Origin of the sequence: Actinoplanes sp. NPDC049802 (genome assembly GCF_040656595.1) — a bacterium.
Lineage (GTDB): Bacteria > Actinomycetota > Actinomycetes > Mycobacteriales > Micromonosporaceae > Actinoplanes.
Genome location: NZ_JBFAMR010000052.1, coordinates 1 through 57,671, shown reverse-complemented (window position 1 = coordinate 57,671; position 57,671 = coordinate 1). Strand labels below are relative to the sequence as shown.

The following is a 57,671-nucleotide window of genomic DNA, read 5'->3' as shown; positions in this document are numbered from 1 at the left end:
GTGGTCGATCAGCACGTCGTCGCTGTTGACCTCGAGCGCGATGTTGGTCTTGCCGATGTGCGGGCCGCCGACGCGGAAGTAGACGTCGTTCAGCGTGGTCGGGTTGGCCGCGGAGCTGAAGTCGGGGCCGTGCTTCTGGCCGACCCGCAGCAGGACCGGGGACTCCTTGGTTCCGGCGTCGATGGTGACACCGGCGATGATCACGCCGGGCACGCCGGCGACGTCGATCGGGACGGAGCCGTTGACGGCGGTCAGGGTGGCGTGGCCGATGCCGAGGACCACGGTGTTCGGGCGGCGCACCTCGATGCTGCGGGCGATGTCGTAGACGCCCGGGGTGAGCAGCAGGTGCTTGCCCAGCGCCAGAGCCAGGTTGATCTTCGTGACGGAGTCACCCGGCTTCGCGACGTAGAAGTCGGACAGCGGCAGGGTGCGGCCCGCGGTGTCCGGCCAGGAGACGCCGCTGGTGTTGCGCTTGGCGGCCGGCACCCGTACCTGGTACTTGCCCTTGGCGTCCACGAAGAGGTACGGCTTCTCGCGGCTGACCGGGGTGGTGTCCAGGGTGGTGTAGGGCGGGTTCGGGAACGCCGACTCGTCCGGCGCGCCCTTCACCCCGGCGAAGACCTGGTTCCAGACGGCGTTGGACCAGCTCGCCACCTCGCTGTTGCGGGTGAGCCACTGCTGCTGCGAGCCGTTGGTGGTGGACGGCAGCTTGGAGTCGGCGATGAAGCCGCCGGAGGCGTACTGCGGGCCGGCGGTGCAGTAGTCCATCAGCGACAGGGTGCCGCCGTTGAACTGCATACGGCGCAGCGAGACGGCCTGGGAGACGGCCCAGAAGTTGGCGGTCTGCCGGCAGCCGTCCTGGCCCGTGCCGTTGATGTTGACGGTCAGGTTGGACAGGGTGCGCCAGAAGTTGACCAGCGCGATGCAGTTGGGGTTGGCCGGGTCGGAGCCGAGGCAGCGGTTGTACGCCTCCACCTTGCCGTTGATCACCACGTCGCCCGGGTTGGCCCCGAGACCGGTGATCTCCGTGTAGTAGCCGACCTTGATCTGGAGCGGCTTCTCGGCGGTGCCGTAGGTGCCCGGCTTGAACAGGTAGGCGTAGCGTGCCGTACCCATCTCGTTGTCGACCTGCTTGGTGTAGGTGGCGTCCAGGGTGGCCTGGATGTCGCTCACCGGCATGCTCGGGTCGAAGATCGTGACGTTGGTGCCGAAGCCCGGTGTGCCGGAGCCGTGTGCCGATGCCGGCGAGCCCGGCATGGCGGCGAGTGAGAGCCCGAGGGCGAGGGCCCCCACCGCGGCGCGGCGGAGCGGGCGGATTCTCGTCATGCGGAGGGGTTCCTTCCGAAACAAGATCGCAATGATGCCCGTCACAGAACAACCCCCGATCACCCCTGTCAAGGGAAGCACTCCGACATGCAGTGCAAATCTGGTCGAGACGGTCAGGTTCCGGAACCAAACTGACCGAAAAGCCGGTCGGAACCGCTCCCGGAAGCGGTTACGGAAGGGCCTCCGCGAAGACGACGATGTTGCTGCGGTAGCTGCCCCGGCCCCTGTCGAACGCCCCACCACAGGTGATCAGGCGCAGTCCCGGACGGTCCAGGGAGGCGTACACCTGATGGCTCGGGAAGTCCCGCTTCGGATAGGCGGCCACCTTCGTCACGGTGAAGCGGGCCACCGAGCCGTCGGTACGGCGTACCGAGATGATGTCGCCCGGCCGGGTGTCGCCCAGCCGGTGAAAGACCGCGGGCCCGTCCCGTGCCGTGTCCACGTGCCCGGCCAGCACCGACGCTCCCACCTCGCCCGGCGTGGGGGAGTGGCGGTACCAGCCGGCCGGGGCGTCACCGCGCAGCGGCGGCACCTCCAGGGTGCCGTCATCCTGGAGGCCGAGCGTCATGAGTTCGGTGTCGACATCGATGGACGGGATCTCCAGGCGCACCGGCACGGACCGCTTCATCCCCTTCCCCTTCCCCTTCCGCCCGCCCGCGGCCGAGGCGGACGGGGCGGGGGACGAGGCCGGTACCGACGGCGCGAGGTGAGAGGCCGGCGCGGCGGGTGGGCTGATGGCGGCCCCGGCCGCGAGGGACGGCGGAACCGGCCCGGTGTCCTCGGTGCGCAGTCCGAGCGTGACGGTCGCGGTTCCGAGCACCGCCAGCACGGCGGCGAAGGCCGCCGCGCGACGGTCATGGATGCGGGGCACGGCGCGCTTATCGGTGGTTCGGGCGCCGCATGCTGTACGCCCCGGCGCCGGCCGCCACCACCAGGAGGAACACGCCCGTCACCAGCAACGCGAGGCGTCTGCCGTCGACGAGGCCGCCACCGCCCGTGTCGACCCCACCGGAGGGTGTCGGCTTCGGTTCGGCGGTGACCTCGGGCGATTCGGTCGAGCCGGATCCGCCGGCGCCGGGCGGCACTGATCCGTTTCCACCGCCGGACGGCCCGGGGTCCGCGCCGCCGGGCTGCGAGCCGCTCGGATGCGGCTCGTTCGGGATCGTCCCGCTCGGGATCGGCCCGCTCGGCGCCGGCCCACCCGGGTCCGACGCTCCCGGATCCGGAGACGCCGGCGGGGCGGACGACGCGGGCCCGGCGGCCGGCGGCCGGTCGCCGGCCCGGTTCGCGCAGTACGCCAGCACGGAGAAGAGCAGGATCAACGCGAGCAGCAGTCCGGCACCGATCGCGACGGCCCGGTTGTTCTGCCACGGTCTCGACCGGCGGTGCGCCGGGGAGCTGCTGGGGTCGGACATGAGGTCCTTCCGGGAGGCCAGGGTGGGCGCCACGCTAGTGGTCCTCTTCCCTGTTCCGCAGCTTTCTATCCGTGATCGGTCACTTCGGACGGTTCGAGCTCCCCGCCGTCATCGGTTCGTCTCGGATCTCTGCCCGGTGCGGCTCAGAGCAGCAGGTAGGCGGCGAGGGCCAGCACGATGGCGGTGACCACGGCGAGGGCCGCGGCCAGGGCCACCCGGAGATGCTCCGGGCCGGACGTGGCGGCCTGCGGTTCGGGCGTCCTCGGGACGTAGGCGCGCCGCTCGGGGACCGCGTCGACCGGCTGCATGGCGTACGGCGCGGCCGGCACCTCGGGGTGCGGCGCGGGGGAGGCCGGGCGGGACTCGGAGAGCAGCGGCAGCCCGCCCTGTTGCGCGGAGGCCGGCCGGGCGGCGTAGAGCGGCGCGTCCTCCGGATCGGCGGGGGCCGGCGTGTGCGGGCCGGGCGCCGGGGGCCCGGTCGGCGGCACCGGCGGGAAGAAGCCGTTCGGCGGTGGCGTCGGGGTGCCGCCGGGCTGGACATGATCGGTCCACTTCCCGCCGTCCCACCAGCGCTGGGCCGGTAGACCGCTCGGATCGGCGTACCATCCGGCGGGCTGAGACATGGGCGTGCTCCTTCGCTGGCCTGGGGCGGGGCTGATCCCTCCGATCGGCCGCGGACCCCCGGGCCTGAGGGGTTCCCGCCCGCCGGGGCTGACCGGCGGGCGGGGGCCCGGTTCAGGAGCGGGTGATGAGCAGGTTGTCGACGGCGGCCTCGACGAGCGAGGCGGTGCCCGCGTCGGCGGCCTCCACCCGGATCCGGATGTTCTGCCCGGCGTACGCGGACAGGTTGGCGGTCGCCGTGGTCCACGCCGCGGCCTTGTTCGCGGCGCTCGCCGTCTGGGTGAGCACGGTCGTGGTGGTGGTGCCGGAGACGACCTGGACGCGCAGGTAGTCGGCGCTCGTCGCGTTGTTGAGGTGGGCCAGGTACCAGGACAGGCTCAGCGTCAGCGTGCCGGTCGGCAGCGTGATCTGCGGGGAGACGATGCTCGTCACACCGCCGTCGAGGTCGTTGGCGCCGGCGCTGGCTCCGGCGGTGGCGCCGGTGATCAGGGCGTAGCTGCCGCCGTCCGCCGCGTCGAGCTGGGTGGCGACGCCGGAGCTGCTGGTGGCGGCCGGGTTGCCGCGTTCCAGCCGGCCGGAGGTGGCGGTGTCGGCCGTGCCGGCGGCCCAACCGGTCGCGGTCTCCAGGCCGTCGGACCAGACGGTGGTCCCGGGCGGCGGTTCGGTTCCGCCGCCGTCGGCGAGGGTCCAGACGGCGTACGCGATGGCGTCGCTGTTGCGGTTCAGCGCCGTGTCGCTGATGTTCGACGTGGTGTCGCAGGAGGCGTGGTAACAGGGGTCGAACCGGCTCGCCGTACCGCCCCAGAGCTGGACCTGGGCGCTGGTCTTGGTGCCTTCGGCGCCGGTGAAGATGCCGCCCGCCGGGATGCCGTTGGCGATGAACGGGCCGTAGTCGCTGCGGCCGTCGAAGTCGGTGCCCCGGGTGGGCACGCCGATCGAGCTGAAGTAGGCGGCCAGGGTCGCCTCGATCTGCGCCGATCCGGCCGGGCCGGGGCCGGAGCCGGTGCCGTCGGAGTTGTCGCCGTCGTAGAGGAAGTAGCCCGGGTTCGGCGACCCGATCATGTCGAAGTTCAGGTAGCCGGTGATCGACGACCGCTGTGCGCTGGTGAGCGAGTTGACGTAGTGGGTCGAACCGCGCAGACCCAGCTCCTCCGCGCCCCACCAGGCGAAACGCAGATGCCGGTCCGGCTGGAAGCCGGATCGGGAGACCTGGAGGGCGACCTCGAGGATGCCGGCCGAGCCGGACCCGTTGTCGTTGATGCCCGGGCCGGCCGTGACGCTGTCCAGGTGGCCGCCGATCATCAGGGTGTCGCTGGTGTCGCCGCCCGGCCAGTCGGCGATCAGGTTGTAGCCGGTCGCGCCGTTGTACGTGAACGACTGCTGGGTGGTGGTGAAGCCGGCCGCGTCGAGCAGGTTCTTCACGTACGTGACCGAGGCCAGATATCCGGGGCGGCCGTGCGCCCGGTTGCCGCCGTTGGCGGTCGCGATGCTCTGGAACTGGCTGAGATGGGCCTTCACGTTCGCGACCGCAATGTCCGGGGCGGCCGCGGCCTGGGCTGGGGTGGTGATGGCGACGGCGAGACCGGCTGTCAGGGCGGCCACACCGATGAGGGGTATTGCTCGCACGAGTTCTCCTCTGCGGGCTCTGGAATCTGGGGTGGCCCGAGCATCGCAGAGGAGAACGCCCGGGCCCTCATATCAATCGATACCTATCAGGGGCCGGGCGTCCAGTGTGGTGTCACCGTACGGCGTTGCGCTTCGCCGCCTGGATCTGCTCGTAGACCCGGGTACGCAACTGGATGAACCGGGGATCGGCCCGGGTGGTCAGCTGGTTCCGTTCGGCCGGCAGGTCGATGGCCAGCTCCTCCTGCACGACGGTCGGCGACGAGGACAGCATCACCACACGCTGTCCGAGGTAGACCGACTCGTCGATGTCGTGGGTGACGAACAGGATCGTCACGCCGAGCCGCTTCCACAACTCGCGGACCAGGTCCTCCAGATCGGCGCGGGTCTGCGCGTCGACGGCCGCGAACGGCTCGTCCATGAGCAGCGTCTGCGGCTCGTAGGCGATCGCGCGGGCGATCGCGACCCGCTGCTGCATGCCGCCGGACAGCTGCCACGGGTAGGCCGAGGCCGTACCGGTAAGTCCTACCGCATCCAGTGACTGCTCCACCAATTGCTTGCGTCGGGCCCGCCCGACTCCTTTTTGCTTGAGCGGCAGTTCCACGTTGCCCAGCACGCTCATCCAGGGGAACAGGCTGCGCCCGTACTCCTGGAAGACGACGGCCATGCCCTTGGGCGGCCCGTCGACCTTCCGGCCGTCGACCCGAACGTCCCCGGAGGTGGGGTCGAGCAGGCCGGAGACACACCGCAGCAGAGTCGTCTTGCCGCAGCCGGACGGCCCGACCAGACAGACCAGGTCACCGTTGTCGACGGTGAACGTGAGGTCGCGGAGCGCCTCCACCTCCCGGCTTCCGGACCGGTAGACCTTGCGCAGTCCCTTCACCTCGAGCATCGTCGCTCCTCCCTCAGCTCTGGCGCTGCGCCGCGCGCAGGCCCTCGTACCACCGCAGCGCCCGCCGCTCGGCGAGCCGGAACAGCAGCGACAGCACGAAGCCGAGCAGGCCGAGCAGGATGATCCCGCTCCACATCTCCGGAATCGCGAAGCTGCGCTGGAACTGCACGATGGTGAAACCGAGGCCGTTGCTGGCCGCGAACATCTCGCTGATCACCATCAGGATGATCGCGATGGACAGCGCCTGGCGCAGCCCGGCCGCGACCTGCGGGCCCGCCGACGGCAGGATCACCCTGGTGATGCGGGCGGCGCCGGTCACCCCGTACGAGCGGGCGGTCTCCAGCACCACGCTGTCCACCGCGCGGACACCCTCCACCGTGTTGAGCAGGACCGGCCAGACGCATCCGAAGACGATGACGATCACCTTCATGGCGTCGCCGATGCCCGCGAACAGCATGATGACCGGCACCAGCACCGGCGGCGGGATGGCCCGGAAGAACTCCAGGACCGGCTCCACCGCGGCACGCAGGGTCCGGTTCATGCCGATCGCCACACCGGCGCCCACCCCGACGAGGGCGGCCAGCAGATATCCGGCGAACAGCCGCAGCAGGCTGGGCAGCACGTCGGCCTGGATCCGGTCGAGGCTCCAGGTGTCCCCGAAGGCGACCAGGATCTTCCGCAGCGGCGGCGCGTAGAAGTTCTCGCTGCCGGCGCTGAGGAAGTACCAGGAGGCGAAGAGCCCGGCCGGAAGGGCGACGGCGAGCAGGATCTTCTTGACCGTGTTCATCAGATGGCCACCTCACCCCGTACGGACTGGTGCCAGGCGAGCAGGCGGCGCTCGCCGGTACGGGCCAGCAGGTTGATGATCACGCCGAGCAGGCCGGTGACGACGATCAGGGCGTACATGGTGGGAACGGCCTCGGAGGCCTGCGCCACGGCGATCTCCTTGCCCAGGCCGGGCGAGCCGATCACCAGCTCGGCCGTGATCGCCAGGACCAGCGCCACCGAGGCGGCGAGCCGGACACCGGTGAACACGTAGGGCAGGGCGGTCGGCCAGAGCACGTGCCGGACCCGGCCCCACGCGGAGAACCGGAAGCTGCGGGCGGTCTCGAAGGCGACCGGGTCGACGTCGGCCACCCCGTACAGGACCTGGACCAGCACCTGCCAGAAGGCGGCGTAGCAGACCAGCAGGAGGGTGGAGCCGAGTTCGGTGCCGTACATCAGCACGGCGAGCGGGATCAGCGCCACCGAGGGAATCGGCCGCAGGAACTCGATCGTCGAGGCGGTCAGCGCCCGCAGCACCGGGATCGAGCCGATCACGATGCCGGCGAACACGGCGGCGCCGACCGCGATCGCGAGACCCAGCGACCAGGCGAGCAGCGTGTCGGTCAGCGCGGTCCAGAACGCCGGGGTGCCGGCCTCGTCGGCGAGCGCGGCCGCGATCCGGCTGGCCGGCGGAAGGTACCGGTCGTCCACCACTCCCAGCCGCGGCGCCAGTTCGATGACGAGAAGCAGCCCGGCCAGGCCGGCAGCACCCAGAAGGGCGGTGCTGCCGGGGCGGGCCGGGTCAGCGCGACGAGCGGACGTCAAGGGAGGAGCTTCTCCAGGTCGGGGGTGCCGGTGAAGATGCCGTCCTCGGCGCCCAGGGTGGCGAGGGTCTGCACGGACGGCTCGTTGATCTGGGTCGGCCACTTCGGCAGCACCATCGAGGCGCGGAGCTTCTCGTCGATCTTGGTGTAGCTGCCCAGCACGTTGCGGACCTCGTCCGGGTGGGCGTCGGCGTAGGTCAGCGACTCGTTGATCGCGTCGGTGAAGCGCTTGACCAGGTCGGCGTCCTTCTCGATGAGCTGCGTCGAGGCGAAGTACGCGGCCACGGTCAGGTTCGGGGCGGTGTCCACGAACGTCGAGGCGACCTCACGGCCACCCGCCGCCTTGATGGTGGACAACTGCGGCTCGACCACCCACGCGGCGTCGACCTGACCGTCCTGGAGGGCGGCCGGCATGTTCGGGAACGGCATCTCGACGAAGTTCAGGTTCTTCTTGTCGCCGCCGGCCTTGCGGACCGACTCGCGGGTCACGGTGTCACCGATGTTCTTCAGGGTGTTCACCGAGATCTTCTTGCCGACCAGGTCCTTGGCGGTCTTGATCGGACTGTCGCCCTTGACCACGACGGCGCCGAAGTCCTTGCCGGCCTCACCGGTCGACGCGACGCCCGCGGCGACGGTCTTGACCGGCACGCTCTTGGTCTGGGCGATCAGCAGCGAGGTGAAGTTCGAGAAGCCGAACTGGAACTGACCGCTGACCACACCCGGGACGATCGCCGCGCCGCCCTGACCGCTCTCCAGGGTGAGCTCGATGTTCCGGCTCTTGAAGAAGCCCTTCTCCTTGCCCAGGAAGATCGGGGCCACGTCGACGATGGGGATGACACCGACCTTCACCTGGTCGACACCCTCGGCGTCGGTCGTGCCGCCGGAATCGCCGGAGGAGGTGCCGCAGGCCGCCAGGGCGCCGGCGAGGACAGCCGCCGTGAGCCCCGAGAGAAGTCGCCTCATATTTACTCCTTCGAAATGTGTGCGCATGACGAACGTGAGTTCTCATGAAGAACGCTAGGATGTGCCCCGTGTCACGTCAACGACTCAGTTCGATCAACTGATGCCGCGCGAACCGTACTACGTTCAATCGCTGGAGCGGGGGCTCGCGGTCATACGTGCGTTCGATTCCCGCAACCCCGAACTCACGCTCAGTGACGTGGCTCGGGCCTGCGGTCTCACCCGCGCGGCCGCGCGCCGATTCCTGCTCACCCTCACCGATCTCGGGTACGTACGCACCGACGGCCGACTGTTTTCGCTGGCCCCACGGGTCCTCGAACTCGGCTACTCGTACCTGTCGAGCCTCTCCCTGCCGGAGGTCGCCGAGCCCCATCTGGAGCGTCTGGTGGCCGAGGTCCGGGAGTCGTCCTCCATGTCGGTGCTCGACGGTGACGACATCGTCTATGTCGCCCGTGTCCCGACAAGTAGGATCATGCGGGTCGCGATCAACGTCGGCACCCGATTCCCGGCATACGCGACGTCCATGGGACGGGTCATGCTGGCCGCCCTGCCGGAGCCCGAGCTCGACGCCTACCTCGCCCGGGCGAAGCTGGAACCGCTCACCGACCGGACCATCCACACCCCCGAGGCGCTGCGTGCCGAATTGCGGCAGGTCCGTCTCCAGGGCCACTCGATCGTCGATCAGGAGCTGGAGGAGGGACTGCGGGCCATCGCGGCGCCGATCCGGGACCGCGGCGGAGCCGCCACCGGCGCCGTGAACGTCTCGGTGCACGCCGCCCGCGCCACCGTCGAGGACATCCGCGAGCGCCTCCTGCCGCCCCTGCTCGCCGCCGCCCGTGCCATCGAGGCGGACCTGCGGGTCGCGTCACCACGGCGGACCGTCACCTGAGCCGCCGGGCCACGATGACGGCGGGGCGGTGCGGGTAGGTCCGACCGGCCCGCCGACCGTGGACCTGCGCGACTCAGTTTCCCGGTGCGGCGACCGAAGGTCTGACCGTGCCGAGACTTCCATATCCCCCGTGGTGGCGCACCTGGCTCATCTGCGGCCTGGTCGCGGCCGTGATCTATGTCCTGCTGCCCTACGGGTGGGCGGCGGTGGCCCTTGCCACCCTGTACTCGGCCGGCTCCTGCGCCGTGATGCTGGCCGGCGCCCGCCGCCACCGTCCGGCCGACGCCGCCTACTGGAGGGTGTTCGCCGCCGGCGTCGCCGTTTGGGTTCTCAGCGACATCGTCTACGCCGTCGACCTGCTGGAGTTCGGCGGCCCGCACTACCCGTCGTGGGCCGACGCCTTCTATCTCAGCGCGTACCCGCTGCTGACGGTCGGGCTGTTCCGGCTGGCCCGGCAGCGCGGCCCGATCTGGTCCGGCAACCTGATCGACTCGGCGATCATCGCCGTCGGTCTGGGCATCGTCTACTGGACCTTCCTGATCGAGCCGATCCTCACCGACACCACCACCCCGCCGCTGATCCGCGCGGTGACCGCCGGCTACCCGACCGCGGGCGTGCTGCTGATCGCGGTGATCGTCCCGATCCTGCTGCGCCGGGGCCGGCGCAGCCCGAGCCTGTGGCTGCTCACCGCGGGCAGCGCCGTCACCCTGGCCGCGAACGTCGTCTACACGCTGCTGCCGGAGGTCCTCATCGACGGCAGCCGGTTCCTGTACGCCGGTTACCTTCTCGCCTACGCCTGCTGGGCCGCCGCGGCCGCGCACCCGTCGATGGCGCGGCCGGTCACCGGTGACCAGGACACCCTGGGCCGCAGCCGTCTGCTGGTGCTCACCGCCTCCACCCTGCTGGTCCCGGCCGTCCTGCTGATCCAGGGCGAGCGCGGCGCCGGGCGACTCAGCTGGGCCGCCGTCGCGGTCGGGTCGATGACTCTGTTCGTGCTCGTCGCCACCCGGATGGGCGGCTACATCTCCCGTGTCGACAGCCAGGCACGTCAACTGCGCGACCTGGCGATGTGCGACGACCTGACCGGACTGCCCAACCGCCGGGACTTCGAGCAGCGGGCCGCCGCCGCGGTGGCGGCCGCGTCCTGCCACGTGCTGATGATCGACCTGGCCGGGTTCAAACACGTCAACGACCGTCTCGGCCGGGTGACCGGGGATCAGGCCCTGATCGCGGTGGCCGCTCTGCTGCGCGAAGGCGTCCGCGACGGCGACGTGGTCGCCCGGATGGGCGCCGACGAGTTCGCCGTCCTGGTGTGCCGGACGCTGCCCGGCGACGGCCCGGCGGTCGCCGGGCGACTGCTCGGCCTGCTGCGGCAGCCGGTCCACGCCGGCGAGCACGAGCTGCTGCTCAACGCCCGCATCGGCGTCGCCTCCCCGGACGGCGCCGGCTGCGGCGCGGCCGAACTCGTCCGCCGGGCGGACACCGCCCGCTACGCCGCCAAGGCCGGCGGCGGACAGTTCGTCGAATACACCCCCGCGCTGGACGAACGCGCCGAGGCGACCGAGCGACTCGGCGCCGACCTGCGGCACAGCCTCGACAACGGCGACTTCCGCGTCGTCTACCAGCCCATCGTCGACCTCCGCGACGGCGCCACGGTCGCCGTCGAAGCGCTGGTGCGCTGGGACCACCCGGTACGCGGGCCGGTCAGCCCGATGGCGTTCATCCCGGCCGCCGAGGACAACGGGCTGATCGTCGAACTGGGCGCCTGGGTCATGCGGACCGCCTGCCGGCAGCTCGCCACCTGGCGCCGGAACCTCGGTGCCGCCGCCCCGCTTTATCTCAGCGTCAACGTCTCGGCCCGGCAGCTCAGCGAGCCCGGCTTTCCCGAGGTGGTCGCCGGTATCCTCGCCGAGACCGGCATCGAGCCGGCCGGCCTGCTGGCCGAGGTCACCGAGACCGCCATCTTCGGTGGGGGCGCCACCGTCGAGGCCGTCGAGGCGCTGCACCGGGCCGGCGTACGGATCGCTCTCGACGACTTCGGCACCGGCCACTCGTCGCTCGGCCTCCTGCGTACCGTGCCGGTCGATGTCCTGAAAGTCGACAAGTCGTTCGTCGACGAGATCATCGAGCCGGGCCGCCGCGCGGTCATCGTCGACGCCCTCATCCATGTGTGCGAAGGCCTGGACCTGCACGCCGTGGCGGAGGGCGTGGAGACCGCGGAACAGGCCGACTACCTGCGCGATCTCGGCTACCGGTACGCGCAGGGCTACCACTTCGGCCGCCCGGTCCCGGACCCGCTCACCCCGAAAGCGGTCACCGCCGTCTGACAGTCGTTCTGTTCGGCTGGCCGTGGGTGCTGTTCGAACGCGTGTCGAACAGCACCCACGACCAGCCGGGCCGCGGGCCGCTCTCCCGTCACGCCGCCGCGACGACGGCGGCGCCCACGAACACCACCTGCATGGCCGTGCGCAGCGGCAGTGGCGTGACCGGGCGCCCGCCCAGGGTCAGCCCGCGCCGTGCCGCCGACACGTTCGCCGGGAACATCGCGGACATCAGCAGCACCAGTCCCACCGCCGCGTAGGGCGCCAACGGCGGGAACAACAGGGCGACGGCGGCGATCAGCTCCAGCACGCCGGTGAGCGTGACCAGAAGGTCCGGCCGGGGGAGGGCGGGTGGCACCATCGCGATCAGCTCGGCCCGCCAGGCCGGCGGCCGGAAGTGCGGCAGCGCCGTGCACACCAGCATCAGCGCGAGACCGCCGCGCACCGCCGGTTGCCAGCCGTCGAGGGAGTCCACACCGGCCAGTCCGAGCAGACGGAGCAGGGCGGAACCGGCGATCAGAACGACGAACGGAACCATGATCATCACCTTTCCAGTGGCAAGTTTCCACTGGAAAGATAACGTGGTGCTCCAAATTTTTCCAGTGGAAAGATAGGCTGCCGGTATGGAACACGGCACCTACCACCACGGCAACCTGCGCCGCGTCATGCTCGACGCCGCGCTCCAGGCCATCGGCGAGTCCGGCCCCACCGGCTGGAGCCTGCGGGAGCTGGCCCGCCGCGCCGGGGTGTCGCACACCGCCCCGGCGCACCACTTCGGCGACAAGACCGGCCTGCTCACCGCTGTCGCCGCCGAGGGCTTCGACCTGTTCGCCACGGCGCTGGAAGCGGCCGGCGGCGACTTCTTCGAGGTCGGCGTGGCCTACGTCCGTTTCGCTGTCCGGCATCGGTCGTACTTCCAGGTGATGTTCCGTCCCGAGCTGTACCGTCCCGCTGACCCGGCGGTCGCCCCCGCCCGGGCCCGCGCCGGCGCCGTCCTCGCCGGCGGCGGCCGCACCCTCTCCCCGGACCCGGCTCGCGACCGGGTGGCCACGGTGGCGGCCTGGTCCACCGCCCACGGCTTCGCCGAACTCTGGCTCAGCGGCGCCCTCGCCGACGCCGCCGAGACCGATCCCGAGACGTACGCCCGCGACATCCTCGCCCTGACCTTCGGCCACCTCCGCCGGGGAGGCGGCTCGGAGTCACTCGACCGTTCCGTGGGCGTGGGCGACACGCCGGAGCACTTCGATGACGGAAATATCCCTTAAGTCGGATTTACACTGGCTAACACCTTTGCGTGGAGGCTCCCGACCCAACGCTGACTCGGTTCAGTTCGCCCCACGGATTTCCGGGGGATCTCGCGGTGATCCCGGCCCATCAGAAGTCGGCTCATGCCGCGCGGAGATCCTCCGGGCGGTCGATCCCTTTGTGAGTCAGTCGTGGGGCAAAGCCACAGGGAAGTACGCGAGATAATCCGCCGTGAGGTGCTGCGGCGGCTCACGCTGCATCCATTCGTTCCGGTTGTCTCGTTGCGCGAGGCGTTCGACACGCCGTACCGCGAGTATCGGCACACCGGCCGCCCTCTGCTGGACGGCGGAAACCTGGACGAAAATGGTGATCCACTGCCGAGCGCCACCGCGGTGCAACTCATCGCGGCGGCGGTCAAAGCGGTCAACTACCGGGAGCTGCAGAGCATTTTCAAGAAGAAGAGGGACCGTACGGAGTTCTACCTCTGCTACACGCGGATCGTCGCGGAGGACGACCGTTTCCAGCACCTTCGGGCGCTGCTGGAGACGTACGGACCGAACTGCCGCGACGTCATCCTCCTCATCGGCGCCGCCGGCGTGGACTACCGGCAGGCCGCCGTTCTCGCCAAGCACCAAGGCCTCAACTACGCGGCCATCGCACACCTGATCAAACGGGCGAGGAAAGGGCAACTCGTCGCTGCTACCGGGAGGGCCGGCTCGTGAAGATGAACAGCGAAACCGTATTCGAGTGCGGACATGAGCACCCGCAGCGTACGGATGGATTCTCCGGGTTCGAGGACGGTTTGGTCGCGCACGAGGCGGGCCACGTCCTGTACCGGCACGGCGAGTACGGAACCGCGCTGAAATGCATGGAATTCGCGATGGACCGCGGCATCGTCTGGGCCGACGACGACGTCGCGGTGATAGCGGAGACGGTCGGGCGCAACGGTGACGATGACGTTTCCTGCCTCGGCGAAGCCGTCACCCGGCAACCGGCCCGGTCCGGCGCGGGCCCCCGCGTCACGATCGCACTGCTCGCCGCCGCGGCCCTGGCCGGAATCTTCGTTCTCGGCTCCGAGATCGGGGACGGTCCGGCCGAGCGCCCGACCGCGCCGGGGACCGAACGACTCGACGCCCTGGTCCTGCTGCCCGCGCCCGACGCCTCGCCGCAGCGGGTCACGATGGTGCGGGTCCGCCCCTCCGCCGCGAAGTTCTCCCCGGCCCCGCGGCCCGCCGGCCGGCCCGCCGAGCGCGAGCCGATGGACGGTACGGCGGTGATGCTCCGCGGACCGAACCGGAAGGGCGGCATCAGCACCGCCTTCGTGCCCCGCGAACGCGGGACGAAGGCGAACGAGTCGCGCATGCGCTGGCCGCGGGTGTCCTCCTCCCGCCTCGTCACCACCCTGCAGTCGGCGGCCGATGCGGCATGCCTCTGGGAGTTCCACACCGACGACGGCCCGCAGCCGGAGTACCGGAGCTCGGCGATCGCCGTCGAACCCGGCACGGCGAAGAGGATCGAGGTGCCGTTGAGCCAGTCGCCGAATCTGACAGCGGTGGCCAAGACGGACGCCTCCGAGGGCGGCTGCCTCATGGTCGACCCGAGATTCGAGAAGGATCGCCAGAAGGACGGGTCACGGCCACGCCCGCTGTCGACGGCCGAGGACCGCTGGCGTCCCAGCACACCCCCGGCCGCCTCCTCCACGCCGCGGGCGAGCGCCCGGCACGAGAACCCGCCCACGGACGACGAGGAGCGGGACGGGAACTAGTTCTCCGGCAGCCACTTCTCCCAGACGGCACGGTTGGCGTCGGCCCACTTGCGGGCCGCCACCTCGGCGGAGAGGCCGTTCTGGGTCATGTCCTTGGCGACCTCGTTCTGGTCGTCGTTGGTCCACGTCCAGTTCTTCAGGAAGGTGGCCGCCGGGCTGCCCGAGTCGACGAACGACTTGCGGGCGATCTTGTCCAGGTCGTACGGCTGGTAGTCGCAGGCCACCTTCTCCTCGTCGGCGTCGCAGCCGGGCGTGTAGTTGGGCAGCGGCACGCGTACCAGCTTGACGTCCGACAGCAGCCACTGCGGCTCGTAGAAGTAGCCGAGCAGCGGCTTTCGGTCGGCCTGGGCCTTACGGAACGCGGCGATGAGTTTGTCCTCGCTGCCGGCGTACACCACCGTGTAGTCGAGTTCGAGATTCTCGATCAGCTTGGCGTCGTTGGTGACGAAGGACGGGTCGCCGGCCAGGAACTGGCCCTTGCCACCGGAGGCGCGAGTCTTGAACAGGTCGGCGTAGCCGTTGAGTTTGCGCCAGTCGGTGATGTCGGGGTAGGTCTTGACCATCCACGGCGGCACGTACCAGCCGATGACGCCCTTGTTGCCGGTGAGCCCCAGTTCGACCGCGACCTTCTGCCGGTCGATGTACTTCTTCTTCAGGTCGTCGTGTCCCCAGTTCTCCAGGATCACGTCGACGCTGCCGTCGACGAGGCCGGCCCAGGAGGCGGTCTCGCTCAGCTCGACGGTGCCGACCGTGCAGTTCAGCTCCTCCTCGAGGAGATAGCTGACGACGGCCACGTTCGCGGCGTACCCGGACCAGGGGTTGACCGCGATGTTCACGCTGCCGCAGCCGACCGGGTCGGGCACTCCGGGCGGCGGGGTGATCGCCGCCTCGGTGCCGGAGCAGCCGGCCAGGGCGGCGAGACCGAGCGCCGCGAACGCTCTCGCGAACCGGCGCCTCACCGGACCGACCCGGCCCGCTCGCGGCCCGCCCGTTTGGCGAGCACCTCCTCGGTGAGGGCCACCAGGACGTTCTTCACCGACTCCCGGTCGCGGGCGTCGCATTCCACCAGCGGTACGCCGTCGCCGACGCCGAGCGCGTCCCGTACTTCGGCGAGGTGGAACCGCTGGGCCCCGGTGAACCGGTTGACGCCGATGATGAACGGGATCTGGTGCTCCTCGAAGTAGTCGATCGCCGGGAAGGAGTCCTCGATCCGGCGGGTGTCGACCAGCACGATCGCGCCGAGCGCCCCGTCGACCAGGTCGTCCCAGAGGAAGGCGAACCGGTCCTGTCCGGGCGTGCCGAACAGGTAGAGCAGCAGCGCGTCGTCCAGAGTGATCCGGCCGAAGTCGAGGGCTACGGTGGTGGTGGTCTTGCCGGACACCGCGGAGGTGTCGTCGATGCCGATCGACTTCTCGGTCATCTCGGCTTCGGTGACCAGCGGCTCGATCTCGGAGATGGCCCCCACGAAGGTGGTCTTCCCGACGCCGAAGCCGCCGCTGATGACGATCTTGACAGCAACGGGGTGCGCTGCCGACGGCTCCCTAGAGCGCCCGGACACGGTCCCTGATCCTTTCGATCAAACTGGTGGAGAGCTCGCCGGGCTGGTCCTCGACGGAGAGGTAGCCCTGCGTGATCAGGTCGGCCACGATGACGCGGACGACGCCGAGCGGCGCACGGAGCGCCACCGACAGATCCGCGACCGACATCGGCGCCTGCGCGAGCTCGACGATGCGCCGCGACTCGAACCGCAGCGGCGCCGACAACGCCGCCGGGGCGGCGTGCAGCAGTGTCTCGATCCGCAGCCCGTCGTGCAGCGGCTGGGTCCGCCCGTTGGTGAGCATGAACGGGCGGATCACCGGATCCTCGTCCAGCCCACCCGAGTGCAGCCCGAACCCGGAGGACATGTCGCCCGGCTGCGACCCCGATCCGGGGGACGCGTCACTCGGGAACGGCCGATGGGAACCGGCGTACGGAATCTCCGACGGCCCGGTCATCGCGGCAGGTGCTGCCGGGACTCTGCGATCAGGGCCGGGGTGAGCAGATCGCCGAAGCGGTCGGCGAGCAGCGAGATCTCGTAGCCGACCAGGCCGAGATCGGATTCGCTGCCGGCCACGACGCCGAGGCAGCTGCCGCCGCGGATCACCGAGACCAGCAGGAAGCCCCGGTGCATCTCGATCATGATGAGTTTTAGGCCGTCGAAGTCGTACCGGCGGGAGGCGCTGCGGGCCAGGCTGGCCATGCTGGAGACGATGGCGGCCAGCTGGTCCGCCTCGGCCCGGTTCAGCCCGTCCGAGCTGGCGATCAGCAGCCCGTCGGAGGACACCGCAACGGCGTCGCGCACGCCGTCCGTCTGGTGGACGAAGTTGCCGAGCAGCCAATTGAACTGGTGCCGGTCCGCCGAGGTGTCAACGCTCATCATTCTTCTTTCCAGGTTGCTGCCGAGAGGCCATTTCTGCGTGCTTGTCATGACAGCCCCGCTTTTTCGGCGTTGCCGCGCTGGATGCCGCCGCGCAAGGCGTTGAGACGGTCCCGGACCGACTCCGGCGAATCCGCGATCGGTGCCGGCCTCTCGGCCGCAGCGGTGACCGGCTCGGCCTGCCGCGTCTGGTCGCGCTGCGTGCGGGGGATGCGCTTGCGCAGACCATTCACGGTACGGGGTGCGCTGTCACCACCGGCCGGTTCGTCCTGCACCACCACGTACTCGATGGTGGTGGACCGCAGCGGCCGGTCATCGGCGGCGACCGGCGCGGGTGGCAGCCGGAGCGGCTCGGACGGCCCCGAGGCCGGCGGCGCCGGGGCGGCCGGCTCGACCGTGGCGGTGGCGGTGACCTGCCGCGGAATCGGCGTGACCGGGCGGGACGGCGCGGGCGGCCGCGGGGCGGAGCCGACGGTCTGCGGGTCGGCGAGGATCTCGGTGGGCAGCATGATCCGCGCCGTCACCCCGGTCACCGGCGACGGCGTGAGCTGCACGTCGATGCCCATCTGGAGGGCGAGCCGGCCGACCACGTAGTGGCCCAGGAACCGGGCCGGAGCGGTGATGAAGTCGCCCTGGCCGCGCAGCCGCTCGTTGGCCCGGGCCAGGTCGGCCGGGGTCATGCCGATGCCCTGGTCGGTGATGGCGATGAGGTAGCCGTCGCCCATCCGCCGGCCGTGGATCTCCACGTCCACGTCGGGCGGGGAGAAGGCCAGGCCGTTCTCGATCAGCTCGGCCAGCATGTGCGCGATGCCGCTGACGGTGGAGCCGGCCACCAGGCTGTCGTCGACCCGGCGCAGGGTGACGCGGCGGTACTCCTCGACCTCGGAGACGGCGGCCCGGATCACGTCGGACACCTGCAGCGGCTCGGAGAGCTGCCGGGGGCTGGCCGCGCCGACCAGGACGAGCAGGCTCTCCGCGTTGCGGCGCATGCGGGTGGCCAGGTGGTCCAGCTCGAACAGGTTGGCCAGGCCGGTGGGGCTGGACTCCTCCCGTTCCAGCTTGGTGATGAAGCCGAGCTGGCGGCGCAGCAGGTTCTGGTTGCGGCGGCCCAGGTTGGCCAGCGACTCGGCGGTGGTGCGCCGCAGCACCGCCTGCTCGGTGGCCAGCGCGTACGCCGTGGCCTGCACCCGGTCGAAGGCGTCGGCCACCAGGCGGATCTCGCTGCTGGCGCCGCGCGGCACGACCACCGCCGGTGGTGGGTCGGTGTCGTCGCCGGCGGCCGCCCGCTGGACCGCCTCCGGCAGCTGTGTGCCGGCCAGCAGGTTCGCCTCGGAGGCCAGTACGGCGAGCGGGCGGGCCACCGAGCGGGACGCCACGGTGGCGAGCCAGATGGAGCCGGCCAGGCAGAGCAGCACGGCGCCGAGGAGCACGCCCATCCGTACGGTCGCGTCGTCCTCGAGGTCGGCGGCGCGTGCCGCGATGACCGAGCCGATGTGGTGTTCGAGCTGGAGCATGTCGTCGAGCACCGTGGTGTGCGCGGACCACCACGCCTGCGGGTTGACCTGGAGGTAGCGGCCGTCGCCGGACTTGAGGGCGACCTGTTCGAAGAAGGCGGCCTCGCGGGCGGCGCCGGTGTCGAGCATGTAGTCGCGGGCGGCCCGCTCGGTGTCGTTGGCGTACCGGTCGAAGGCGGTGAGGGCGGCGTCCTTGGTGGAGCTCATGGTGACGAACTGGAGGAACTCGCCGGACTTGAAGCCGCCGGCGGAGAAGACGCCGTTGAGGAAGGCCCGTTCCTGGGCGGTGGCCTCCTTGATGTCGCCGAGGGCCTCCAGGGCGGACGCGCCCCGGCGCAGTTCCTCGTCGCTGGTGCCGTCCAGGTCGAAGTCGAGGTGGCCGAGGTCGGCGATCCGTGCCGTGTAGAACGCGAAGGTGGCGCCGCGTTCGCCCGAGCCGGTGTCGGTGCCGGCCCGTACGCCGGTGAGGCCGTCGAGTTCCTGGAGCGCCGCGGCGACCCGGTCCTCCACGTCGCCGCCGTCGGCGATCAGGACTTCGAGCTGGTCGCGCCGTAGGTCGACGGCGTCGCGGGCGGGCAGCAGCTCGGCGCGGAAGCCGTCGTTGCCGCCGAGCAGGCCGGCGGTGAGGCCACGTTCGGTCTGGAGGTCCTGGACGAGCTCCTGGACGGCGAGGTCGATGGTGACGGCGCGGGCGGTGTCCGAGGCGGACCGGTAGTTGCCGACCTCGCCGACGGCGACGATGGTGAGCAGCACCAGGGTGGTCGCCACCGGTAGCGCGAGGGTACGCACCACCCGTTGGCGGATCGTCCCGCCGGCCCGCCGTGACCGCGCCCTCGTGTCGCCGGGGTGGGTGCTGGGGGCCGGCGTGCCCTCGCCGCCCGGCTCGGACTGCTCGGCGCCCTCAGCGTGGACGGACAAGCGATCAGCTCCTCTGCCGACCGCCGGCGCGGCGTGCTCACGGCCGGGCAGTCGATTCACTAGGGTCGATCAGTAAAGTTAGTTGTGCGAAGTGCGAGACGGCGCGGTGGAGTAGCGGTCGCCGGGAATCGACCTGATCTTCCGCGACCGCCGCAACAGAATCTTCTCTTCGTCCTTGATGGTCAACACCGCGGACCGAAATTTACGATGGTGCAACCTCGAAACCGGTTTTCGTCGTCACGCATCGTGTTATGGGAGCGCTATCAGTCACCGTCGGTGAATTCCTGCGCGGCGTCGAGAAGCCACTCGGCCAGATGCGCCGCGAAAGACGCACGCACCAGAATCGAGTACCCCGCCTCCCGCCGCCAGATCACCACCGGCGCATGAGCCATCGTGGTCTGTGCACAGTCACCCACCCGGAAGACGCGCGGATGCAGGTCCAGAGCGCAACCCATGGCCAGCAGGTCGAGCACCCGCGAGCCGCCCACCGCCACCGTGGTGCGCTGGGCCGAGACGTCCACCACGGACAGACCCGCGAGTTCCGTGGCACCGCCCGGCGGGCCGACCGTCAACCATTCGTCCGGACCGAGTTGGAGAACGCTCACATCGCCGGACGGCAGAACCGCCGGGAAGACCCGCACCGACAGCTGCGTCAGGAACGGCACCTCGGCCACCGTCACCGCGCCCCCGGTCGCGTCCGCCACCGCCGCCAACCGGTCGGCGGCGCCACCGAGAGGAGACCTCCGCTCAGCCATCGCGCCGGGCTCCTTCCGGGTCGTAGAGAACCGAACCGGTGACCGTCACCGGCGTCAGACCGTCGTCGAGGGTCGCCCACAACGTCCGGCCCAGCAGACCGCGGCCGCCGCGGACCAGGGCGAGCGCGAACGTCCGGCCCAGCGCGGCACTGTGGTACGACGAGGTCACATGCCCGAGAGCCGAGGTCTCGCCGGGGGCGGCCAGCAGGTGCGAACCCTCCGGCAGCAGGGTTCCGTCGTCGGGGAGCAGCCCGACGAGCTGCTTGCGGTCCGGGCGCGCGGTGTCCGTACGGGAGAAGGATCTGCGGCCGGTGAAATCGGCCTTCTTGCGCGAGACCGCCCAGCCCAGCCCCAGATCGTGCGGGGTGACCGTGCCGTCGGTGTCCTGGCCGATGATCGGGTAGCCCTTCTCCGCGCGGAGCACGTGCATCGCCTCGGTGCCGTAGGGCGTGATGCCGAACGGGGCGCCCGCCGCCAGCAGCGCCTCCCACAGCGTCACGGCGTCCCACCAGCTCACGTTGATCTCGTAGGCCAGCTCGCCGGAGAAACTGATCCGGCAGACCCGCGCGCTCAGGCCGGCGACCGTGGCGTCGCGCCACGTCATGAAGCCGAACCCGTCCCGGCTCACGTCGAGATCCGGCGCCAGCGCGCCCAGCACCTCCCGGGAACGCGGGCCGGCCAGCGCCACGGTGGCCCACTGCTCGGTCACCGACGTGCAGTGGACCCGCAGATGCGGCCACTCGGTCTGCAGCCACTCCTCCATCCAGTCGAGGACCGCTGCCGCGTTGCCGGTCGTCGTGGTGACCAGGAAATGCTCCCCGGCCAGGCGGATCACGGTGCCGTCGTCGAAGACCATGCCGTCCGGGCGGCACATCACGCCGTACCGGATCGCGCCGGGCGCCAGCGTGCTGATCATGTTGGTGTAGAGACGGTCCAGGAACAGCGCGGCGTCCGGGCCCCGCACGTCGATCTTGCCGAGTGTGGAGGCGTCCATCATCGCCACGCCCTCCCGGGCGGCCCGGCACTCGCGCAGCACCGCGGTGACCATGTCCTCGCCCGCACGCGGGTAGTACCAGGGCCGCTTCCACTGGCCGACGTTCTCGAACAGCGCGCCGTTCGCCTCGTGCCACGCGTGCAGGGCGGTGACCCGGACCGGATCGAACAGCATCCCCCGGTCCCGGCCGGCCAGCGCCGCGAACGTCACCGGCACGAACGGCGGCCGGAACGTCGTGCCGCCCAGCGCGCCGACCTCCACCCCGAGCAGCTCCGCGGTCACCCCGCTGGTCAGCGTCCCGGACGTCTTGCCCTGATCGTGCGCGGTCCCCGCGGTGGTGTACCGCTTCACGTGCTCGGCCGAGCGCATCCCGGTCCCGGTGGCCCGCGCCAGATCGGCCACGGTCACGTCCCGTTGCAGATCCACCCACTGCGCGGCCGGATCCCCGCCGGGCAGCGTCCAGACCGCGATCGGCGGCGTGCCCGCGGGCTCCGCCGGCTCCGGCAGCACCACCTCGCCGGCCACGAGACCGGCGGCCTCCGCGGCGCGCCTTCCGGCCGCGGCCCCCTGCTCCAGACAATCCCTCAGCGGGTACGCGCCCGAAGCCGCCCCGGCGACCTCCAGCGCCTGCCGGCAGCCCCCGTCCGGGCGGAAGGCGGCCAGCCCGGGGTCGTAGGCCAGACGCCCACCCGCCTGGCTGAACAGCGCGCCCACCGGATTCCAGCCGCCGGACACCAGCAGCAGGTCGGCCTCCAGCCGGCGCTCGGTCCCGCCGGGGGACCGCAACGTCACCGCCTCCACCCGATCCCGCCCCGCCACCGTGCCGACCACCCAGCCGGGCAGGACCTCGAACCCGTCCGCGCCGGGGCCACCGCCGGGCCGCAGATCGGCGATCGCGGCGATCTCCACACCGGCGGCGCGCAGATCCCGGGCCACGGCGTAGGCGCTGTCGTTGGTGGTCAGCACCACGGCACGGCGGCCGGGCAGCACCGCGTACCGGTTGACGTAGGTGCGGGCCGCCCCGGCCAGCATCACCCCCGGCCGGTCGTTGTCGGCGAACGCCAGCGACCGCTCGTACGCCCCGGTGGCGAGCACCACCCGGCGGGCCCGGATCCGCCAGATCCGCTCCCGGGCCCGGTGCGCCGGCAGCCCCGGCCGCCGCTGGACCGCCACCACGTAGTTGTCGTCGTAGTAGCCGAACGCCGTGGTCCGGGTCAGCAGCCGCGCCTCGGGGGCGGCCGCCAGGTCCGCCACCACCGCGTCCACCCAGTCCAGGTGCTCCCCGGAGCCGAGAAGGCCGCCGCCCGCCCGGATCTGGTCGTCGACCACGACGACCCGGGCCCCCGACGAGGCGGCCACCGCGGCGGCGGCCAGCCCGGCCGGCCCGGCCCCGACCACCAGGACGTCGCAGTGCGCGTGCACGGCGTCGTACCGGCCCGGATCGGGATCCCCGGCGAGCCGCCCCCGGCCGCGCAGACCGTGGGCCACCAGGCCGTCGTACAGCTCGACGGTGGTGGCCGTCAGCATCGGCTCCGGGAACGGCTCGTCGATCTGCACGATCGCGTTCGGCTCCTCGGCGCCGGCGGCGAAGATGCCGCGCGGGCGCCCGGTCCGGATGCCCGACGACACGCGGTGCACGCCGTTGGCCAGCAGCGCCGACGCGAGCGTGTCACCGCGGTGGCCCTCGTACTCCCGGCCGTCGAACAGGAACGCCGGCGAGCTGTCCCGGTCCACGAGCCCACCCCGGTCGAGCCGAAACGGCTGGCTCATGGCGTCACCTCCGCTTCGCTCCGGCGCCGCCATGAGTTCAAACCTGAGCCGACTGATTCGCTCGCAAGCTCGCTCATGGCAGCACCTCGTTGGTGACCGTGTCGCGGACCAGGGTGAACCAGCGACGGCAGCCGGCGCTGTGGCACCACCGCTCCCGGAACGGGCCCCTCGGGTTGTCGCGGAAGAACAGGTACCGGGCCCACTGCTCGTCGGAGAGCGCGTCCGGGTCGGCCGGATACGCCACCCCCGCCTGGCCGCCGTAGTGGAACTCGGACTCGTCACGTGGCCCGCACCAGGGGCAGGGCAGCAGCATCAAGATGGTTCCTCGCAGCTCAGTGGGCGACCGCGGCGGCGCCGTGCTCGTCGACGAGCGCTCCGGTGACGAAACGCTCCAGGCTGAACGGGGCGTTCAGCGGGTGGGGCTCGCCGTGCGCCACCGTGTGCGCGAAGCACCAGCCCACCCCGGGGGTGGCCTTGAACCCACCGGTGCCCCACCCGCAGTTCAGGTAGAGGCCGTCGACCGGAGACAACCCGACGATCGGGGAGGCGTCCGGGGTGACGTCCACGATCCCGGCCCAGGTGCGCAGCACGTGCGCCCGGGCGAAGAACGGGAACAGCTCCAGCGCCGCCGACATCTGCCGCTCGATGATGTGGAAGGCGCCGCGCTGGCCGTACCCGTTCCAGGTGTCGATGCCGGCGCCCATCACCAGTTCGCCCTTGTGCGCCTGGCTGACGTAGACGTGCACGGCGTTCGACATGACGACCGTCGGGTGCACCGGCTCCAGCAGCTCGGACACGAGCGCCTGCAACGGGTGGCTCTGCAACGGCAGGTCGATCCCGGCGGTCGCCGCCACCACCGAGGTGTGCCCGGCCGCGCTCAGCGCCACCCGGCCCGCCCCGATCGTGCCGCGGCTGGTGTGCACGCCGGTGACCCGGCCCCCGCTGATGCGAAGGCCGGTCACCTCGCAGTCCTGGATGAGATCCACACCGAGCGCGTCGGCGGCCCGCGCGTACCCCCAGGCCACGTAGTCGTGCTTGGCGATCCCGGCCCGCGGCTGGTAGGTCGCGCCGAGCACCGGGTAGCGCACGTCCGGTGAGATGTTGACGATGCCGCACACGTCGCGCACCTGCTCGGGGGTGAGCCATTCGGCGTCGATCCCGTTGAGCCGGTTGGCGTGCACCCGGCGTACCCCGTCCCGGACGTCCTGCATGCTGTGCGCCAGGTTCAGCACTCCCCGCCGGCTGAACTGGATCGGGTAGCCGAGCTCCTCCTCGAGCCCCTCCCACAGTTTCAGCGAGTGCTCGTAGATGCCGGCGCTCTCGTCCCACAGATAGTTGGACCGGATGATCGTGGTGTTGCGGGCCATGTTGCCGCCCGCGAGCCAGCCCCGCTCCAGCACCGCCACGCTGGTGATCCCGTGGTTCTTCGCCAGGTAGTAGGCGGTGGCGAGGCCGTGCCCGCCGCCGCCCACGACGATCACGTCGTAGGCGGCGGCGGGTTCCGGGTTACGCCACAACCGGTCGGGGTGGACTACTTGCCCAGCCACGCCTTCACCTTGTCCGGGTTCGCCTCGACCCACTTCTCGGCGGCGTCGGCGGCGGACATCTTGTCCTGGGCGATGTACTTGGCGACCGTGTTCTGGTCCTCGTTGGTCCACGAGAAGTTCTTGACCAGCTGGTAGGCCGGGCCGTTGGCGTCGGCGAACTTCTTGCTGACGATCTTGTCGAGGTCGTACTCGGGGTAGTCGCAGGCGACCTTCGCGGCGTCGGCGTCACAGCCGGCCGTGTACGGCGGCAGGCTCACCTTCTTGAGCGGCACCTCGGCCAGGAACCACTGCGGCTCGTAGAAGTAGCCGATCAGCGGCGTCTTCTTCGCCTCGGCCTGCCGGAACGCCGTGATCAGCGCGGTCTCGCTGCCGGCGTACACCACCTTGTAGTTCAGCTTCAGGTTCTTCACCAGCGCCTCGTCGTTGGTGACGAACGACGGGTCGCCGTCGAGGAGCTGGCCCTTGTCACCGGACTCGGAGGTCTTGAACTGCGACGCGTACTTGTTGAGGTTCTTGTGGTCGAGGATGTCCGGGTACTTCTCGGCCATCCACGGCGGCACGTACCAGCCGATGATGCCCTTGTTGCCGGTCGACCCGGCGGCCACCGCCGTCTTCTGCTCGTCGATGTACTTCTTCTTCAGGTCGTCGTGACCCCAGTTCTCGACGATCGCGTCCACCTCGCCGGTGCCGAAGCCCTGCCAGGCGATCTCCTCCTTGAGGTCCTTCTTGGTCACCGTGCAACCGAGATCCTTCTCCGCGACGTACGCGATGACCGCCGCCGTGGCCTCGTAGCCGACCCACGGGTTGACGGCCAGGTTGAAGCTCCCGCAGGCGGGCGCGCCGGCGGACGCACCGGGTGCCGCCGCCGTCTCGCCGACCTTCTCACCGCCGCAGGCGGTCAGGGCGAGCGCGGTGATCGCGGCTGCCGCCGTGATGCGCGTCAGTTTCATTGTTCAGTGACCTTTCCTGGTTTTCGAGGGGGAAGAGGCGCGGGCGAGCATGATCCCGAGCAGCACGATGGCCGCCCCGGCCGCGAGGCCCTTGCCGTACAACTGGCCCTGGGAGAAGCCGGCGACCACGTCGTAGCCGAGCGCGCCGGCTCCGACCAGACCGCCGACCACGACCATGGACAGCACGTAGATGAGGCCCTGGTTGGCGGCGAGCGTCAGCGACCGCCGGGCCATCGGCAACTGCACCTTGGTGATCAGTTGCCAGGTGCTGGATCCGGCGGCGGTGGCGGCCTCGACCGTGGTGGCCGGGATGCCGCGCACGCCGTCCGCGACGATCTTGATGGCGACCGGGGCGGCGAACACCACCGCCGCCACGATCGCGGTGAACCGGGTGGCCGCGAAGAGGGCCACGAACGGCACCAGGTAGACGAACGCCGGCATGGTCTGACCGGCGTCCAGAACCGGGCGCAGGATCCGGTCCACGTGCCGGTTGCGGCCCATCCACACGCCGACGACCACACCGAGCACCATCACCAGCAGCGTCGCCACGATCGTCATGGCCAGCGTGGTCATGCTGTCCTGCCACAGCCCGGTGCCGATCAGCAGCGCCACGCAGGCGGTCGTGGTGAGCGCGGCCCGCAACCCGCCGATCAGCGCGGCGAGCACCACCGCGACCGCGCCGGCCAGCCACCACGGTGACTCGGCGAGCAGCGCCTGCAGCGGGTTCAGCAGGACGGCGGTGACCAGGTTCTTGACCGCCTCGGTGACGGTGAACAGCTCGTCCTGGGCCCAGACGGTGGCCGTCTCGGCGCCGCGCGCGATCGGGCCGCCGATCCGGTAGGTGTCCGGGAACTCGGCGGCCCACACGTACGTGTGGGACAGGTAGCAGCAGACCGCGGTCAGCAGCCCGAGACCGGCCACCAGCGGCCGGCGTGCGCGGGAGGCCGGCCCGGTCCGGCGGGCCCGGTCGCCGGCGGCCGTCGTGACCCGGTCCAGCACGATGGCCAGCACCACGATCGCGAGGCCGGCGTTGAACGCGGCGCCCACGTCCAGGGTCTGCAACGCCTTGACCACCGACTTGCCCAGGCCGGGCGCGTCGATGAGCGCCGCGATGGTGACCATCGACAGCGCCGCCATGATCGTCTGGTTGACGCCGAGCACGATGGTGCGCTTGGACAGCGGCAGCAGCACCCCGGTGAGCGTCTGCCGGCCGGTCGCGCCGAGCGACTCGGTCGCCTCCACCGCCGAGCGGGGCACCGAGCGGATGCCGTGCGCGGTGAGCCGGATGGCGGGCGGCATCGCGTAGATCAGCGTCGCGATCGCCGCCGACGCCGGGCCGATCAGGAACAGCAGCGTGAGCGGGGCCAGGTAGACGAACGTCGGCATGGTCTGCATGAAATCCAGCGCCGGGGTGATCAGCCGGTGGAACCGGTCCGACAGTCCCGCCCAGATCCCCAGCGGGATGCCGACCAGCAGCGAGATCAGCACCGCCGCGACCGTCAGCGCCAGCGTGTCCATGCTCTCGGTCCACAGGCCCTGCAAGCCGAGGAACACGAACCCGCCGGCCGCCAGCAGCGCTACGCGCCAATTCCCGAAGACCCAGGAGGCGTACGCGACGAGCGCCACCACCCCGAGCCAGCCCAGCACCGGAACCGGGCGCCCGAAGGACGGCTGTGCGATCAGGTCCTGCAGGAACGTGACCAGGGCGTCGATGCCGGCCCGGATCTCGTTGAAGAAGTACAGGAACACCGGGCTGGAGTTCCGGTCGGCGCCGACCGTGTCGTTGACGTCGTTGAGCCATCGGTGCAGCGGGGTCAGGTCGGCGGGGGAGAGGCCGAGCGTGTGCATGCCGCGTACCGGGATCCACAGCACCACCCAGGCGAGCAGCACCGCCGCCACCAGCACCGGCCGGCCGATCCGGCGACGGGCCGCCGGTGGCGCGGCGATCGTCGTGGCGGCCATCAGACGGTCGCCTCCGCGCCGGTGACGACGGTCAGGATCCGTTCGCCGGTGACGACGCCGAGAAGTGTCCCGTCCTGCACCACCCGGACCGGCGCGCTCGCCGCGAGAACGGTCCGGACCGCGTCGCGGACGATCACATCGGGGCCCAGTTCCGGGCCGTCCAGGGCGTCGTCCGGGCGGGGCTGCCGCATCACCCAGCGCAGCGTGAGCACGTGCGACTTCGGCACGTCCCGGACGAAGTCGCGCACGTAGTCGTCGGCCGGCGCGCCGACCAGGTCGTCGCCGGTGCCGCACTGCACCGCCGCGCCGTCCCGCATGATCAGGATCCGGTCGCCCAGCTTCAGCGCCTCGGACAGGTCGTGGGTGATGAACACCATCGTCTTGCCGACCTCGCGGTGCAGCCGGATGACCTCGTTCTGCATGTCCCGGCGGATCAGCGGGTCCAGCGCCGAGAACGGCTCGTCGAAATAGAGCACGTCCGGGTCGACGGCCAGCGCCCGGGCCAGGCCGACCCGCTGCTGCATGCCGCCGGACAGCTCGTCGGGGTAGCTGTGCTCGTACCCGTCCAGGCCGACCAGCTCGATGACCTCCCGGGCCCGGCGCTCCCGTTCGGCCCGGCCCGCGCCACGGATCTCCAGCCCGTACGCCACGTTGTCGACGACCTGCCGGTACGGCAGCAGCCCGAAGTTCTGGAACACCATCGAGAACTTGTGCCGCCGCAGGTCCCGCAGCCGTCTGCGGCCGGCGTTCAGGATGTCCTCGCCCTCGAACACCACCTTCCCGGCGGTCGGTTCGACGAGCCGGGTCAGGCAGCGGACCAGCGTCGACTTGCCGGACCCGGACAGGCCCATGACCACGAAGACCTCACCGGGCGCCACGTCGAACGACACCTGGCGGACCGCGGCCGTGCAGCCGGTCCGGTCGATCAGCTCCCGCCGGGACAGCGCCGCCAGCTCGGCCGAGCGCGGCACCCGGTCCGCCTTGGGCCCGAACACCTTCCACAGGTCCCGGACCGAGATGACGGCCTCGGTGGTCATCGTTGCGACTCCAATGTCGAGAACGGAAAGGCTACGGACGGAACCAGTGCTGCGGACGGGGGTCGATGTTCTGCCAGACGTGTTTGGCCTCGCGGTACTCGTCCAGGCCGCGCGGGCCCAGTTCGCGGCCGACACCGGACTGCTTGAACCCGCCCCACTCCGCCTGCGGCACGTACGGGTGGTAGTCGTTGATCCAGACGGTGCCGTGCCGCAGCCGGCCGGCGACCCGCTGCGCCTTCCCGGCGTCGCGCGTCCACACCGCCCCGGCCAGCCCGTAGTGGGTGTCGTTGGCGATCCGCACCGCCTCGTCCTCGCCGGAGAACGTCTCCACGGTGAGCACCGGCCCGAACGACTCCTCGGTCACCACGCTCATCCCGGACCGGCAGCCGTCGAGCACCGTGGGCGGGTAGTAGAAGCCGCCGGCCAGCGCCGGGTCGTCCGGCCGCCGCCCGCCGCAGCGCAGCACCGCGCCCTCGGCGATCCCGGCCGCCACGTACCTCTCGACCTTCTCCAGGTGGGCGGCCGAGATCAGCGGCCCGGTCTCCGCGTCCGGGTCGAACGGGCCGCCCAGCCGGATCCGCGCGGCCCGCTCCACGATCGCGTCCACGAACGCGCCGTGCAGCGGCTCCTCGACGATCAGCCGCGCCCCGGCCGAGCACACCTGCCCCGAGTGCAGGAAGACCGCGGTGAGCGCGAAGTCCACCGCGGTCTCGACGTCGGCGTCGGCGAACACCACGTTCGGGTTCTTGCCGCCGAGTTCCAGGGCCACCCGTTTCACCGTGGCGGCAGCCGCGCCCATCAGCGCCCGGCCGGTGGCCAGACTGCCGGTGAACGAGACCAGGTCGACGCGCGGGTCCTCGGCCAGCGGCGCGCCCACCTCGGGCCCGGCGCCGAGCACCAGGTTCGCCACCCCGTCCGGCAGCCCCGCCTCGGCCAGCAGCCCCATCAGCCGGATCGCCGTCGACGGGGTCAGCTCGCTGGGCTTCAGGACGAACGTGTTCCCGGCGGCCAGCGCGGGGGCCACCTTCCAGGACGTCTGCAGCAGCGGGTAGTTCCACGGCGTGATCAGCCCGCACACGCCGACCGGCTCGTGCACGACCCGGCTGATCGCGTCGGTGCGCCCGGTCTCGACGACCCGGCCCGCGTCGGCCGCCGCGATGCCCGCGAACCAGCGGAACGCCTTCGCCACGTCCGCCATGTCGTACTCGCTCTCCACCAGCCGTTTGCCGGTGTCGAGCGATTCGGCGCGGGCCAGGACCGCCGCGTCCCGGTCGATCAGGGCGGCCACCCGGTGCAGCAGGTCGCCCCGCTCGACCGCCGGCGTGTGCGGCCACGGGCCCTCGTCGAACGCCCGCCGGGCCACCGCGATCGCGGCGAGCGTGTCGGCACGGGTGTGCTCGGCAACCGTGGCGACGACGCTGCCGTCGGCCGGGTTGCGGATCTCCCGGGTGGCGCTCATTGCGCCACCTCCGCTGCGCTCCGGCGTCGCAATGAGTTCAAATCTGAGCTGACCGATTCGCTCGCAAGCTCGCTCATGTGCTTCCCTGCCGGAAGAACGGCGCCGGTTCCGCGGCGAGAGGCGTGTTGCCGAGGATCAGGTCGGCGGCCTTCTCGGCGATCATCATCACCGGGGCGTAGATGTTGCCGTTGGTGACGTAGGGCATCACCGAGGCGTCGACGACCCGCAGCCCGCCGACCCCGTGCACCCGCATGCTCCCCGGATCGACCACCGACATCCCGTCGACCCCCATCCTGGCCGTACAGGACGGGTGCAGCGCGGTCTCGCCCTCCCGCCTCACCCAGTCGAGGATCTCCTCGTCCGACTCGACCGCCGGCCCGGGGGAGATCTCACCGCCGTTGTACGCGTCCAGCGCCGGCTGGTTCAGGATGTTCCGCGCCACCCGGACCGCCTCCACCCACTCCCGCCGGTCCTGATCGGTGGACAGGTAGTTGAACCGCAGCGCCGGATGCTCCCGCGGATCCCGGCTGACGATCTTCACGCTGCCCCGGGCGTCGGAGTACATCGGTCCGACGTGCACCTGATACCCGTGCCCGCCGGCCGGCGCCGAGCCGTCGTAGCGGACCGCGATCGGCAGGAAGTGGAACATCAGGTTCGGGTACGCGACGGTGTCGTTGGAGCGGACGAACCCGCCCGCCTCGAAGTGGTTGGTCGCGGCCGGGCCGCTGCGCAGGAACAGCCACCGCGCGCCGATCCACGGCCGGTGCCGCCATTTCAGGTACGGCTGCACCGACACCGGCCGGGTGCAGGCGTACTGGACGTACACCTCCAGGTGGTCCTGGAGGTTCTCGCCGACGCCGGGCAGGTCGTGGACCGGGGTGACGCCGAGTGCGGACAGTTCGCGCGCGTTGCCGATCCCGGACAGTTGCAGCACCTGCGGGGTGTTGATCGCCCCACCGCAGAGGATGACCTCACCGGCGTACACCCGGTGCGGGGGACCACCACGGCGGGTCGTGTACTCGACGCCGACCGCCCGCTCGCCGTCGAACAGGACGCGGGAGACGAGCGTGCGGGTGCGTACCGTCAGATTGGGTCTGGTCATGGCGGGATGCAGGTAGGCGCGCGCCGCGGAGAGCCGCCGCCCCCGCCGGATGTTGCGGTCGAAGAGGGCGAAGCCCTCCTGGCGCTCGCCGTTGACGTCGTCGGTGGCGGCGTAACCGGCCTGCCGGCTCGCCTCCAGCATGGCCCCGAAGAGCGGGTTCGTGCCGGGGCCGCGTTCCAGCACCAGCGGCCCGTCGTGCCCCCGGTACGGGTCGTCCGGGTCGGCGGCCAGGCACGACTCCATCCGTTTGAAGTACGGCAGGCAGTGCGCGTAGTCCCAGTCGGCCATGCCTTCGTCGGCGGCCCAGCGCTCGTAGTCCAGCGGATTGCCCCGCTGGAAGATCATGCCGTTGATGCTGCTCGACCCGCCGAGGACCTTGCCCCGGGCGTGGTAGACGCGCCGGCCGTACATGTGCGGTTCGGGCTCCGACTCGTACTTCCAGTCGTAGAACCGGCTGCCGATCGGGAAGGTGAGCGCCGCCGGCATGTGGATGAAGACGTCCCACGGGTAGTCCGGCCGTCCCGCCTCCAGCACGAGCACCCGGTTGCCCGGGTCGGCGGAGAGCCGGGCGGCGAGCGCGGAGCCGGCCGAACCGCCGCCGACGATCACGAAGTCGTACCTCATGGCCGGGCCTCCCCGGCGAGCGCCACGTGGACGACGCCGTCGGTCACCTCGACCCGGTGGGTGCGGACCGGCCTGCTCGCGGGCGGCGCGTCGGCCTCGCCGGTGCGCAGGTCGAAGCGGGAGCCGTGCAGCGGGCACTCCACCTCGCAGCCCTCCAGCCAGCCGTCGGCCAGCGAGGCGTCCTGATGCGTGCAGGTGTCGTCGATGGCGAAGACCTCCCCGTCCTCGGTGTGGAAGATCGCCACCGGCGGATCGGTCTCCCACCGGTACGCCTCTCCCGGGGGGATCGAGCTGAGCGGGCACACGGGCTGCAGCATCAGGCCTCCTGCGGCACGGCACGCACCCGGCGGCGCCACCGGGTGAACGATCTCGGCCGGCTCCCGCCGGGCGGCGGCGGGCGGCCGAAGGGGTGGCGGGACCCGGCTCCGATGTGGATGATCTCGCCGGGGAGGGATCGGCGGCGCGGCGTGGCCCCGACGATCGCGACTTTCTCCACGCCGGTTGTCGCCCCCTGTTGTGGAACACGGAACAGTCAGTGAGATCCGCAACAGACTGTCGTTGTATTGATCGATAGTCAAGAGTGGACAGAAGACCTGTTCCGACTCGCAACGTGCCGGAAACCCCTAGTGTTGCGCCATGAGCAACGAGTCCGAGCCGGGTCCCGCCCTCGTGCAGTCCGTGGACCGCGCCTTGAGCATCCTGGAGATCCTGGCCCGGCGGCGCAGCGCCGGCGTCACCGAGATCGGCCGGGAGCTGGGCGTGCACAAGTCCACCGCGTTCCGGCTGCTCGCCGTTCTGGAGAGCCGGGGCTTCGTCGAGCAGGCGCAGGAGCGCGGCACCTACCGCCTCGGCCTCGGCGTGGTCCGTCTCGCCGGTACGGTGGCCGCGCAGCTCGACCTCAGCCGGCAGGGCCACGAGGTGTGCGACCGGCTCGCCGCCGAGGTGGGGGAGACCGTCAACATCGCCATCCTCGACGGCAACCGTGCCGTCAACGTCACCCAGAGCCGGGGCGCCGCCTCGGTGACCAGTTACGACTGGGTCGGCCGGCAGACGCCGCTGCACGCCACGTCCAGCGGCAAGGTGCTGCTCGCCCACGCGCCGGAGGCGGTCCGGGTGGCGGTGCTCGCCGGTCCCCTCGAACGCTTCACCCCCGCCACCCTCACCGGCGCGGCCGACCTGACCGCCGAACTGGACGGGATCCGGTCGGCGGGGTGGGCGTCCACGAGCGAGGAGTACGAGGTGGGCCTCAACGCCGTGGCCGCGCCGATCCGTGGCGCCGACGGTTCGGTGCTGGCCGCCCTCAGCGTCTCCGGGCCGGCGTACCGGCTGGACCCGGCGGCGTTCCCGGACATCGCGAAGCGGGTGATCGCCGCGGCCGGCGAGGTGAGCGGCCGAATGGGATTCCTGCCTTGACGCGGGCCTGACTATGCGTTGAAGCTGTTGCGTAGTCCAGATCCGGTTGCGCTCCACGAAACGCAGGGATCCCATGGCCAAGCCTGCTCGCGTAGTCATCATCGGCGCCGGCGTCGTCGGCAGCGCCTTGGCGGACGAGCTCACCGAGCGCGGCTGGACCGACGTCACCGTGGTCGACCAGGGCCCGCTGTTCACCCCGGGCGGTTCCAGCTCGCACGCCCCCGGCCTGGTCTTCCAGACGAACCCGTCGAAGACCATGACCGAGCTGGCCGCCTTCACGGTCGGGAAGCTCAGCGGCCTCACCCTCGACGGGCGGTGGTGCTTCCGGCAGGTCGGCGGCCTGGAGGTGGCCACCACCGAGGCCCGCCTGCACGACCTCGAACGCCGGCACGGCCTGGCCACCTCATGGGGTGTCGAGTCCGCGCTGCTCGACCCGGCCGAGTGCGCCGCCGTGCACCCGTTGCTCGACCCGGCCCGGATCCTCGGCGGATTCCACGTGCCCACCGACGGGCTGGCCCACGCGGTCCGCGCGGTGCAGGCACAGGCCCGCCGCGCGATCGGGCGCGGCGCCCGCTTCCTCGGCGGGCACACCGTCACCGGCGTCGGGCAGCGCGGCGGCCGGGTCACCGGTGTCGAGACGGATCAGGGTTTCCTCCCGGCCGACGTGGTGGTGTGCGCCGCCGGTTTCTGGGGCCCGGAGATCGGCCGGATGGTGGGGCTCACCGTGCCGCTGCTGCCGCTCGCCCACCAGTACGCCAGGACCGGCCCGGTGCCCGCCCTGGCCGGTGTGAACGACCCGGTCCTGGAGGCGAGCAGGCCCATCCTGCGGCACCAGGACCGGGATCTCTACTTCCGGGAGCACGGCGACCGTCTCGGCATCGGCTACTACGGCCACCGCCCGATGCCGGTGCGCGAATTCCTCTCCCCGGCTGAGGCGCCGGTCATGCCGAGCGTCCTGGAGTTCACCGCGGACGACTTCGCCCCGGCCTGGCGCGACAGTGTCGCCCTGCTGCCGGGGCTGGCCGCCACCGAGGTCGAGGAGGGGATGAACGGCGTCTTCTCCTTCACCGCCGACGGCTTCCCGCTGCTCGGCGAGCACCGGGAGCTCGCCGGGTTCTGGGTGGCCGAGGCGGTGTGGGTCACCCACTCGGCCGGCGTGGCCCGGGCCGTCGCGCGGTGGCTGGTGGACGGCAACCCCGGCATCGACCTGCACGAGTGCGACCTGCACCGGTTCGAGCGCGTGCAGCTGGCGCCGGGCTACATCGAGGAGAGAGCCAAACAGAACTTCATCGAGGTGTACGACGTGGTCCATCCGTTGCAGCCGATGGAACACCCGCGGCCCCTGCGGACCAGCCCGTTCCACCCCCGGCAGCGGGACCTGGGCGCGGTCTTCCTGGAGGGCGCCGGCTGGGAGCGGCCGCACTGGTACGCGTCGAACGCCCCGGCCGGGACACCGCCCCGCGACGACTGGTCGGCCCGCTACTGGTCGCCGATCGCCGCCACCGAGGCGGCCGTCACCCGGCAACGCGTCGCGATGTACGACATGACGCCGCTCAAACGGTTCGAGGTGTCCGGGCCGGGGTCGCTCGGCTTCCTCCAGTACCTGACGACCAACGACGTGGACAAACCGGTCGGCTCCGTCACGTACACCCTGATGTTGGATTTCGGCGGGGGCGTCCGCAGCGACCTGACCGTGGCCCGGCTGGGCGACCAGACGTTTCAGGTCGGTGCCAACGGGCCACTCGACGAAGACTGGATGCTGCGCCACCTGCCCGATTCTGTTCAGCTTCGGGACATCACCGGTGGCACCTGCTGCATCGGCCTGTGGGGTCCGCTGGCCCGCGAGGTCGTCCAGCCGCTGACCGATGCCGACTTCTCCAACGCCGCGTTCAAGTACTTCCGGGCGCGGCAGGCCTACGTCGGCGAGGTGCCGGTCACCGCGATGCGGCTCTCCTACGTGGGCGAACTCGGTTGGGAGCTCTACACCTCGGCCGACCTGGGACTCAAGCTCTGGGACACGCTCTGGGCGGCGGGACAGCGGCACGGGATCATCGCGGCCGGGCGCAGTGCCTTCAACAGTCTCCGGCTGGAGAAGGGCTACCGCGCCTGGGGCACCGACATGACGACCGAAAACGATCCCTACGAGGCGGGGCTCGGTTTCGCCGTCCGGATGGACAAGGGCGACTTCATCGGGCGTTGCGCCCTCGACGGCCGCGCCGCACCGGCTCGGCGTCTCACCTGCCTCACCCTCGACGACCCCGCGGCCGTCGTGATGGGCAAGGAGCCGGTGTACGCCGACGGCGCCCCGGCCGGCTTCGTCACCAGCGCCTCCTACGGCTACACCATCGGCCGCACCGTCGCGTACGCGTGGCTGCCCGCGTCGCTCACCGCCCCGGGCACCCCGGTGGCCGTCGAGTACTTCGGCGCGCGGCTGCCGGCGACCGTCCGGGCGGAGCCGCTGTTCGACCCGAAGATGGAACGCATCCGCTCGTGAGGGGCAGCCGTGACCGCAAGCCTCATCCCCACCCTTCCCGGCCACTACTACACCGACCCGGCGATCTTCGCGCTGGAGCAGTCGCGGATCTTCGAGACCATGTGGTTCTGCGCGGCGCGCTCCGCCGACCTGCCGAAACCGGGCAGCTTCCGGACCGTCGACGTCGGCCGGGAGAGCGTCGTCATCGTCCGCGGCCGCGACGGCGCGCTGCGCGCCTTCCTCAACGTCTGCCGGCACCGGGGCGCGAAACTGTGCGCCGAACCGGGTGGTGAGGTGCGGCGGGCCATCCGGTGCCCGTACCATGCGTGGACCTACGGGCTGGACGGCAGACTCGTCGCGGCGCCCAACCTGACCAGGATGCCGGACGTCGACCGCGTCGAGTACGGGCTCGTCGGCGTGCACCTGCGGGAGTGGATCGGATACGTCTGGGTGTGCCTGGCCGACGAGCCGCCGTCGTTCTCCGGCGACGTGATGGGCGCCGTCACCGAGCGGCTCGGCGACCTGGGCGCGATCGACTCGTACGGCATCGACCGTCTCGACGTGGGCCGGCGCATCACCTACGACGTGAAGGCGAACTGGAAGCTGATCGTCGAGAACTTCATGGAGTGCTACCACTGCGCCACCATCCACCCGGAACTGACCGAGGTGCTGCCGGAGTTCGCCGACGGGTACGCCGCCCAGTACTACGTGGGTCACGGCGCCGAGTTCGGGGCCGGCGTCCAGGGCTTCACGGTGGACGGGAGCGAGGGCTTCGCGAAGCTGCCCGGGGTGAGCGACGACCAGGACCGCCGCTACTACGCGATCACCATCAAGCCGCAGGTCTTCGTGAACCTGGTGCCCGACCACATCATCCTGCACCGGATGTACCCGGCCGCCGCCGACCGCACCGTCGTCGAGTGCGACTGGCTCTACTCCCGTGAGGTCGTCGAGGCGGGCCGGGACGTGTCCCGCTCGGTGGAGCTGTTCCACCGGGTCAACGTGCAGGACTTCGCCGCCTGTGAGCGCTGCCAGCCGGCGATGAGCTCGCGCGCGTACGCCCGGGGTGGGGTCCTGGTTCCGTCCGAGCACCACATCGGGGCCTTCCACGACTGGGTCACCGGACGGCTCGGAGCCGCTGTGATTGACTAGCGTTCATGCTCCGGTGCCAGGTGATGCGGTGACGGCCGGGCCGGCCTCGGCCACCCGCCCGCACAACCGCAAACAGCTCATCGTCGAGGCCGCCGGCCAGGCCTTCAGCGAGCGCGGTTATCACGGCGCGTCGATGGAGGAGATCGCCGCCGGGGTGGGCATCAGCGCCGCCGCGCTGTACCGGCACTTCCCCAACAAGTACGCGCTGTTCGCCGAGTGCGCCGACGTCATGGTGGACCGCCTGGTCGCGGCTGTCTCGTCGGTCGCCGACGGGTCACTGCGGGACGTGTTCGCCGCCGTCACCCGGGTGACCGTCGCGCATCGCGCGTCCGGCGGGCTGTACCGATGGGAGGCCCGCTACCTGGAGGCCGCCGACCGCCGCCGGCTGCGGGCCAAGTTCGAGCTGGTGGTCGGCCGGGTCGCCGAGCTGGTGGCCGCCGAGTTCCCGCTCCCGGACGCGCGGCTGCGGGCCGTGGCGGCGCTCGGCGCCATCGGGTCGATCACCATGCACCACACCTCCGTCGCCCAGCGCCGGATCGAGGACCTGCTGATCGGCTCGGCCCTGCACGTGGCGGCCACCGACCCGTCGGCGGCCGCCGGCAGCGCCGGCCTGGTCGAGCCGCCCGCCCCGCCGGTGCCGCGGACCCGGCGGGCCGAGATCCTGGCGGCGGCCATCCCGCTGTTCGCCCGCGACGGGTTCGCCAACGTGACGAACGCGCAGATCGCGCAGGCGGTGGGCCTCGCCCCGTCGGCCATCTACCGGCACTATCCCGGCAAGGTCGACATCCTGGTGGCGGCGTGCCTGCAGGCCGCCGGGCTGCTCGCGCAGGCGGTGGACCGGAGCCTGGAGCACGCGGCCGGCCCGCGGGAGGCGGTGGTGGCGCTGGCCGCGGCGTACGTGGCCTACAAGTTCGAGCACGACGCGCTCAACAACGTCGCCGAGGCGGAGATCGCCGGCCTGCCGGACGGCCTGCGCCGGCCACTGATCCTCGCCCAGCGCGAGCACATCGCGGTCTGGGAGCAGCAGTTGCGCGCCGTCCGGCCGGAGCTGGACGCGCGTCAGGCCCGGCTGCTGGTGCACGCCGGCTTCGGCGTGGTGGTCGAGGCCGGGCGCGCGCTGCGCTGGCAGAACACGCCCGGCCACCAGGACGCCGTCACCGCGCTGGTGATCGGCGCCCTCACCCTCTGACCGCTCAGGTGCCGGCCCGGTTGTGGGTCGGGATGGTGATCGGCGTGTACGTCGCCGACGTGCCGTTGTTCAGGAACAGCATGGCCACGCCGCGGATGAACCGGTCGAAGAGGGAGTACGTGTTCGGGATGATCCCCGAGGTGCCCTCCCGGAACGCCACGTACGCCGGCCAGCCGACCTCGATGATCGCCCGGGAGGCGTAGTCGCGCGGCAGCTTCAGCCAGTTGCCGACCTTGTCGCCGAGCAGGTAACGGGCGAACTCCCGCTGGAAGCCCTTGGTGACGCCCAGGTCGATCTCCGAGGTCAGCCCGAGCAGGATGTCGGCCAGGTCGATGCCCTCCGGGGTGGGCGCGAGCAGCGGCGTCAGGGCGTACTGCGACTGCTGCTTCGCGGCCGCCCAGGTCGCCGGGATGAAGTCGTCGCGCACGCCCAGCAGGTGCAGCGCCACCTGCCACATGTGCAGGAACGCCTCCTCCTCGGCGGCCGACATGCGGATGCCCCACGACTTGAGCTTGCCGTGCACGAAGGTGCCCAGGCTGTGGAAGGTGATCAGGATGTCGCCGTTGCTGATCGGGATGAAGTCCTGGTCGTCGGTGACGGCACGCCAGTGCGACGACTGCGGCAGCAGGTGGCGGACCGCGGCGTGGGTGAGCCGGGTCTTGTTCGAGGTGACCACGAAGTGCCCGGTCGGCTTGAAGGCGTCGAGGGCGCTCAGGTCGTACCCGTACGTGAAGGTCTTGGCGGCCCGCGACTTCATCACGGCGCCACCCTCGGACCAGTAGACGTTGCGGGCCTCGCGCGGGATGACCGTGCTCATGATGCCGCTGCCCAGCCCGTACAGCAGGAAGAGATACAGGCTCATCCGCTTGTTGAACTGGGCGGCCCGGTCCAGCTTGGTCTGGTCGGCCCAGGACGGCAGCCGGTTGTGCGCCTGAAGGTAGGTGGTGAGCGCGGCCGGGATGCCGCTGGGCAGCGGGTCGCCGTTGTTGATCCACTTCTCGAACGCGGTGTTGACGGCCGGGATCTGGCCGTTCTCCAGGAGGTCGACGAGCAGTGGGTCGGTGGCGTCGTCCCAGACGCTCCACGGGTCGGTGACCGTGTCGACGCCGGTGATCGACCCCGCGGAGGACCAGGCCCACGCCTTCGAGGGATCGGCGACGCCGACCAGGCCCAGGGCGGCACCGATGGTGAGGACACGTCGTCTGCTGAGATTCTGCATTAGCTTACCCACTTCCGTACACGGTGTGACGCGGGCGTTTCAAGGGTCATCGATATGTGATTTTGGATTAACATAGCGGCGCGCGGCCTAGTCGGCAAGACGTCTCGTCCGCCGGACCCCTCTAGTGATCTACGTCGATAGACGAATACGGTCGTTAAAGAGATCAGCAGGGTTGGCGACAAGGAGGTCAGGACATGGGCACCCGCAGGCCGCGGATGATCGCCGCGCTTGCCGTCGTTTCGCTCGCCGCCGCCTGTTCCCAGGGCGACGGCGGCGACGGGGGCGGCGCCGGCTATCCCGAACAGAACATCACCATCGTCGTGCCGTTCAGCGCCGGCGGCCCCACCGACACCGTCACCCGGATGATCGCCGACCCGATGGCGAAGGAACTCGGCGGCAAGATCGTCGTCCAGAACGTCGAAGGCGCCGGCGGCACGGTCGCCGCCGGCGAGGTCGCCCAGGCCGAACCGGACGGTTACACCGTCCTCATGCACCACATCGGCATGGCCACGGCGCCCGCCCTCTACAAGGACCTCGGATATCAGCCGCTCGAGGACTTCGCCACCATCGGGCTCGTCACCGAGGTGCCGATGACCGTCGTGGCCCGCCCCGGCTTCCCGCCCGCCACCCTCGCCGACCTCACCACCTACGTGAAGGCCAACCAGGACAAGGTCACCCTCGCCAACGCCGGGCGCGGCGCCGCCTCCCACCTGTGCGGGCTGCTCTTCCAATCCGCGGCCGGGGTCAAACTCCAGGAAGTGCCCTACCAGGGCACCGGGCCGGCGCTCACCGACCTGGTCGGCGGGCAGGTCGACTTCATGTGCGACCAGACCACCAACACCAGCGGCCAGATCACCGCGGGCAAGGTCAAGGCGTACGCGGTGACCACCCCCGAACGGGTCGGGAGCCTGCCCGACGTGCCCACCACCACCGAGGCCGGGATGCCGCAGCTCCAGGTCAGCGTGTGGCACGGGCTCTACGCGCCGGCTGGCACCCCACCGGAGATCGTGCAGAGACTGTCCGGCGCGCTCCAGAAAGCGCTCGCCGACCAGGCCGTCATCGACCAGATGGCCGAACTCGGCACCGCACCGGTCGCCGCCGGGGACGCCACCCCGGACGCGCACCGCGCCCAACTCGAGGAACAGACCCAGACCTGGGCCAAAGTCATCGCCGACGCCGGCGTACAGGCCTCGTAGATGCAGCGCCGACGGTCGCTTCCGGACGTGCTCGCCGGAGGGGTCTTCGCCGTGATCGGCGGCGCGTTCGTGGTGGGGTCGCTCGGCTACGACCGGGGGACCCCGCTACGGATGGGACCCGGCTACTTCCCGCTGCTGGTCGGCGCGATCGTGACCGTCCTCGGCCTGGCGATCCTCGTCAAAGGCCTGGTCGCCGGGTCGGACCTGCCGTTCGACGCGGTCTCCTGGCGGGCCGTCGCGCTCATCACCGTCGCGGTCGTCTTCTTCGGCGTCTTCGTCCGCGTGCTCGGATTCGTGCCCACGTCCTTCGTCACCGCCCTGCTCACCGCCTTCGCCAGCCGCCGGGTCCGGCCACTCACCGCGCTGGCCGTGGCCGCCGGCCTGACCGTCGCCGCGACCCTCGTCTTCATCGTCGGCCTGCAACTGCGGCTCCCCCTGTGGGGCTGGTGATGGACCTCTTCGACAACCTCGTCCTGGGCCTCTCCACCGCCCTGCTGCTGGAGAACGTCCTCTACTGCTTCGTCGGCGTGCTGCTCGGCACGGCCGTCGGCGTGCTGCCCGGCATCGGCCCCACCGCCACCGTCGCCATGCTGCTGCCGATCACCTTCAGCTTCGAACCGGTCACCGCGCTGATCATGCTGGCCGGCATCTACTACGGCGCCCAGTACGGCGGCTCCACCACCGCCATCCTGATCAACCTGCCCGGCGAGTCGTCGGCCGCCGTCACCGCCCTCGACGGTCACGAGATGGCCCGCCGGGGACGCGCCGGACCGGCCCTCGCCGCCGCCGCGATCGGCTCCTTCGTGGCCGGCACGGTCGCCACCGTCGTGCTGGCCGTCGCCGCCCCGCCACTGGCCGAGGTCGCGCTCCGGTTCGGGCCGGCCGACTACTTCGCGCTCGTACTCTTCGGCCTGATCGTGTCGATCACCCTGGCCCGCGGCTCACCGCTCAAAGCCCTCGCGATGATCGCCCTCGGCATCCTGCTCGGCACCATCGGCCAGGACATCTACACCGGTACGCCACGATTCGTCCTCGGCCGGCGCGAACTCTACGGCGGCATCGACTTCGTGTCCCTGGCCGTCGGCATGTTCGGCATCGCCGAGATCCTGCGCAACCTGGAGCACGAACGCGACCGCCCCGCCCTGCTCGGCCAGGTCGCCGGGCTGTGGCCCACCCGCGAGGACCGCCGCCGCATCGTCGGCCCGATCCTGCGCGGCACCGGCCTCGGCGCCGCCCTCGGCGTCCTGCCCGGCGGCGGCCACGTCCTGGCGTCGTTCACCTCGTACGCCGTCGAGAAACGCGTCTCGAAACGGCGGTCCGAATTCGGGCACGGCGCCATCGAAGGCGTCGCCGGCCCCGAATCGGCCAACAACGCGGCCGCCCAGACGTCGTTCATCCCACTGCTCACCCTCGGGCTGCCCGCCCACCCCGTGATGGCGCTGATGGTCGGCGCGTTCATCGTGCACGGCATCACCCCCGGCCCCGACGTGATCAACGACGAGCCGGAGCTGGTCTGGGGCCTGATCGCGTCCATGTGGATCGGCAACGTGCTGCTCGTCCTGCTGAACCTGCCCCTGATCGGCATGTGGGTCCGGCTGCTGCGCGTCCCGTACCAGGTGCTCTTCCCGATGATCGTGCTGTTCGCGGTGATCGGCACCTACTCGCTCGGGTTCAACGAGTACGACGTCTACGCGATCGCCTTCTTCGGGCTTCTCGGCTACGTCCTGATCAAATGCGGCTGCGAGCCGGCGCCGCTGCTGCTCGGCTTCGTCCTCGGCCCGCTCCTGGAGGAGAACCTGCGCCGCGCCCTGATCATCTCCCGCGGCGACCCCACGGTCTTCCTGTCCCGCCCGATCTCCGCCGCCCTCCTGCTCCTGACCGGCGCCGCCCTGATCGCGATCGCCCTCCCCGCCATCCGCCGCCGCCGCGAGACCGTCTTCACCGAGGACGACTGAGTTCCACAGCCGTACTGGACGATGCCGCCGAAGCGGGCCGGCAGGGCGCCGCACCCGGTGCTGAGCACCGGCGACCAGAGCGGCGCCAGGAAGCTCCTGGACACCAGGATGGACTCCCGCCCGTACGTCGGCCGCATCCCCGGCGACGAGCGCCTCTACCTGGCGCCCGGCGAGTCCGCCCTGGCCGCGGCCCCGGACAGGTTCGTCGAGACGTAGCCCCCGCCGGCGAGCGCCTCGCCCAGGGGTGTACGGGTGTGCAGCACCCGGCCACCGGCCCGCCGGCTGTCCACCAGCCCGGCGTCGCGCAGCACGGTGAGGTGGTGCGACGCCGTCGAGACGGCGAGCTCGGTCACGTGGGCGCACTCGGACGTCGACAGCGGCTCCTGAAGCCCCAGCACGAGCCGGGCCCGGGCGGCGCCCAGCAGCGCGGTGAGTGCGCCGAGCACCTCCGGCGCGGGGCGGTGCCAGCTCTCGGAGATGCCGTGCGCCGGATAGAAGATCGTCGGCTGGGTGGGCGCCTCGTCCAGCACGAAACAGCGGCGGGTGGCCATCACCGACGGGACCAGCACCAGTCCGGTGCCACCACAGTCCACCGTGTTCCCGTAGTGCCCCAACCCGACCCGGATCGCGCCGTCGTGCCAGGTCACGCTGGAGTGCAGGGTGGCGGCCATCTCGGCGATCCCGGCTTCGCCGATGCGCCGCGCCCGCACCGCGACGTCGGCGCGCAACAGGCGCAGCATCTGCGGCCAGACCGGCGCCAGCAGCGTCTCCCACACCTCCTGCCAGGCCGCGACGATCGCCGCCCGGGCACGCCCCGGATCGCCGGCCATCTCCCGCAGCTCCCGCTGCCGTGCGCCGCTCGACCGGATCACCATCTTCCGCAGGTCGGAGCGCACTCGCTCGTCCGGGATCCGGCGCAGCCGCTCCAGTTCCTCCTCAGGGGTCATGTCACCGGCCGGATCGGCGGTGAGGAAGTCGGGCAGGTATCCGTCGACGCCGCTGATCATCGCCATCAACCGGAACGCCGCACCGGCCGGTTCCTCCCGCAACGTGCGGAACCAGCCCCAGTGCAGCGGCGCGACCTGCGGACGGAGAACGACCCGCACCGCATGGACCAGCTCGTACCCCGGTGAGATCCCGAACCTGATCGCCGAGATGTCGGCCGAACCCAGCCGGAACTCCACGACCTTTCGATCCACATCGAAAGCCTAGTCGGCGTGCCCCCGCGCCCCGGAAGGTGAAGGCCGAAGCGACACGGCGAACCGGAGGAGCGATCGCATGGCTCAGTACTTCCTTACCGTCCCGCAGAACACCGCCGAGGCACCGACCTCGGCGTCGATGCGGGAGACGAACCCGGCGGAGATGGCGGCGCTGGTGGCCGCCGTCGGCCGGTTCAACACCGCACTGCGGGAGGCCGGCGCCTTCGTGCACGCCGGCGGCCTGCACCCGCCGTCCACCGCGGTGACCGTCGACGCCACCGCTGGCGAGCCGAAGCACAATCCCGGCCCCTTCGTGCAGGCGGACCAGTACGTCGGCGGCTTCTGGATCATCGAGGCGCCGGATCAGGGGGCCGCCCTCACCTGGGCCGGGCAGGCGTCCGCCGCGGCCGGCTCACGCATCGAGGTGCGCGCCCTCCAGTAGGACCCCTACCGTCCACCGAAGTCACCGAACAGTGCACCGAAGGCTGCGAAGGCGGAGGTACGAGGAGAGCCGCCGCCGGAGGTTCCGCTGACAGCCGGCCGCGCCCTCGCCGGGGCGGCCGACCGGTCGCCGTCTCACGCATCGGGCCGGGGGAGTGCACGCCTCAGCGGCACGTGATGGAGAAGGGGCCGCGAGCCGTCGGGCTCAGGCGGACTCCGCCGACTGGTCGCGGCGTAGTTTCCGATTCTGTTCGTGCGCCCTCTCGAGCTGGTCCTCGAGAGAGATGATCCGGCAGGCGGCCTCCAGGGCGGTGCCCTGATCCACCATCTCCCGAGCCCGTGCGGCGAGGCGCAACTGGTGCCGGGAGTAACGCCGATGCCCACCCGGTGACCGGAGCGGGGTGATCAGATTCGCCTCGCCGAGCCGGCGCAGGAACTCCGGCGAGGTGCCGACGATCTCCGCGGCGCGGCCCATCGTGTAGGCGGGGAAGTCATCGTCGTCGAACATGTCGTCGGGTCGGGTCACATACACCTCCATGACGAGGGCCCCGGCGCGGAAGCGCCGGGGCCCAGGGCTATCGGATTGAAACACCATCTACCGGCGCGAACGCCGGGTTCTCGTATCCGCTCCTGCCGGCATCGACAGCCGGGGACGCGGGGATCGCGTAAGCGTGACCGGAGACCACCTCTCGTTCCAAGGTAACTGCGGTGTCCGCCCTGGGGCTCGACTGAACCCGAAGCGGGCGATCCAACGGTGTTCGACCCTCCCTTTCCTCTACTCGCTGATTACCGTGGTGCTGTCGTGCTCACTCGCCGGTGCGGCGGCCCCACGCGACTTCATGGCCCCTGCACGTGCGGCGAGCTCTGTGCCAGGCCGGGCCTGAATCGGGCCCCGCCTGTCGTGCGGTGGTCCGTTGAGTCCCACCGCGGTGCCGAGCGAGCCACGACATCTTTCCGGGCCCTGCTTGACGCTCGGCACCTTCGTCTGCGTCTTTGACTGAACTACTTGGTCAACGCCAGAAACATTAGTCGCCCTTCGCGAGAAAATCTAGGTCCGTGGTCTCAGATTTTCTGGGTACACCCGGATCGGTGACGAGGTGGCTTTCGCCGGCACGTCGTGGACACGGGTGACGCGCCCCGCCACCGCGGGCAGGGCCGCGCTGTGCCGGGTGTGTCCGTCCGCGGGCGGCAATCCGCTGTAGTCGATCTTTTCGGCTGGTCGTCGGCGCTGCCTCGGAGCATTCGTGACAGCGCCCACGGTCGGCCGTAACCGCTCGGCTGGTGCTGGGTGCTGCCTCGACGGTGTGGTGACAGCGTTCACGGTCGGTCGAACACGATCAGGTGTAGCTGGCCGCCCGCGGCGGAACGTCCCGGTCCGGATGCTGCCGGGCGGACGGGCCCGGCGGGCGGCAGCCCCGATGGCGTCGAGTTCGTTCACCGGAGGTCCGCCAGGATGTCCCGTCCTTCGGCTTCAGGGCGGGGAGGAGGTCGAACCTGCCGATACCGTCGCCATACAGCACGCAGGAAGCTGCGGCTTGTCTCTCGCGCCGCCGGAGGGCCGGATCCCGGGTCAGGGCATGGTGAGAACCGTCGCCGGTGAGCGACGCGGTGCGGGAGACCCGTCCTCGGCGTATCCGAGGCGCAAGACCATCTGGGGGTGGTCGCCACCGACGAGCGTGGCGAGCGCGTCCCGGGTGGCCGGAACCTCCAGCACCTCGGTGTGGAACGACGCTTGCGCACCGTGGCAGGTCGCCAGCAGCAGCATGTGCTGCAGAGCCTCACCGGCGCGCAACCAGGAAGCCCTGTCGTCCCCCGGCGTGGTCAGCACGATGGTGGCCGCCGCCCGCGGTCCGGCGGCCGACCGAGGTGCCGCCGGCCTCACCCGGGGCGACCACCGGGAACCGAGGTCGCCCGCGACCGCCGGAGGCACGACGACACCGTCACGGTGCCCGCCCCAGGCCGGACGCAGCCACTCGGCGACCTCACGCTGCACGGCCGGCAGCCGACGCTGAACGCGCTGCGCGGCGAACGTCATACGGGACAACTCCGGCAAGCGGTGAGCCGGAAGAAGATGAACCCGGCAACCGGACCGGCGGGCCGCGCGGCGCAACCGTCCCAGCAGCTCAGGATCGACGGGAACGTCGGCGAACGGCCCACGGTGGGTCTGCCGGTGCAGCACCGCGTCGAACATGTCCAGCTCGACCGGGCTCGGCTCGCACGCCAGTGCCGGTGCGACACGAGCCAGCAGGGCCGGCTGCGCCGGATCCGGGAACCGATGGATCTCCGGACGAGCACCCAGCCACCGTACGCCGAGGACCAGCGTGGCCAGCGCCGCACCGCAGCTGATCACCAGCTCCCGGCCGTGCGGATCGGTGGCCGGCAGCGCTCTGTGGTGGTCGGCGTGCACCTCCAGGCCGCCGTCGGCGAGTTGCCGGAACCGCCACGGCTGGCTGTTGTACAGGGACGGAGCGCGGACCGCGGCGCCCACCAGCAGCATGGCGATGTCCGGCGTCAGAACGACTGTCTCCCGACCCCCCTGTTGCGCCGTGTCGATCACCATATCGGCTCCCTTTCACTGGCCCGGGACACCCACATTGGCTGCGGAGATACCCGCTCGGTAGGGCACCTGGGCCCCTCGTGCCGGGCAGGTCGGCGGCCGGGGCGAGCCGCCTTCCCGGGCGGCCGCTCACGGCATGGGGTTTCCGGGTGCCCTCATTCACTCGGAGATCGCTTACGGCGTACCTCCGTGTTGGTTTCGGGCATCTTCTTCGCGCGGGGCCGCTCACGGCGTACCTCTGCATCGGCTTTTTTGGGATCTCCCTCACGCCGGGTGGGTCACCGGGGGGAGGCTGGTCCGTGACATGCCGCGATCGGCGCGGGTGAGCGGCCCCACCAGGCCATGATCGGAAGGTTGTGGAAGATGTATCCCGGTGTTGAGCATCCGCCCGGCGCGACCGTGCCTGACCGACGTGACCGACGTGACTTCCGGCAGTCCGCGCTCGCCCCGGGCCGTTGGTCCTGTGGCTATGCTCCGCAACTGCTGGTCGGGTTACTCGGCTGACGCCGTCCGCCGATCCCGCGGCATGGAGAATATTTCGGAGGTCACTGTGCCGACGGTCGAAGCGGCGGACCTGAAGGTCCGCACTCTGGGGCCCTGCCGGATCGAGTCACCCTTGGCTCCCGTCCTGGACGGCAGGCGTAGCTCCCTGCACTGCGTCGACGAAGACGACCTGGTGCTCTTCGATGACACCCGGACGATGGCTTTGGCCCGTGGCAACGGCACGGACCAGCTGCCGGGGTTCGAACCGGCCGGCCCGCGCCGGCGCATCTTCTTCGACCCGGCCAAGACCCGAGTCGGGATCGTCACCTGCGGCGGCCTCTGCCCCGGCCTCAACGACGTCATTCGCGCCCTGGTGCTGGAGTTGACCTCCCGCTACGGGGTGAACCGCATCTTCGGCTTCCGCAACGGCTACCAGGGCTTCATCCCCCGCTACGGCCACGGCGTGATCGACCTCACCCCCGAGGCGGTGGCGAGCATCAACGAGAACGGCGGAACGATGCTCGGCTCCTCCCGCGGCGGGCAGGACCCCAACGAGGTCGTCGACTGCCTGGACCGGATGAGCATCAACATCCTGTTCGTCATCGGCGGCGACGGCTCGATGCGCGGCGCGATGGAGATCGCCCGGGTGATCGCCGAGCGGGGCGAGAAGATCGCCGTCGTCTGCATCCCGAAGACCATCGACAACGACATCCCGTTCATCGACCGCAGCTTCGGTTTCCAGACCGCGTTCTCCAAGGCCGCCGAGGCGATCGGGGTGGCCCATGTCGAGGCCACCTCAGCGCCGAACGGGGTGGGCGTCGTCAACGTGATGGGCCGGCACTCCGGCTTCATCGCGCTGTACGCGACGCTGGCCAACAGCGACGCCGACATCGTGCTGATCCCCGAGGTGCCCATCACCCTCGAAGGCGAGAACGGCCTGCTGCCCTACCTGCACCGTCGCGTCATCGACCGCGGGCACGCGGTGGTGGTCGTGGCCGAAGGAGCCGGGCAGGACCTGCTCGTCGGCGAACCGTACGCCACGGACGCCTCCGGCAACGTCAAACTGCACGACATCGGACCCTACCTCTGCCAGCGGATCAACGACTGGTTCGACGCCCGCAACACCGAACTGAACGTCAAGTACATCGACCCCAGCTACATGATCCGTGCCGTACCGGCCAACCCCTACGACAGCGTGTACTGCATCCGGCTGGCGCACGCCGCCGTCCACGCCGCGATGGCCGGGCGTACCGAGGTCGTGGTCGGCCGCTGGCACCGCCGCTTCGTCCACGTGCCGATCCCGTTGGCCGTCAGCCACCGCAACCAGGTCGACCCCACCAGCGACCTGTGGCTGTCCGTGCTCGAGACCACCGGTCAGCCGGCGATGTTCGACTGATCCCGCCGCTGGGTGCCGGCGTCCGTACGGCGGTTGACCCCGCGGTGACGGCGGCACCCGGAGACGGGCTCCTGCGGTGCTTGCCGCATCGAAGTGCCCACCTGTCCGAATCTCGTATGCCTGCTGCCGGTCGCTCTGAACTACATTCCTTTCGGACCGCCGGGAGGGGTACGGGGATGGATCAAGCGGCACGGCTGCGCGCGGAAGAGTTCGCGGCGATCACGGCCCAGGTGAGGGAGAACCTGCACCGTGGCCTGTTCAGGAGCCTCGACGAGCGCGGCGGCGCGCAGGAGCTGATCCGCCAGCAGTACTCCGGCCGCTACCCCTTCGAACTGCTCCAGAACGCCAACGACGCGGCGACCGCCGGCCGCGCCTGCTTCGTGCTGACCGACACCGCCCTGATCGTCGCCGACGACGGCCTCGGCTTCCAGGACGCACAGGTGGAGGCGATCTGCTCACTCGGCCGCTCCTCGAAAGACCCGGGCACGGCGGTCGGTCACAAGGGGCTCGGCTTCAAATCGGTCGGCGAGATCACCGACCGGCCCCAGGTCGTCTCGGCCGGCACCCGGTTCCAGTTCGACGGCGCCCGGCTGCACGGCGAGATCACCCGCCTCGCCGGTCCGCTGCCGGCCGGGCAGCGGCTGCCCGTCTACGCGTTCCCGTTCCCGGTCGAACCGGCCGACCTCGAACCCGACGCCCCGGTGATCGACGAACTGCTCGGCGACGGGCTCCGCACCGTCATCCGGCTGCCGCTGCGCGACGGCGTCGACCGGGACACCGTCGCCGGCCACCTGGTCACCCACCTGCGGCCCCGGCTGCTGCTGTTCCTGCCCAACATCACCCGGCTCGACCTGCGCGGCACCGGCGCCGACTTCTCCGCCCACGTCACCCGCGGTGCCGGCGGCCGGGTGTCGCTCGGCGACGAGGAATGGCTCGTCCACCGGCACGAGACCGCCCCACCGCCGGAACTGCTGGCCCCGCTCGGTGAGGCGTGGGCCGGGATCGAGGCGGTGCGCTGGTCCCTGGCCGTGCCGTTGGACGCCGACGCCCGCCCGCGTACCGACGAACTGTTCCCTATGCACGTCTACTTCCCCACCGAGGAGGAACCCGGCCTGCACGTGATGGTCCACGCCGAATGGGTGCTCGGGATGGACCGGCGGCAGCTCGCCGCGACACCCGAGGCGATGCCGTACAACCGGTGGCTCACCGCGCGGGTCGCCGAGTCGGCCGGGCAGCTCGCCACCGCCCTGGTGACCGGCTACGACGCCGTGACCGCGGTCGTCCCCGCCGATGCCGCGCCCACTCCCGGCGCCGGTGAGGCGCTGCGTGACGGCTGGCGTGAAATCCTGGCGGGCACGCCGTTCCTACCGGTCGCGGACGGGTCGCTGGCCCGGCCGGTCGACGTCGGGCTGCTTCCGGCGACCATTCCGGACGCCACCGTCGCGCATCAGGTCGCCGGCCTCGACGGCGGCCGGGCTCTGCGGCCCGACCTGGAGATGTCCGGGCCGGTCCGATCGTTCCTGACCGGCAGCGTTCGGGTCGAGGCGATGACCGTCAAGGAGTTCCTGACCCTGCTGCACCCGCCGTCGCCGGAGACCGCCGACCGCTACTACGGGTTCCTCGCCGACTGGCGGGACCAGGCGTCCGGGCGGCAGCTCGTCGGGTACCTGCGGGAGTCGCCGTGTGTGCTCACGGTCCACGGGGAGGTCGTCACGCCCGCGAACGAACCGGTGTTCTTCCCCCGGACGCGAGGTGACTCGCTGGTGTCGGTCGACCTGCCGGTGCCGATCGCCGAGGTGCCGCCGGTCGAGGGGGCCGAGGCGCTGCTCAAAGAACTCGGGGTTCGGCCGTTCGAATGGCGGGAACTGATCAGCACGTTCCTGCTGCGGATCCTCGCCGACCCATCAGCCGACCCCGAACAGCGAGACCAGGCGATGGCCGGGCTACGGGCGTATCACGAGGTGCGGCGGACCGGCAGCGAGAGCCTGGTGCCGGCGCTGGGCACAGTCCTGCTGCCGGCCCGGACGGCCGCCGGCGACCGGGTGGAGCTGCGGGCCGGCGCCACCGTGTATTTCGGGGCGGACTGGACGGGCTCGGAGGATCTGGAGGCGATCTACGGGCCGTTCGGGGACGCCGAGTTCCTGGCCGCCGAGGCTCCGGACGACTCCGACCAGCGGCACACCGACCGGGAGTTCTACGAGATGCTCGGCGTCCTCGACCATCCCCGCCTCGACGAGGTCCGCAGCGGATACACCAACCGATATCCGACCTTCGCCCGATGGCGTGCAGAGCCACAGGTCCGGGCGGCCGCACTGTGCCATGGCCGTGACCAGCCTCTGAGATCTTTCTACCACCTGGACCGGCACGAGGAGCTGGTCGCCAGCCAGAACGAGAGCCGGTTGTTCGCTCTCTGGCGGCAACTGGCCCGGCGGTGGGGCGACATCTACGAGCCCGCCATGACGGCGACCTTCCGCTGCGGGCACGGCTGGCACACTGGAGACCGGGCCCGGCCCTGTGACTCCATGTTCGCCTACACCCTCCGGTCCCAGCGCTGGGTTCCCGTCGCCAAAGGCGCCACACGCGAACTCGTGCGCCCCCAGGACGCCTGGATCGACCAGCACGACCTGCCGAGACGCATCCGGGAGCGCCTACCGCGGATTCATGGGGCCATGCACGGCACGAAGGGCGGGGTTGCCTTGGCCAGTGCCCTGCACGTCACCGACGCGGGTCGACCGCGCGCCGGTGACCTGCTGGCACTGCTCGGCGACCTGGCCAGGGAGGCGGACGATCTCGGCGAGGTCACCCGGGACGTCGAGCTGGCCGCCCGGTGGGTGCAACGGACCCTCGACGATGTCCTGATCAACGAACCCCCGCACGCCGACCCGGCGTCGGTACGGGTACTCGCACGGCACGACGGTCGGCTCGTGTTCGTCGCGCAGCCGATGTTCGCCGACGACCCGCTGCTGAAGGAGACGTGGGAGCGACATGAGCCGATGCTGCACGCCGACACCGGCCTGGGGCGGCTCGTCCGATACCTGTCGCTGGTCCGCCTCGACGATGTGGTGACCACCGTTCCGGAACCCTTCGTCGATCATCCGGCCGAGCCCGTGCAACGGGCCGTCACCGAACGGATCGAGAACGCCAAGCCCTACCTGCTGGCGCTGGTGCGGGCAGAGAACGCGCGGGCCGAGACCACGGCACGCAACGCCCTGAGCCGCCTGCGGCTTGTCCTCTGCGACGACCTGGTGCTCCGCTACGAGTACGAAGGCAGCTCCATCGAACGCGACGACGCCGTCTGCTACATCGCCACCAGCATCGAACGGCACGACGACCGGCCACACCGCGTCGGCACCGCCTATCTCGAACTCGACCGCGAGACGCGGGAACCGCACTGGTTCCCGTTCGGCCGTCAACTCGCCCAGCACCTCGACGCGCCGGGCCTCGCCGACGCCGTCACCATGGTCTTCACCGCTCGGAAAGCCGACCGGAAAAGCATGATGGCCGACCGGCAGATCCGCCCGGAAGACATCGACGAGGCCCGTGAGCTGCTCGGTCTCCCCGCGGAGGAGGACATCGGTCACATCCTCGACAACCTCGTGACACCGGCCGACGGCTGGCCCGCACCCGGCTTCTCTCCCGCCCCGGCTCCCGGTTCCTCTCCGCCCACCTCTGCCGATACCTCTCCCTCTCCCAACCCCGAATCCGCCACCGCCACCGCCACCGCCACCGCCGCGACCGCGGGCGCCGCCTCCGCCGGCCCTGCCCCGGCCGCTGATCCGATCCCGCCGGTCGACTACGGCCAGGTGCGCCTCGTGGAGGGGACCCCGGGTGCGCTTGCGGAGAAGTCCGTCACTGCACGTCACGGCGGCTACGGCGGCGCGGCCCCGTCGGTGCAGACCGACGCCGAGAACCGCCGGGTCGGCAGGCGCGGTGAGGAGATCGCCTACCACGTGGAGCGTGCACGGCTGCGAGCCGCCGGACAGGACCCCGACCTCGTCGTGTGGGAGTCGCGGATCAACGAGCTGTCGCCGTACGACCTCCGCAGCGTCGACGATGACGGCCGGACCATCTTCATCGAGGTCAAGTCGACCCGGGCGGACGATCCCAGCGAGCCCTTCCACATCTCCGGCGCCGAACTGCTGCAAGCGGCCGCCCACCGCGACCGCTACCTCGTCTACCGGGTGACCCGGACCGACACGGCCACACCGCTGATCACCCGGATCACCGACCCGCTCGGCCGGATCAACGACGGCAACGGCCGGCTGCTGCTGAGCAAGGCCCAGATGACCCTCGCCGTCACCGTCGGGACCGGCTCATGACCGCACCCGATCCGTTCAAGGAGATGGTCCGGGCGCGGTCGTCGGCGTCCAGGGCACGTCGGCGGACGACAGGAGCGGCCAGTGGACCATCGTGTGATCCCGGGACGTGCACCTGGGACGACCGGGAGTCGCCACCATGACCGCCGCCCACACCCCTCGGCCGGGCCCGGCGCTCCGCGGAACCGTTGAGCATCAGGAGCGGGGCATTCGGCGGGCGGGGTGGCCGGTTCGCAGAAGCCTGCCGGATCATGCCCGGGGTGAAGCTGTTCCTGGTGCGGCATGCGATGCCCGCGTTCGCTCCCGACGTTCATACGGCTGCCTGGAATCTGAGTAGCGAGGGCCGACGCGAGGCGAGGAAGCTCGCGCGGACATTGCCGACGGGCGCCCTGCTGGTCGCGAGTCAGGAACCGAAGGCGCGGCAGACGTTGGAACCGGCGGGCGCAGTGCACTCGGACGAGCGGTTCGGCGAGGTGGCACGAGACGAGCCGTACGAGGGCGACTTCCGGGCGCGTCGGCGCGCGTATGTGGCCGGCACGGACTACGCCGGCTGGGAGCCCCGGGACCAGGTATCGGCTCGATTCGCTGAGGGCGTGAGATTCTGGATCGCTCGGGCGGGGGAGCGACCGCTGGTGATCGCGAGCCATGGCATGGCCCTGACCTTGTGGCTGACGACGACGATCGGCCTCGCGGACCCGGGCGCCTTCTGGACCGGCCTTCGGCTACCTGACCTTCTCGCTGTCGATCTGACCGGCAAGCGGGTGACCCGGCCCGATCCGGCGATCCTTCGGGCATCTCCTGAGCCGGCCCGGCGTACCGACGCCGCCGGGCAGGCCCGGACGGCTGATGGGTGAGTCGGTTTCCGTTCTGGAGTTGATGGCTTTGCGTTGTCGGGGTGCGCTGTCACAGTGGAGCGATGAATCGCACGGCGGTCGTGGTGGACGGCTCGGTCGGGGTTGACGCGGCGGCGTTCGCGGCGGCGTGGGGGTTGGAGCCGGATGCGGGTGGGCCGGCTGAGACAGAGCAGGTCCCGGAGGGTTCCTTCCTGCCCGGTGTGGCGGAGCTGATCTGGGTGCCGTTGGCGGTGAACCTGGCGTCTGCGGTGGTGTATGACCTGGTACGGCGGGTGTTACGGCGGGCGGGTGCACCGCGGGAGGTGTCCGAGGTGGAGGTGGTGGAGTTCACCTCTGCGAGCGGGGACCGGGTGGTGGTGGCGAGGGCGCGGCGGGAGGTGTCGTGATCGACATCGAAATCCGGGAGGTGTCGGCCGCCGAGGACGGATCGTTCGGGGTTCGGGTTGATTTCGGCGACGGCGGCGGTGCCGACGTGACCGTGTCGGCGCCGCTGGACGACGCGGCCGAGAAGCTGCTGGCCTGGTATTTCGAGGAGCATCTGCGGTACCCGTTCTTGGACAAGGACCTGGAACGTGGGGCCGCCGAGCTGGTCGCCGAGTACGGTCGGGCGCTGTTTCGGCAAGTGTTCACCGGTGAGGCGGAGTTCGGATACCGGCGGGCGTTCGACGTGGGGTTCGAGGGTTACCGGCTGGTGGTACGGGGATCGTCCGGTTTCCAGCGGTTGCATTGGGAGACGCTGTGTGATCCGGACCGGGGCGAGCGGCTGGCGCTGCGGATGCCGGTCGTACGCCAGGACTCGCGGATTCTGCTGCAGTACCAGTCACCGGAGCCGGCCCCGACGTTGAACATCCTGGTCGTGACGGCACGGCCGTTCGGTTCCCGGGACGTCGGCTACCGGCTGATCTCACAGCCGTTGCTGGACGCGATCGGGCAGACCACCATGCCGGTGACAGTGGACCTGGTGCGGCCGGGGACCTGGGAGGCGATGCGTGACACGCTCCGCGCGGCCGCGCGGGACCGTGGCCAGGGCTGGTATCAGGTGGTCCATTTCGATCTTCATGGCGGGTTCGGTGCGCCGGACGAGTTCGCGGCGGGGGCGGGTTCGGGCCGGTATCTGTTCGATCCGGCGAGCGCGTCCACGCGGGGCCGACAAGGTTTTCTGTTCTTCGAGACGGGCAAGGCGGGTGTGGCGCGGCCGGTGCCGTCGTCGGATGTCGCGCGGTTGCTGGCGGAGCATCGCGTGGCGGTAGCGGTGCTGAACGCCTGCCAGTCGGCGATGCAGGACGGCAACGAGGCAAGCCTGGCCCAGGATCTGGTTGCGGCGGGCGCGCCGGTGGCGATCGGTATGGCGTACTCGGTCACGGTCAGCGCCGCGAAGCAGGCGATGCCGGTGCTCTACAGTCGGCTCGTCGCCGGCGACGACCCGGTGAAGGCCGCGTTCGAGGCGCGCCTGTCCTTGCACGACATGAAGGCCCGCCGTGGGCACTTCGAGCAGGACCTCGACCTGGAGGACTGGATCCTGCCGGTGGTGTTCGCCCGGCGCGAGCCGCGGCTGCGTTTGCGGCCGCTGACCTCCGTCGAGTCGGAGGCATTCTACCAGCGGCGGGAGCAGGTGAGTGTGGCGCCCGCGGTGAAGTACGGGTTCGTCGGCCGCGACCTCGACCTGCACGCGCTGGAGCGTCTGCTGTTGATCGACCCGCGTGGTGGCCAGGCGCTGGTGCGGGGATGGCCGGGGCTGGCAAGTCCACCCTGCTGGCGCATGCCGGTTGGTGGTGGCAGCGGACCGGACTGGTGGACCAGGCATTCCACTTCTCCTACGAGCACCAGGCATGGACCGCCGACCAGATCGTCCGGCATATCGCGAAGCACCTGCTGACAGCGGCCGAACTCACCGACTGGGAGTCGATGAGCCCCGCCGCGCAAACGGGGTTGGTCACCGCCCGGCTGCGCGCCGCCCGGCATCTGATCGTCATCGACAACGCCGAGTCGATCGCGGCGAGCCCGGCGGCGATCCCGCATGCACTGCCCGATCTCGAACGCGACCGGTTGGTGCGGTTACTGGCCGGGTTGCGAGGCGGGCGAACGTTGCTGCTGGTCGGATCCCGGGAGGACGAGGCCTGGCTGGCCGGTTCGACGTTCGCCGGCAGCGTGTACGACCTGCCGGGTCTGGACCCGCAGGCCGCCGCCGACCTGATGGAACGCATCCTCGACCGGCACGGCGGTACGCAGTGGCTGAGCGAGACCACCGAGCAGGTGCAACGGGAGGCGTTGACCGACCTGGTTCGCCTACTGGACGGCTACCCGTTGCCGATGACCGTGGTCGTGCCGCAACTGGCCGATACCCCACCGACGCAGGTCCTGGCCGAGTTGCGGGCCGGGCACGAGAACGCCGATCCGACGATGGCCGCGCGGCGGGCGATCGAGTACAGCCACGGCAAGCTCGACCCCGTCCTGCAGAAATCCATCCTGCTGCTGGCCCCGTTCACCGCCAGCATCCCGGTCCCGGTGCTCGACGCCTACGTCGAGGCGCTACGCATCGATCCTGCCGGTGTCGATCTCGATCCTGTGGACCTGCCGGCCGCTGTCGCCGAGTTGCGCCGTGTCGGTCTGGCGGCCGAGCATCCGACCATGGTCGGTTTCGTCCAGATCGTTCCGATCCTGCCGTACTTCCTGCGGAACCGGCTGCGGGACAACCCCGCACTGGAGCAGACGTGCGGCAACGGGCACTACCTGCTGTACACCGCGCTTGCTGCCACCTACGAGAAGCTGCTCACCGGCAACGACCCTCGTCAGAGGGCGACCGGCCAAGCCGTGGTCAAGGCCGAATACGCCAACCTCACCGCCGCTGTCGATCATGCCCGGCGTACGCGGCAGCCGGTCCTGGCCCTGATCCGCGCTCTGAGCCACTATCTGGACCAGACTCAACAGCACGGCACCCGCCGGAGCCTGCTGGAAGTCGCCATCGCCTGCCACCCCATAGCAGAAACCCCAGACGAACAGTGGGAGCTACTAGACCTGCACAACATGGCCGGCCATACAGCCATGGCCCAGCACCGACTCGGCGATGCGGCCCAGCACTACACCACCGAACTGGCCATGAAACAAGCCCTCGGTAACCGCCGCTCCGAAGCCGTCACCTACCACCAGCTCGGCAGGGTTGCGCAGGAGCAGCGGCGTTTCGGGCAGGCCGAGCAGCACTACCGGCAAGCCCTCGACATCGACCTGGAGTTCGGTAACCGGCACGGCGCGGCGCGCACCTACCACAATCTCGGTGTGGTCGCGCAGGAGCAGCGGCGTTTCGAGCAGGCTGAGCAGCGCTATCGGCAAGCCCTCGACATCCTGCTGGAGTTCGGTGACCGGCACGGCGCGGCGCGCACCTATCACCAGCTCGGTGTGGTCGCGCAGGAGCAGCGGCGTTTCGAGCAGGCTGAGCAGCATTACCGGCAAGCCTCGACATCCTGCTGGAGTTCGGTGACCGGCACGGCGCGGCCGGCACCTATCACCAGCTTGGCTGGGTCGCGCAGGAGCAGCGGCGTTTCGAGCAGGCTGAGCAGCATTACCGGCAAGCCTCGACATCCTGCTGGAGTTCGGTGACCGGCACAGCGCGGCCGGCACCTATCACCAGCTTGGCTGGGTCGCGCAGGAGCAGCGGCGTTTCGAGCAGGCTGAGCAGCATTACCGGCAAGCCTCGACATCCTGCTGGAGTTCGGCGACCGGCACAGCGCGGCCGGCACCTATCACCAGCTTGGCTGGGTCGCGCAGGAACAGCGGCGTTTCGAGCAGGCTGAGCAGCATTACCGGCAAGCCCTCGACATCAAGCTGGAGTTCGGCGACCGGCACGGCGCGGCCGGCACCTATCACCAGCTCGGTGTGGTCGCGCAGGAGCAGCGGCGTTTCGAGCAGGCTGAGCAGCATTACCGGCAAGCCCTCGACATCAAACTGGAGTTCAGTGACCGGCACAGCGCGGCCGGCACCTATCACCAGCTCGGTGTACTCCTAGCCGAACTCAACCGACACGGCGCCGCCGTCACCACCCTGCTGTGGGCCGGCCCGGAGGGGGTGCTCGGCTACTACGCCGAGCTGGACCTGCCGCACGTGCTGGTCCGTCCGGGCAGCGACCTGGACGAGTTGCGCGCC

At 70.8% G+C, this 57,671-nt stretch carries 49 protein-coding genes and 2 pseudogenes (1 of these 51 running past the window's edge); 22 read left to right on the top strand and 29 right to left on the bottom strand.

Annotated features, from left to right (window positions below; all coding sequences use genetic code 11):
* The 9 genes from AB0I88_RS29110 to AB0I88_RS29070 all read right to left on the bottom strand — a co-directional run.
* Positions 1-1,257 carry the 5' portion of a glycosyl hydrolase family 28-related protein gene (locus tag AB0I88_RS29110; RefSeq protein WP_361031473.1) on the bottom strand. It extends 531 nt beyond the left edge of the window, so 1,257 of the gene's 1,788 nt are visible here — the first part of the coding sequence; the start codon lies at positions 1,255-1,257; the stop codon falls past the left edge of the window.
* 238 nt (positions 1,258-1,495) lie between these two features.
* Positions 1,496-2,197: a class F sortase gene (locus AB0I88_RS29105; protein ID WP_361031449.1), complete on the bottom strand. Its 702-nt coding sequence runs from the start codon at positions 2,195-2,197 to the stop codon at positions 1,496-1,498.
* 7 nt (positions 2,198-2,204) lie between these two features.
* Positions 2,205-2,774: a hypothetical protein gene (locus AB0I88_RS29100; RefSeq protein WP_361031446.1), complete on the bottom strand. Its 570-nt coding sequence runs from the start codon at positions 2,772-2,774 to the stop codon at positions 2,205-2,207.
* A gap of 110 nt (positions 2,775-2,884) precedes the next feature.
* The gene (locus AB0I88_RS29095; protein WP_361031443.1) at positions 2,885-3,364 is read right to left on the bottom strand and encodes a DUF2510 domain-containing protein; all 480 of its coding nucleotides are present in this window, start codon (positions 3,362-3,364) and stop codon (positions 2,885-2,887) included.
* Between the two features lie 112 nt (positions 3,365-3,476).
* Entirely contained in the window at positions 3,477-4,964 is a 1,488-nt protein-coding gene (locus AB0I88_RS29090; protein WP_361031470.1) for a M28 family metallopeptidase, read from the bottom strand.
* 136 nt (positions 4,965-5,100) lie between these two features.
* Positions 5,101-5,877, bottom strand: coding sequence for an ABC transporter ATP-binding protein (locus tag AB0I88_RS29085; protein ID WP_361031440.1), 777 nt, complete (start codon positions 5,875-5,877; stop codon positions 5,101-5,103).
* Positions 5,878-5,890: 13 nt separating this feature from the next.
* The gene (locus AB0I88_RS29080; RefSeq protein ID WP_361031437.1) at positions 5,891-6,664 is read right to left on the bottom strand and encodes an ABC transporter permease; all 774 of its coding nucleotides are present in this window, start codon (positions 6,662-6,664) and stop codon (positions 5,891-5,893) included.
* Positions 6,664-7,467: an ABC transporter permease gene (locus tag AB0I88_RS29075; protein WP_361031434.1), complete on the bottom strand. Its 804-nt coding sequence runs from the start codon at positions 7,465-7,467 to the stop codon at positions 6,664-6,666. The genes AB0I88_RS29080 and AB0I88_RS29075 overlap by 1 nt, the downstream gene beginning before the upstream one ends.
* Positions 7,464-8,429 (bottom strand): ABC transporter substrate-binding protein, encoded by a 966-nt coding sequence (locus AB0I88_RS29070; RefSeq protein ID WP_361031431.1) that lies wholly within the window; start codon positions 8,427-8,429, stop codon positions 7,464-7,466. Before AB0I88_RS29070 ends, AB0I88_RS29075 begins: the two co-directional genes overlap by 4 nt.
* A gap of 100 nt (positions 8,430-8,529) precedes the next feature.
* On the opposite strand from AB0I88_RS29070, the gene AB0I88_RS29065 reads away from it, so the two are divergent.
* Together AB0I88_RS29065 and AB0I88_RS29060 are read left to right on the top strand one after the other, a co-directional pair.
* Positions 8,530-9,315 (top strand): IclR family transcriptional regulator C-terminal domain-containing protein, encoded by a 786-nt coding sequence (locus tag AB0I88_RS29065; RefSeq protein ID WP_361031428.1) that lies wholly within the window; start codon positions 8,530-8,532, stop codon positions 9,313-9,315.
* 107 nt (positions 9,316-9,422) lie between these two features.
* Positions 9,423-11,642: a bifunctional diguanylate cyclase/phosphodiesterase gene (locus tag AB0I88_RS29060; RefSeq protein WP_361031425.1), complete on the top strand. Its 2,220-nt coding sequence runs from the start codon at positions 9,423-9,425 to the stop codon at positions 11,640-11,642.
* An 88-nt stretch (positions 11,643-11,730) separates the two neighbouring features.
* Here the strand turns inward: AB0I88_RS29060 and AB0I88_RS29055 are convergent, their stop codons facing one another.
* Positions 11,731-12,174, bottom strand: a complete 444-nt coding sequence (locus AB0I88_RS29055) for a DoxX family protein (protein WP_361031422.1) — start codon at positions 12,172-12,174, stop codon at positions 11,731-11,733.
* An 85-nt stretch (positions 12,175-12,259) separates the two neighbouring features.
* Between AB0I88_RS29055 and AB0I88_RS29050 the strand changes: the two genes are divergently transcribed.
* The 3 genes from AB0I88_RS29050 to AB0I88_RS29040 all read left to right on the top strand — a co-directional run bounded on the left by AB0I88_RS29050 (position 12,260) and on the right by AB0I88_RS29040 (position 14,646).
* Entirely contained in the window at positions 12,260-12,901 is a 642-nt protein-coding gene (locus AB0I88_RS29050) for a TetR/AcrR family transcriptional regulator (protein WP_361031419.1), read from the top strand.
* Between the two features lie 261 nt (positions 12,902-13,162).
* Positions 13,163-13,603: a hypothetical protein gene (locus tag AB0I88_RS29045; protein WP_361031416.1), complete on the top strand. Its 441-nt coding sequence runs from the start codon at positions 13,163-13,165 to the stop codon at positions 13,601-13,603.
* A 2-nt stretch (positions 13,604-13,605) separates the two neighbouring features.
* A complete protein-coding gene (locus AB0I88_RS29040; RefSeq protein WP_361031413.1) occupies positions 13,606-14,646 on the top strand; it encodes a hypothetical protein in 1,041 nt (346 codons plus the stop codon).
* Here AB0I88_RS29040 and AB0I88_RS29035 read toward each other — a convergent pair.
* The 15 genes from AB0I88_RS29035 to AB0I88_RS28965 all read right to left on the bottom strand — a co-directional run bounded on the left by AB0I88_RS29035 (position 14,643) and on the right by AB0I88_RS28965 (position 32,011).
* A complete protein-coding gene (locus tag AB0I88_RS29035) occupies positions 14,643-15,527 on the bottom strand; it encodes an ABC transporter substrate-binding protein (RefSeq protein WP_361031467.1) in 885 nt (294 codons plus the stop codon). The two genes, AB0I88_RS29040 and AB0I88_RS29035, sit on opposite strands and share 4 nt — an antisense overlap.
* Before the next feature lie 74 nt (positions 15,528-15,601).
* Complete coding sequence (locus AB0I88_RS29030) at positions 15,602-16,204, bottom strand: ATP/GTP-binding protein (RefSeq protein WP_361031410.1); 603 nt, start codon at positions 16,202-16,204, stop codon at positions 15,602-15,604.
* A complete protein-coding gene (locus AB0I88_RS29025) occupies positions 16,188-16,550 on the bottom strand; it encodes a DUF742 domain-containing protein (RefSeq protein WP_361031407.1) in 363 nt (120 codons plus the stop codon). The genes AB0I88_RS29030 and AB0I88_RS29025 overlap by 17 nt, the downstream gene beginning before the upstream one ends.
* 86 nt (positions 16,551-16,636) lie before the next feature.
* Positions 16,637-17,062, bottom strand: coding sequence for a roadblock/LC7 domain-containing protein (locus AB0I88_RS29020; protein WP_361031404.1), 426 nt, complete (start codon positions 17,060-17,062; stop codon positions 16,637-16,639).
* 47 nt (positions 17,063-17,109) lie between these two features.
* Positions 17,110-19,368: a nitrate- and nitrite sensing domain-containing protein gene (locus AB0I88_RS29015; RefSeq protein WP_361031464.1), complete on the bottom strand. Its 2,259-nt coding sequence runs from the start codon at positions 19,366-19,368 to the stop codon at positions 17,110-17,112.
* A 389-nt stretch (positions 19,369-19,757) separates the two neighbouring features.
* Positions 19,758-20,249 (bottom strand): sarcosine oxidase subunit gamma family protein, encoded by a 492-nt coding sequence (locus tag AB0I88_RS29010; protein WP_361031401.1) that lies wholly within the window; start codon positions 20,247-20,249, stop codon positions 19,758-19,760.
* Complete coding sequence (locus AB0I88_RS29005) at positions 20,242-23,013, bottom strand: 2Fe-2S iron-sulfur cluster-binding protein (RefSeq protein WP_361031399.1); 2,772 nt, start codon at positions 23,011-23,013, stop codon at positions 20,242-20,244. Before AB0I88_RS29005 ends, AB0I88_RS29010 begins: the two co-directional genes overlap by 8 nt.
* A gap of 73 nt (positions 23,014-23,086) precedes the next feature.
* Entirely contained in the window at positions 23,087-23,326 is a 240-nt protein-coding gene (locus tag AB0I88_RS29000) for a sarcosine oxidase subunit delta (RefSeq protein ID WP_361031396.1), read from the bottom strand.
* A gap of 19 nt (positions 23,327-23,345) precedes the next feature.
* Positions 23,346-24,560, bottom strand: a complete 1,215-nt coding sequence (locus AB0I88_RS28995) for a sarcosine oxidase subunit beta family protein (RefSeq protein WP_361031393.1) — start codon at positions 24,558-24,560, stop codon at positions 23,346-23,348.
* Positions 24,545-25,510 carry an ABC transporter substrate-binding protein gene (locus AB0I88_RS28990; RefSeq protein ID WP_361031390.1) on the bottom strand — a complete coding sequence of 322 codons (966 nt, stop codon included), beginning with the start codon at positions 25,508-25,510 and terminating at the stop codon, positions 24,545-24,547. The genes AB0I88_RS28995 and AB0I88_RS28990 overlap by 16 nt, the downstream gene beginning before the upstream one ends.
* Positions 25,511-25,513: 3 nt before the next feature.
* The gene (locus AB0I88_RS28985; RefSeq protein WP_361031387.1) at positions 25,514-27,472 is read right to left on the bottom strand and encodes an ABC transporter permease subunit; all 1,959 of its coding nucleotides are present in this window, start codon (positions 27,470-27,472) and stop codon (positions 25,514-25,516) included.
* The gene (locus tag AB0I88_RS28980) at positions 27,472-28,509 is read right to left on the bottom strand and encodes a betaine/proline/choline family ABC transporter ATP-binding protein (protein ID WP_361031384.1); all 1,038 of its coding nucleotides are present in this window, start codon (positions 28,507-28,509) and stop codon (positions 27,472-27,474) included. The genes AB0I88_RS28985 and AB0I88_RS28980 overlap by 1 nt, the downstream gene beginning before the upstream one ends.
* Before the next feature lie 31 nt (positions 28,510-28,540).
* Positions 28,541-29,968, bottom strand: a complete 1,428-nt coding sequence (locus AB0I88_RS28975; protein WP_361031381.1) for an aldehyde dehydrogenase family protein — start codon at positions 29,966-29,968, stop codon at positions 28,541-28,543.
* Between the two features lie 73 nt (positions 29,969-30,041).
* Positions 30,042-31,694 carry a choline dehydrogenase gene (betA, locus tag AB0I88_RS28970; RefSeq protein WP_361031378.1) on the bottom strand — a complete coding sequence of 551 codons (1,653 nt, stop codon included), beginning with the start codon at positions 31,692-31,694 and terminating at the stop codon, positions 30,042-30,044.
* The gene (locus AB0I88_RS28965) at positions 31,691-32,011 is read right to left on the bottom strand and encodes a bifunctional 3-phenylpropionate/cinnamic acid dioxygenase ferredoxin subunit (protein ID WP_361031375.1); all 321 of its coding nucleotides are present in this window, start codon (positions 32,009-32,011) and stop codon (positions 31,691-31,693) included. Before AB0I88_RS28965 ends, betA begins: the two co-directional genes overlap by 4 nt.
* Before the next feature lie 319 nt (positions 32,012-32,330).
* Between AB0I88_RS28965 and AB0I88_RS28960 the strand changes: the two genes are divergently transcribed.
* The 4 genes from AB0I88_RS28960 to AB0I88_RS28945 all read left to right on the top strand — a co-directional run bounded on the left by AB0I88_RS28960 (position 32,331) and on the right by AB0I88_RS28945 (position 37,918).
* The gene (locus AB0I88_RS28960) at positions 32,331-33,107 is read left to right on the top strand and encodes an IclR family transcriptional regulator (protein ID WP_361031372.1); all 777 of its coding nucleotides are present in this window, start codon (positions 32,331-32,333) and stop codon (positions 33,105-33,107) included.
* Between the two features lie 73 nt (positions 33,108-33,180).
* Positions 33,181-35,601 carry an FAD-dependent oxidoreductase gene (locus tag AB0I88_RS28955; RefSeq protein WP_361031369.1) on the top strand — a complete coding sequence of 807 codons (2,421 nt, stop codon included), beginning with the start codon at positions 33,181-33,183 and terminating at the stop codon, positions 35,599-35,601.
* Between the two features lie 9 nt (positions 35,602-35,610).
* A complete protein-coding gene (locus AB0I88_RS28950; protein ID WP_361031366.1) occupies positions 35,611-36,729 on the top strand; it encodes an aromatic ring-hydroxylating dioxygenase subunit alpha in 1,119 nt (372 codons plus the stop codon).
* 28 nt (positions 36,730-36,757) lie between these two features.
* Positions 36,758-37,918, top strand: a complete 1,161-nt coding sequence (locus AB0I88_RS28945) for a TetR family transcriptional regulator (protein ID WP_361031363.1) — start codon at positions 36,758-36,760, stop codon at positions 37,916-37,918.
* 4 nt (positions 37,919-37,922) lie between these two features.
* Here AB0I88_RS28945 and AB0I88_RS28940 read toward each other — a convergent pair whose 3' ends face one another.
* Positions 37,923-39,149, bottom strand: a complete 1,227-nt coding sequence (locus AB0I88_RS28940) for an oxygenase MpaB family protein (RefSeq protein ID WP_361031360.1) — start codon at positions 39,147-39,149, stop codon at positions 37,923-37,925.
* Between the two features lie 182 nt (positions 39,150-39,331).
* Between AB0I88_RS28940 and AB0I88_RS28935 the strand changes: the two genes are divergently transcribed.
* The 4 genes from AB0I88_RS28935 to AB0I88_RS28920 are packed head-to-tail and all read left to right on the top strand — an operon-like array spanning position 39,332 to position 42,504.
* Positions 39,332-40,333, top strand: coding sequence for a tripartite tricarboxylate transporter substrate-binding protein (locus AB0I88_RS28935; protein WP_361031357.1), 1,002 nt, complete (start codon positions 39,332-39,334; stop codon positions 40,331-40,333).
* Positions 40,334-40,783: a tripartite tricarboxylate transporter TctB family protein gene (locus AB0I88_RS28930; RefSeq protein WP_361031354.1), complete on the top strand. Its 450-nt coding sequence runs from the start codon at positions 40,334-40,336 to the stop codon at positions 40,781-40,783.
* Positions 40,783-42,288: a tripartite tricarboxylate transporter permease gene (locus AB0I88_RS28925; protein WP_361031353.1), complete on the top strand. Its 1,506-nt coding sequence runs from the start codon at positions 40,783-40,785 to the stop codon at positions 42,286-42,288. Before AB0I88_RS28930 ends, AB0I88_RS28925 begins: the two co-directional genes overlap by 1 nt.
* Positions 42,289-42,309: 21 nt before the next feature.
* Positions 42,310-42,504, top strand: coding sequence for a hypothetical protein (locus AB0I88_RS28920; protein WP_361031350.1), 195 nt, complete (start codon positions 42,310-42,312; stop codon positions 42,502-42,504).
* Here the strand turns inward: AB0I88_RS28920 and AB0I88_RS28915 are convergent.
* Positions 42,444-43,487, bottom strand: coding sequence for a DUF5937 family protein (locus AB0I88_RS28915; protein WP_361031347.1), 1,044 nt, complete (start codon positions 43,485-43,487; stop codon positions 42,444-42,446). The genes AB0I88_RS28920 and AB0I88_RS28915 overlap by 61 nt on opposite strands.
* A gap of 79 nt (positions 43,488-43,566) precedes the next feature.
* Between AB0I88_RS28915 and AB0I88_RS28910 the strand changes: the two genes are divergently transcribed.
* Positions 43,567-43,929, top strand: a complete 363-nt coding sequence (locus AB0I88_RS28910) for a YciI family protein (protein WP_361031344.1) — start codon at positions 43,567-43,569, stop codon at positions 43,927-43,929.
* 204 nt (positions 43,930-44,133) lie between these two features.
* Here the strand turns inward: AB0I88_RS28910 and AB0I88_RS28905 are convergent, their stop codons facing one another.
* Positions 44,134-44,436, bottom strand: a complete 303-nt coding sequence (locus AB0I88_RS28905; protein ID WP_361031461.1) for a MerR family transcriptional regulator — start codon at positions 44,434-44,436, stop codon at positions 44,134-44,136.
* A 1,062-nt stretch (positions 44,437-45,498) separates the two neighbouring features.
* Positions 45,499-46,488 (bottom strand): nitroreductase family protein, encoded by a 990-nt coding sequence (locus tag AB0I88_RS28900; protein ID WP_361031341.1) that lies wholly within the window; start codon positions 46,486-46,488, stop codon positions 45,499-45,501.
* Between the two features lie 547 nt (positions 46,489-47,035).
* On the opposite strand from AB0I88_RS28900, the gene AB0I88_RS28895 reads away from it, so the two are divergent.
* The 8 genes and pseudogenes from AB0I88_RS28895 to AB0I88_RS28860 form a co-directional block, all read left to right on the top strand.
* A complete protein-coding gene (locus tag AB0I88_RS28895; RefSeq protein ID WP_361031338.1) occupies positions 47,036-48,364 on the top strand; it encodes an ATP-dependent 6-phosphofructokinase in 1,329 nt (442 codons plus the stop codon).
* 176 nt (positions 48,365-48,540) lie between these two features.
* The gene (locus tag AB0I88_RS28890) at positions 48,541-52,683 is read left to right on the top strand and encodes a DUF3883 domain-containing protein (protein ID WP_361031335.1); all 4,143 of its coding nucleotides are present in this window, start codon (positions 48,541-48,543) and stop codon (positions 52,681-52,683) included.
* Positions 52,684-52,940: 257 nt separating this feature from the next.
* Positions 52,941-53,534: a histidine phosphatase family protein gene (locus tag AB0I88_RS28885; RefSeq protein WP_361031332.1), complete on the top strand. Its 594-nt coding sequence runs from the start codon at positions 52,941-52,943 to the stop codon at positions 53,532-53,534.
* 62 nt (positions 53,535-53,596) lie between these two features.
* Positions 53,597-53,920 (top strand): hypothetical protein, encoded by a 324-nt coding sequence (locus tag AB0I88_RS28880; protein WP_361031329.1) that lies wholly within the window; start codon positions 53,597-53,599, stop codon positions 53,918-53,920.
* Positions 53,917-55,410: a CHAT domain-containing protein gene (locus tag AB0I88_RS28875; RefSeq protein ID WP_361031326.1), complete on the top strand. Its 1,494-nt coding sequence runs from the start codon at positions 53,917-53,919 to the stop codon at positions 55,408-55,410. The genes AB0I88_RS28880 and AB0I88_RS28875 overlap by 4 nt, the downstream gene beginning before the upstream one ends.
* Before the next feature lie 29 nt (positions 55,411-55,439).
* A complete protein-coding gene (locus AB0I88_RS28870; RefSeq protein ID WP_361031458.1) occupies positions 55,440-57,128 on the top strand; it encodes a tetratricopeptide repeat protein in 1,689 nt (562 codons plus the stop codon).
* A 99-nt stretch (positions 57,129-57,227) separates the two neighbouring features.
* A pseudogene (locus tag AB0I88_RS28865) lies at positions 57,228-57,293 on the top strand (hypothetical protein); the annotation flags it as partial.
* A 12-nt stretch (positions 57,294-57,305) separates the two neighbouring features.
* A pseudogene (locus AB0I88_RS28860) lies at positions 57,306-57,671 on the top strand (tetratricopeptide repeat protein); the annotation flags it as partial.

What these genes read in the sequence shown, in the direction of transcription:
- AB0I88_RS28890 (WP_361031335.1), top strand. Translation starts at nt 48,541, where the DNA reads ATGGATCAAGCGGCACGGCTGCGCGCGGAAGAGTTCGCGGCGATCACG.
- AB0I88_RS29065 (WP_361031428.1), top strand. Translation starts at nt 8,530, where the DNA reads ATGCCGCGCGAACCGTACTACGTTCAATCGCTGGAGCGGGGGCTCGCG.
- AB0I88_RS28980 (WP_361031384.1), bottom strand. Translation starts at nt 28,509, where the DNA reads ATGACCACCGAGGCCGTCATCTCGGTCCGGGACCTGTGGAAGGTGTTC.
- AB0I88_RS29010 (WP_361031401.1), bottom strand. Translation starts at nt 20,249, where the DNA reads ATGGCTGAGCGGAGGTCTCCTCTCGGTGGCGCCGCCGACCGGTTGGCG.
- AB0I88_RS28870 (WP_361031458.1), top strand. Translation starts at nt 55,440, where the DNA reads ATGAGCCCCGCCGCGCAAACGGGGTTGGTCACCGCCCGGCTGCGCGCC.
- AB0I88_RS29055 (WP_361031422.1), bottom strand. Translation starts at nt 12,174, where the DNA reads ATGGTTCCGTTCGTCGTTCTGATCGCCGGTTCCGCCCTGCTCCGTCTG.
- AB0I88_RS29025 (WP_361031407.1), bottom strand. Translation starts at nt 16,550, where the DNA reads ATGTCCTCCGGGTTCGGGCTGCACTCGGGTGGGCTGGACGAGGATCCG.
- AB0I88_RS28920 (WP_361031350.1), top strand. Translation starts at nt 42,310, where the DNA reads ATGCCGCCGAAGCGGGCCGGCAGGGCGCCGCACCCGGTGCTGAGCACC.
- betA (WP_361031378.1), bottom strand. Translation starts at nt 31,694, where the DNA reads ATGAGGTACGACTTCGTGATCGTCGGCGGCGGTTCGGCCGGCTCCGCG.
- AB0I88_RS29085 (WP_361031440.1), bottom strand. Translation starts at nt 5,877, where the DNA reads ATGCTCGAGGTGAAGGGACTGCGCAAGGTCTACCGGTCCGGAAGCCGG.
- AB0I88_RS29070 (WP_361031431.1), bottom strand. Translation starts at nt 8,429, where the DNA reads ATGAGGCGACTTCTCTCGGGGCTCACGGCGGCTGTCCTCGCCGGCGCC.
- AB0I88_RS29095 (WP_361031443.1), bottom strand. Translation starts at nt 3,364, where the DNA reads ATGTCTCAGCCCGCCGGATGGTACGCCGATCCGAGCGGTCTACCGGCC.
- AB0I88_RS28990 (WP_361031390.1), bottom strand. Translation starts at nt 25,510, where the DNA reads ATGAAACTGACGCGCATCACGGCGGCAGCCGCGATCACCGCGCTCGCC.
- AB0I88_RS29005 (WP_361031399.1), bottom strand. Translation starts at nt 23,013, where the DNA reads ATGAGCCAGCCGTTTCGGCTCGACCGGGGTGGGCTCGTGGACCGGGAC.
- AB0I88_RS28925 (WP_361031353.1), top strand. Translation starts at nt 40,783, where the DNA reads ATGGACCTCTTCGACAACCTCGTCCTGGGCCTCTCCACCGCCCTGCTG.
- AB0I88_RS29050 (WP_361031419.1), top strand. Translation starts at nt 12,260, where the DNA reads ATGGAACACGGCACCTACCACCACGGCAACCTGCGCCGCGTCATGCTC.
- AB0I88_RS28910 (WP_361031344.1), top strand. Translation starts at nt 43,567, where the DNA reads ATGGCTCAGTACTTCCTTACCGTCCCGCAGAACACCGCCGAGGCACCG.
- AB0I88_RS28900 (WP_361031341.1), bottom strand. Translation starts at nt 46,488, where the DNA reads ATGGTGATCGACACGGCGCAACAGGGGGGTCGGGAGACAGTCGTTCTG.
- AB0I88_RS29080 (WP_361031437.1), bottom strand. Translation starts at nt 6,664, where the DNA reads ATGAACACGGTCAAGAAGATCCTGCTCGCCGTCGCCCTTCCGGCCGGG.
- AB0I88_RS28880 (WP_361031329.1), top strand. Translation starts at nt 53,597, where the DNA reads ATGAATCGCACGGCGGTCGTGGTGGACGGCTCGGTCGGGGTTGACGCG.
- AB0I88_RS28930 (WP_361031354.1), top strand. Translation starts at nt 40,334, where the DNA reads ATGCAGCGCCGACGGTCGCTTCCGGACGTGCTCGCCGGAGGGGTCTTC.
- AB0I88_RS28985 (WP_361031387.1), bottom strand. Translation starts at nt 27,472, where the DNA reads ATGGCCGCCACGACGATCGCCGCGCCACCGGCGGCCCGTCGCCGGATC.
- AB0I88_RS29020 (WP_361031404.1), bottom strand. Translation starts at nt 17,062, where the DNA reads ATGAGCGTTGACACCTCGGCGGACCGGCACCAGTTCAATTGGCTGCTC.
- AB0I88_RS28960 (WP_361031372.1), top strand. Translation starts at nt 32,331, where the DNA reads ATGAGCAACGAGTCCGAGCCGGGTCCCGCCCTCGTGCAGTCCGTGGAC.
- AB0I88_RS28935 (WP_361031357.1), top strand. Translation starts at nt 39,332, where the DNA reads ATGGGCACCCGCAGGCCGCGGATGATCGCCGCGCTTGCCGTCGTTTCG.
- AB0I88_RS28905 (WP_361031461.1), bottom strand. Translation starts at nt 44,436, where the DNA reads ATGTTCGACGACGATGACTTCCCCGCCTACACGATGGGCCGCGCCGCG.
- AB0I88_RS29000 (WP_361031396.1), bottom strand. Translation starts at nt 23,326, where the DNA reads ATGCTGCTGCCCTGCCCCTGGTGCGGGCCACGTGACGAGTCCGAGTTC.
- AB0I88_RS29040 (WP_361031413.1), top strand. Translation starts at nt 13,606, where the DNA reads ATGAACAGCGAAACCGTATTCGAGTGCGGACATGAGCACCCGCAGCGT.
- AB0I88_RS28975 (WP_361031381.1), bottom strand. Translation starts at nt 29,968, where the DNA reads ATGAGCGCCACCCGGGAGATCCGCAACCCGGCCGACGGCAGCGTCGTC.
- AB0I88_RS28965 (WP_361031375.1), bottom strand. Translation starts at nt 32,011, where the DNA reads ATGCTGCAGCCCGTGTGCCCGCTCAGCTCGATCCCCCCGGGAGAGGCG.
- AB0I88_RS28955 (WP_361031369.1), top strand. Translation starts at nt 33,181, where the DNA reads ATGGCCAAGCCTGCTCGCGTAGTCATCATCGGCGCCGGCGTCGTCGGC.